58 protein-coding genes and 1 riboswitch (1 of these 59 only partly in view) are annotated in these 56445 nt (G+C 56.3%); of the genes, 25 read left to right on the top strand and 33 right to left on the bottom strand.

Features of this window, described 5'->3' with window-relative positions; all coding sequences use genetic code 11:
- A protein-coding gene (locus tag E5C26_RS06960; RefSeq protein WP_135315637.1) for a MerR family transcriptional regulator crosses the window boundary here: on the top strand, nucleotides 1–971 show its 3' portion. The gene continues 58 nt to the left of window position 1, outside the view; the window shows 971 of its 1029 coding nt (coding positions 59–1029); the start codon falls outside the window, past its left edge; it ends in the stop codon at nucleotides 969–971.
- Between the two features lie 125 nt (nucleotides 972–1096).
- A complete protein-coding gene (locus E5C26_RS06955; RefSeq protein WP_135315636.1) occupies nucleotides 1097–1639 on the top strand; it encodes a GNAT family N-acetyltransferase in 543 nt (180 codons plus the stop codon).
- 35 nt (nucleotides 1640–1674) lie between these two features.
- Here the strand turns inward: E5C26_RS06955 and E5C26_RS06950 are convergent, their stop codons facing one another.
- The 4 genes from E5C26_RS06950 to E5C26_RS06935 form a co-directional block, all read right to left on the bottom strand.
- On the bottom strand, nucleotides 1675–2595 hold the full coding sequence (locus E5C26_RS06950) for a DUF808 domain-containing protein (RefSeq protein ID WP_135315635.1): 921 nt from the start codon (nucleotides 2593–2595) through the stop codon (nucleotides 1675–1677).
- Between the two features lie 78 nt (nucleotides 2596–2673).
- Nucleotides 2674–3087, bottom strand: a complete 414-nt coding sequence (locus tag E5C26_RS06945) for a VOC family protein (protein ID WP_135315634.1) — start codon at nucleotides 3085–3087, stop codon at nucleotides 2674–2676.
- Between the two features lie 160 nt (nucleotides 3088–3247).
- Entirely contained in the window at nucleotides 3248–4177 is a 930-nt protein-coding gene (pbpG, locus tag E5C26_RS06940) for a D-alanyl-D-alanine endopeptidase (protein WP_135315633.1), read from the bottom strand.
- A gap of 161 nt (nucleotides 4178–4338) precedes the next feature.
- Nucleotides 4339–5442, bottom strand: coding sequence for an adenosylhomocysteinase (locus tag E5C26_RS06935; RefSeq protein WP_135315632.1), 1104 nt, complete (start codon nucleotides 5440–5442; stop codon nucleotides 4339–4341).
- A gap of 95 nt (nucleotides 5443–5537) precedes the next feature.
- Here E5C26_RS06935 and E5C26_RS06930 point away from each other — a divergent pair, with 95 nt between their 5' ends.
- Nucleotides 5538–6101: a DedA family protein gene (locus E5C26_RS06930; protein WP_135315631.1), complete on the top strand. Its 564-nt coding sequence runs from the start codon at nucleotides 5538–5540 to the stop codon at nucleotides 6099–6101.
- Nucleotides 6102–6103: 2 nt separating this feature from the next.
- Here the strand turns inward: E5C26_RS06930 and E5C26_RS06925 are convergent, their stop codons facing one another.
- Both E5C26_RS06925 and E5C26_RS06920 read right to left on the bottom strand, forming a co-directional pair.
- Nucleotides 6104–6730 carry a LysE family translocator gene (locus E5C26_RS06925; protein ID WP_135315630.1) on the bottom strand — a complete coding sequence of 209 codons (627 nt, stop codon included), beginning with the start codon at nucleotides 6728–6730 and terminating at the stop codon, nucleotides 6104–6106.
- Nucleotides 6731–6804: 74 nt separating this feature from the next.
- Nucleotides 6805–7698, bottom strand: coding sequence for a LysR family transcriptional regulator (locus tag E5C26_RS06920; protein WP_135315629.1), 894 nt, complete (start codon nucleotides 7696–7698; stop codon nucleotides 6805–6807).
- 126 nt (nucleotides 7699–7824) lie between these two features.
- Here E5C26_RS06920 and E5C26_RS06915 point away from each other — a divergent pair, with 126 nt between their 5' ends.
- Nucleotides 7825–8262, top strand: a complete 438-nt coding sequence (locus E5C26_RS06915; RefSeq protein ID WP_135315628.1) for a PACE efflux transporter — start codon at nucleotides 7825–7827, stop codon at nucleotides 8260–8262.
- Between the two features lie 493 nt (nucleotides 8263–8755).
- Nucleotides 8756–10219 (top strand): L-asparagine permease, encoded by a 1464-nt coding sequence (gene ansP, locus E5C26_RS06910; RefSeq protein WP_135315627.1) that lies wholly within the window; start codon nucleotides 8756–8758, stop codon nucleotides 10217–10219.
- Nucleotides 10220–10257: 38 nt separating this feature from the next.
- On the opposite strand, the gene E5C26_RS06905 is transcribed toward ansP, so the two are convergent.
- Nucleotides 10258–11037, bottom strand: coding sequence for a HalD/BesD family halogenase (locus E5C26_RS06905; protein WP_135315626.1), 780 nt, complete (start codon nucleotides 11035–11037; stop codon nucleotides 10258–10260).
- Between the two features lie 111 nt (nucleotides 11038–11148).
- Between E5C26_RS06905 and E5C26_RS06900 the strand changes: the two genes are divergently transcribed.
- Nucleotides 11149–12051 carry a LysR substrate-binding domain-containing protein gene (locus E5C26_RS06900; protein ID WP_135315625.1) on the top strand — a complete coding sequence of 301 codons (903 nt, stop codon included), beginning with the start codon at nucleotides 11149–11151 and terminating at the stop codon, nucleotides 12049–12051.
- Nucleotides 12052–12063: 12 nt separating this feature from the next.
- Here E5C26_RS06900 and E5C26_RS06895 read toward each other — a convergent pair whose 3' ends face one another.
- Nucleotides 12064–12918 carry an ATP-grasp fold amidoligase family protein gene (locus E5C26_RS06895; RefSeq protein ID WP_135315624.1) on the bottom strand — a complete coding sequence of 285 codons (855 nt, stop codon included), beginning with the start codon at nucleotides 12916–12918 and terminating at the stop codon, nucleotides 12064–12066.
- 154 nt (nucleotides 12919–13072) lie between these two features.
- Here E5C26_RS06895 and E5C26_RS06890 point away from each other — a divergent pair, with 154 nt between their 5' ends.
- Nucleotides 13073–14365 carry a flippase gene (locus tag E5C26_RS06890; protein ID WP_135315623.1) on the top strand — a complete coding sequence of 431 codons (1293 nt, stop codon included), beginning with the start codon at nucleotides 13073–13075 and terminating at the stop codon, nucleotides 14363–14365.
- 238 nt (nucleotides 14366–14603) lie between these two features.
- The gene (locus E5C26_RS06885; RefSeq protein ID WP_135315622.1) at nucleotides 14604–16424 is read left to right on the top strand and encodes a hypothetical protein; all 1821 of its coding nucleotides are present in this window, start codon (nucleotides 14604–14606) and stop codon (nucleotides 16422–16424) included.
- Nucleotides 16425–16598: 174 nt separating this feature from the next.
- On the opposite strand, the gene E5C26_RS06880 is transcribed toward E5C26_RS06885, so the two are convergent.
- The gene (locus E5C26_RS06880) at nucleotides 16599–17177 is read right to left on the bottom strand and encodes a hypothetical protein (protein WP_240775914.1); all 579 of its coding nucleotides are present in this window, start codon (nucleotides 17175–17177) and stop codon (nucleotides 16599–16601) included.
- 137 nt (nucleotides 17178–17314) lie between these two features.
- Between E5C26_RS06880 and E5C26_RS06875 the strand changes: the two genes are divergently transcribed.
- Nucleotides 17315–18214, top strand: coding sequence for a LysR substrate-binding domain-containing protein (locus E5C26_RS06875; protein ID WP_135315620.1), 900 nt, complete (start codon nucleotides 17315–17317; stop codon nucleotides 18212–18214).
- A 25-nt stretch (nucleotides 18215–18239) separates the two neighbouring features.
- Here the strand turns inward: E5C26_RS06875 and E5C26_RS06870 are convergent, their stop codons facing one another.
- Nucleotides 18240–19094, bottom strand: coding sequence for a DMT family transporter (locus E5C26_RS06870; RefSeq protein WP_240775913.1), 855 nt, complete (start codon nucleotides 19092–19094; stop codon nucleotides 18240–18242).
- Nucleotides 19095–19175: 81 nt separating this feature from the next.
- On the opposite strand from E5C26_RS06870, the gene E5C26_RS06865 reads away from it, so the two are divergent.
- From E5C26_RS06865 to E5C26_RS06855, 3 genes are all read left to right on the top strand, one after another.
- Nucleotides 19176–20114, top strand: coding sequence for a LysR substrate-binding domain-containing protein (locus tag E5C26_RS06865; RefSeq protein WP_135315619.1), 939 nt, complete (start codon nucleotides 19176–19178; stop codon nucleotides 20112–20114).
- A gap of 75 nt (nucleotides 20115–20189) precedes the next feature.
- The gene (locus E5C26_RS06860; RefSeq protein WP_135315618.1) at nucleotides 20190–20951 is read left to right on the top strand and encodes an arylamine N-acetyltransferase family protein; all 762 of its coding nucleotides are present in this window, start codon (nucleotides 20190–20192) and stop codon (nucleotides 20949–20951) included.
- 58 nt (nucleotides 20952–21009) lie between these two features.
- Entirely contained in the window at nucleotides 21010–21696 is a 687-nt protein-coding gene (locus E5C26_RS06855) for a type 1 glutamine amidotransferase domain-containing protein (protein WP_135315960.1), read from the top strand.
- Between the two features lie 41 nt (nucleotides 21697–21737).
- Here the strand turns inward: E5C26_RS06855 and dusC are convergent, their stop codons facing one another.
- From dusC to E5C26_RS06835, 4 genes are all read right to left on the bottom strand, one after another.
- Entirely contained in the window at nucleotides 21738–22667 is a 930-nt protein-coding gene (dusC, locus tag E5C26_RS06850; RefSeq protein WP_167796624.1) for a tRNA dihydrouridine(16) synthase DusC, read from the bottom strand.
- An 80-nt stretch (nucleotides 22668–22747) separates the two neighbouring features.
- The gene (locus E5C26_RS06845; RefSeq protein WP_135315616.1) at nucleotides 22748–23707 is read right to left on the bottom strand and encodes a D-2-hydroxyacid dehydrogenase family protein; all 960 of its coding nucleotides are present in this window, start codon (nucleotides 23705–23707) and stop codon (nucleotides 22748–22750) included.
- 25 nt (nucleotides 23708–23732) lie between these two features.
- Entirely contained in the window at nucleotides 23733–24182 is a 450-nt protein-coding gene (locus E5C26_RS06840; RefSeq protein WP_135315615.1) for a universal stress protein, read from the bottom strand.
- 12 nt (nucleotides 24183–24194) lie between these two features.
- Nucleotides 24195–24974 (bottom strand): IclR family transcriptional regulator, encoded by a 780-nt coding sequence (locus E5C26_RS06835; protein ID WP_135315614.1) that lies wholly within the window; start codon nucleotides 24972–24974, stop codon nucleotides 24195–24197.
- 161 nt (nucleotides 24975–25135) lie between these two features.
- Here E5C26_RS06835 and E5C26_RS06830 point away from each other — a divergent pair, with 161 nt between their 5' ends.
- Both E5C26_RS06830 and E5C26_RS06825 read left to right on the top strand, forming a co-directional pair.
- The gene (locus E5C26_RS06830; protein ID WP_135315613.1) at nucleotides 25136–26743 is read left to right on the top strand and encodes an MFS transporter; all 1608 of its coding nucleotides are present in this window, start codon (nucleotides 25136–25138) and stop codon (nucleotides 26741–26743) included.
- 2 nt (nucleotides 26744–26745) lie between these two features.
- Nucleotides 26746–27774 (top strand): HlyD family secretion protein, encoded by a 1029-nt coding sequence (locus E5C26_RS06825; RefSeq protein ID WP_135315612.1) that lies wholly within the window; start codon nucleotides 26746–26748, stop codon nucleotides 27772–27774.
- Nucleotides 27775–27835: 61 nt separating this feature from the next.
- Here the strand turns inward: E5C26_RS06825 and rhlE are convergent, their stop codons facing one another.
- The gene (gene rhlE / locus E5C26_RS06820; RefSeq protein WP_135315611.1) at nucleotides 27836–29194 is read right to left on the bottom strand and encodes an ATP-dependent RNA helicase RhlE; all 1359 of its coding nucleotides are present in this window, start codon (nucleotides 29192–29194) and stop codon (nucleotides 27836–27838) included.
- A gap of 304 nt (nucleotides 29195–29498) precedes the next feature.
- Between rhlE and cecR the strand changes: the two genes are divergently transcribed.
- Genes cecR through E5C26_RS06795 form a run of 5 tightly spaced genes read left to right on the top strand, consistent with a single transcriptional unit; the run spans nucleotide 29499 to nucleotide 35220 of the window.
- Nucleotides 29499–30188, top strand: a complete 690-nt coding sequence (gene cecR / locus E5C26_RS06815; protein ID WP_135315610.1) for a transcriptional regulator CecR — start codon at nucleotides 29499–29501, stop codon at nucleotides 30186–30188.
- 18 nt (nucleotides 30189–30206) lie between these two features.
- Nucleotides 30207–31193, top strand: coding sequence for a secretion protein HlyD (gene hlyD / locus E5C26_RS06810; RefSeq protein ID WP_135315609.1), 987 nt, complete (start codon nucleotides 30207–30209; stop codon nucleotides 31191–31193).
- A gap of 10 nt (nucleotides 31194–31203) precedes the next feature.
- On the top strand, nucleotides 31204–32934 hold the full coding sequence (locus E5C26_RS06805; protein WP_135315608.1) for an ATP-binding cassette domain-containing protein: 1731 nt from the start codon (nucleotides 31204–31206) through the stop codon (nucleotides 32932–32934).
- A gap of 14 nt (nucleotides 32935–32948) precedes the next feature.
- Nucleotides 32949–34103 carry an ABC transporter permease gene (locus E5C26_RS06800; protein ID WP_135315959.1) on the top strand — a complete coding sequence of 385 codons (1155 nt, stop codon included), beginning with the start codon at nucleotides 32949–32951 and terminating at the stop codon, nucleotides 34101–34103.
- A 10-nt stretch (nucleotides 34104–34113) separates the two neighbouring features.
- The gene (locus tag E5C26_RS06795) at nucleotides 34114–35220 is read left to right on the top strand and encodes an ABC transporter permease (RefSeq protein ID WP_135315607.1); all 1107 of its coding nucleotides are present in this window, start codon (nucleotides 34114–34116) and stop codon (nucleotides 35218–35220) included.
- 168 nt (nucleotides 35221–35388) lie between these two features.
- Here the strand turns inward: E5C26_RS06795 and E5C26_RS06790 are convergent, their stop codons facing one another.
- The 6 genes from E5C26_RS06790 to moaA all read right to left on the bottom strand — a co-directional run bounded on the left by E5C26_RS06790 (nucleotide 35389) and on the right by moaA (nucleotide 38951).
- A complete protein-coding gene (locus tag E5C26_RS06790) occupies nucleotides 35389–36099 on the bottom strand; it encodes a Bax inhibitor-1/YccA family protein (RefSeq protein ID WP_099065169.1) in 711 nt (236 codons plus the stop codon).
- Nucleotides 36100–36230: 131 nt separating this feature from the next.
- Nucleotides 36231–36698: a molybdopterin synthase catalytic subunit MoaE gene (moaE, locus tag E5C26_RS06785; protein WP_206194248.1), complete on the bottom strand. Its 468-nt coding sequence runs from the start codon at nucleotides 36696–36698 to the stop codon at nucleotides 36231–36233.
- 2 nt (nucleotides 36699–36700) lie between these two features.
- A complete protein-coding gene (gene moaD / locus E5C26_RS06780; protein WP_135315605.1) occupies nucleotides 36701–36946 on the bottom strand; it encodes a molybdopterin synthase sulfur carrier subunit in 246 nt (81 codons plus the stop codon).
- Nucleotides 36943–37422: a cyclic pyranopterin monophosphate synthase MoaC gene (gene moaC, locus E5C26_RS06775; RefSeq protein WP_126481028.1), complete on the bottom strand. Its 480-nt coding sequence runs from the start codon at nucleotides 37420–37422 to the stop codon at nucleotides 36943–36945. The genes moaD and moaC overlap by 4 nt, the downstream gene beginning before the upstream one ends.
- Nucleotides 37423–37427: 5 nt before the next feature.
- Nucleotides 37428–37940, bottom strand: coding sequence for a molybdenum cofactor biosynthesis protein B (moaB, locus tag E5C26_RS06770; RefSeq protein ID WP_135315604.1), 513 nt, complete (start codon nucleotides 37938–37940; stop codon nucleotides 37428–37430).
- A 27-nt stretch (nucleotides 37941–37967) separates the two neighbouring features.
- Complete coding sequence (gene moaA / locus E5C26_RS06765) at nucleotides 37968–38951, bottom strand: GTP 3',8-cyclase MoaA (protein WP_012005754.1); 984 nt, start codon at nucleotides 38949–38951, stop codon at nucleotides 37968–37970.
- A riboswitch (molybdenum cofactor riboswitch) is annotated at nucleotides 38941–39083 on the bottom strand. Its footprint overlaps the gene before it by 11 nt.
- 260 nt (nucleotides 39084–39343) lie before the next feature.
- Here moaA and yvcK point away from each other — a divergent pair.
- Nucleotides 39344–40261 (top strand): uridine diphosphate-N-acetylglucosamine-binding protein YvcK, encoded by a 918-nt coding sequence (gene yvcK, locus E5C26_RS06760; RefSeq protein ID WP_135315603.1) that lies wholly within the window; start codon nucleotides 39344–39346, stop codon nucleotides 40259–40261.
- Between the two features lie 5 nt (nucleotides 40262–40266).
- Here yvcK and E5C26_RS06755 read toward each other — a convergent pair whose 3' ends face one another.
- Both E5C26_RS06755 and uvrB read right to left on the bottom strand, forming a co-directional pair.
- Nucleotides 40267–40524, bottom strand: coding sequence for a VF530 family DNA-binding protein (locus E5C26_RS06755; RefSeq protein WP_135315958.1), 258 nt, complete (start codon nucleotides 40522–40524; stop codon nucleotides 40267–40269).
- Between the two features lie 107 nt (nucleotides 40525–40631).
- Nucleotides 40632–42644, bottom strand: coding sequence for an excinuclease ABC subunit UvrB (gene uvrB, locus E5C26_RS06750; protein ID WP_135315602.1), 2013 nt, complete (start codon nucleotides 42642–42644; stop codon nucleotides 40632–40634).
- Between the two features lie 1198 nt (nucleotides 42645–43842).
- On the opposite strand from uvrB, the gene E5C26_RS06745 reads away from it, so the two are divergent.
- Nucleotides 43843–44553 carry an ATP-binding cassette domain-containing protein gene (locus E5C26_RS06745; RefSeq protein WP_135315601.1) on the top strand — a complete coding sequence of 237 codons (711 nt, stop codon included), beginning with the start codon at nucleotides 43843–43845 and terminating at the stop codon, nucleotides 44551–44553.
- A 41-nt stretch (nucleotides 44554–44594) separates the two neighbouring features.
- Here E5C26_RS06745 and bioD read toward each other — a convergent pair whose 3' ends face one another.
- The 4 genes from bioD to bioB are packed head-to-tail and all read right to left on the bottom strand — an operon-like array spanning nucleotide 44595 to nucleotide 48201.
- Nucleotides 44595–45269, bottom strand: coding sequence for a dethiobiotin synthase (bioD, locus tag E5C26_RS06740; RefSeq protein WP_135315600.1), 675 nt, complete (start codon nucleotides 45267–45269; stop codon nucleotides 44595–44597).
- Nucleotides 45262–46029: a malonyl-ACP O-methyltransferase BioC gene (gene bioC / locus E5C26_RS06735; RefSeq protein WP_135315599.1), complete on the bottom strand. Its 768-nt coding sequence runs from the start codon at nucleotides 46027–46029 to the stop codon at nucleotides 45262–45264. Before bioC ends, bioD begins: the two co-directional genes overlap by 8 nt.
- Nucleotides 46013–47164 carry an 8-amino-7-oxononanoate synthase gene (gene bioF / locus E5C26_RS06730; protein WP_135315598.1) on the bottom strand — a complete coding sequence of 384 codons (1152 nt, stop codon included), beginning with the start codon at nucleotides 47162–47164 and terminating at the stop codon, nucleotides 46013–46015. Before bioF ends, bioC begins: the two co-directional genes overlap by 17 nt.
- The gene (bioB, locus tag E5C26_RS06725; RefSeq protein WP_012005745.1) at nucleotides 47164–48201 is read right to left on the bottom strand and encodes a biotin synthase BioB; all 1038 of its coding nucleotides are present in this window, start codon (nucleotides 48199–48201) and stop codon (nucleotides 47164–47166) included. The genes bioF and bioB overlap by 1 nt, the downstream gene beginning before the upstream one ends.
- An 88-nt stretch (nucleotides 48202–48289) precedes the next feature.
- Here bioB and bioA point away from each other — a divergent pair, with 88 nt between their 5' ends.
- On the top strand, nucleotides 48290–49564 hold the full coding sequence (gene bioA, locus E5C26_RS06720) for an adenosylmethionine--8-amino-7-oxononanoate transaminase (protein WP_135315597.1): 1275 nt from the start codon (nucleotides 48290–48292) through the stop codon (nucleotides 49562–49564).
- A gap of 4 nt (nucleotides 49565–49568) precedes the next feature.
- Here the strand turns inward: bioA and E5C26_RS24945 are convergent, their stop codons facing one another.
- Nucleotides 49569–49970: a YkvA family protein gene (locus E5C26_RS24945; protein ID WP_135315596.1), complete on the bottom strand. Its 402-nt coding sequence runs from the start codon at nucleotides 49968–49970 to the stop codon at nucleotides 49569–49571.
- Between the two features lie 2 nt (nucleotides 49971–49972).
- Nucleotides 49973–50248: a metal/formaldehyde-sensitive transcriptional repressor gene (locus tag E5C26_RS06710; protein WP_135315595.1), complete on the bottom strand. Its 276-nt coding sequence runs from the start codon at nucleotides 50246–50248 to the stop codon at nucleotides 49973–49975.
- A 78-nt stretch (nucleotides 50249–50326) separates the two neighbouring features.
- On the opposite strand from E5C26_RS06710, the gene dmeF reads away from it, so the two are divergent.
- Together dmeF and E5C26_RS06700 are read left to right on the top strand one after the other, a co-directional pair.
- Nucleotides 50327–51307, top strand: coding sequence for a CDF family Co(II)/Ni(II) efflux transporter DmeF (gene dmeF / locus E5C26_RS06705; protein WP_135315594.1), 981 nt, complete (start codon nucleotides 50327–50329; stop codon nucleotides 51305–51307).
- A 32-nt stretch (nucleotides 51308–51339) separates the two neighbouring features.
- A complete protein-coding gene (locus tag E5C26_RS06700) occupies nucleotides 51340–51822 on the top strand; it encodes a kinase inhibitor (RefSeq protein WP_135315593.1) in 483 nt (160 codons plus the stop codon).
- A 42-nt stretch (nucleotides 51823–51864) separates the two neighbouring features.
- On the opposite strand, the gene pgl is transcribed toward E5C26_RS06700, so the two are convergent.
- Nucleotides 51865–52860: a 6-phosphogluconolactonase gene (pgl, locus tag E5C26_RS06695; protein WP_135315592.1), complete on the bottom strand. Its 996-nt coding sequence runs from the start codon at nucleotides 52858–52860 to the stop codon at nucleotides 51865–51867.
- 167 nt (nucleotides 52861–53027) lie between these two features.
- On the opposite strand from pgl, the gene E5C26_RS06690 reads away from it, so the two are divergent.
- Nucleotides 53028–53852: a pyridoxal phosphatase gene (locus E5C26_RS06690; protein WP_135315591.1), complete on the top strand. Its 825-nt coding sequence runs from the start codon at nucleotides 53028–53030 to the stop codon at nucleotides 53850–53852.
- Between the two features lie 32 nt (nucleotides 53853–53884).
- Here E5C26_RS06690 and modC read toward each other — a convergent pair whose 3' ends face one another.
- The 3 genes from modC to modA are packed head-to-tail and all read right to left on the bottom strand — an operon-like array spanning nucleotide 53885 to nucleotide 56412.
- Nucleotides 53885–54952, bottom strand: a complete 1068-nt coding sequence (gene modC, locus E5C26_RS06685; RefSeq protein WP_135315590.1) for a molybdenum ABC transporter ATP-binding protein ModC — start codon at nucleotides 54950–54952, stop codon at nucleotides 53885–53887.
- Complete coding sequence (modB, locus tag E5C26_RS06680; RefSeq protein WP_135315589.1) at nucleotides 54953–55642, bottom strand: molybdate ABC transporter permease subunit; 690 nt, start codon at nucleotides 55640–55642, stop codon at nucleotides 54953–54955.
- On the bottom strand, nucleotides 55639–56412 hold the full coding sequence (gene modA, locus E5C26_RS06675; RefSeq protein WP_135315588.1) for a molybdate ABC transporter substrate-binding protein: 774 nt from the start codon (nucleotides 56410–56412) through the stop codon (nucleotides 55639–55641). Before modA ends, modB begins: the two co-directional genes overlap by 4 nt.
- Between the last annotated feature and the right edge of the window lie 33 nt (nucleotides 56413–56445).

The raw sequence follows: 56445 nt of genomic DNA, 5'->3' as shown, positions 1-56445 counted from the left end.
ATTACTACGACAGCATTGGTTTGCTGGTTGCTTCTGCGCGTTCCGACGCCGGGTATCGCTTATATAACCGGGCTGACCTTAGCCGCTTGCACCATATTCAGGCGCTGCGCCGAATGGGGATCCCACTGGCGGAAGTCGGGGCAATTCTGGCACGTTCGGGGATGACGCTAACGACGGTAATTGAGCGGCAAATAGCCATGCTGGAGCAGCAACTGGCCCAGACCGCCGCACTGCGCGATCGTCTGCAACAGATGCATGCACAACTCACCGCCGGGGACGAACCTGAACTGAACGACTGGCTGACTACGTTGGAGTTAATGACCATGTACGATAAATATTTTACTGCAGACGAACTGGCGCAACTGCCTTTCTATCAGGCTGATCCCATGCGCAATCAGGAATGGGGCGAACTGGTCAGCGGCATACGCCAGTTGATCGACAGCGGTGTGGCACCACAAACGCTACAGGCGCAGACTCTGGCCCGGCGTTGGATGCAGATGCTGGAACGCGATACCGCAGGTAACCCGGCGTTTCTTACCCGGCTTAACACCATGCATGCCGACGAGCCCTCTATGCGCGAACAAACCGGCATCACCCCGGCGATGACCGACTACGTGACCCGGGCATTTGCCGAAACCAAGCTGTCTATCTACCAAAAATACCTGTCAGAGGAAGAGTATGCCTATGTGCGTCAGCACTATTTTATCCGCATGCAGGAATGGCCGGGGCTGATCGCCAAGTTCCATCAGGCGCTCAATGACGGGGTTCCAGCGGAATCTGACCAGGCTAAATGCCTGGCAGCCCAATGGCTTGAATTGTTCCAGTCCTATGCAGGTACCAACCCGGCTACCCAGATGAAAATTCGCCGAGCGATGGAACAGGAACCCACACTGACCGAGGGCACCTGGCTGACCCCGGCGTTGCTGCGTTATTTGCAGCAGTCGGTGGCGCAGTTAATGCGCGGCGCATGATAAACCGTCATGGCAAGACCATAGGTTTTTCTTATATCCGGCATAAGAAAGCCCAATTTACCTTGTTGATGAAGGCGGCGCATAATGCGCTTATCTTCTGATTTTTAAGGTAAACAGAAACCATCATGCTCCATTCTGCCCCGCTGATGCTCGTCGATGCCACGCCAGATGACATGGCGGCCGTGCAACAGATTTACGCCCATCACGTGTTATACGGTGCCGCATCCTTTGAAGAAACGCCGCCGACGCTGGAGGAAATGCAGCAGCGGCTGGGTAAGGTGCAGGAGGTTGGGCTGCCCTGGCTGGTGGCCAAACGGGCGGGCCAGGTGGTGGGATATTGTTACGCCACCCCCTATCGGCCGCGCCCGGCCTACCGATTTACCGTAGAGGAGTCGGTCTATATTGCCGATGGCCAGCAAGGCCAGGGCATTGGCAAGCTGTTGTTGGCCGAATTGATCGCCCGCTGCGAACTGGGTCCCTGGCGCCAGATGTTGGCTACCGTTGGCAATGCCAAAGAGAATCATGGCTCGCTGGCCCTGCATCAGAAACTGGGGTTTAGCAGCGTAGGCACGCTAAAGGCGGTGGGTTTTAAATTGGGTGAGTGGCGCGATACTCACATCATGCAACGCATGCTGGGGGAAGGTAGCGATAATTTGCCGCAGCAGTGATAAACCGGGTGCGGCAAATGCACCCGGCAATATCATCAGGCTTTTAAACGGCCACGAATGGCACCGAGAGCAGAAACCACCAACAGCACCACGCCGCCGGCAATCAGGCCAAACACCACGTTGAGCAAAGCAGGAATAACCCCCTGCAAGATCTGGCCGAAGGTCGGCACAACAGTGGCATAGGACGCCCAGTCCTCAAACAGATGATGTATCGGTGGCAGGCCATGGGTCAGGATGCCGCCACCGACCATAAACATGGCGATGGTGCCGACCACCGACAGAGTCTTCATCAGGTAAGGTGCAGCACTGACAATTCCGTTACCGATAGAACGGACCAAGGCACTGCTTTTGCGGCTCAGATACAGCCCCAGATCGTCGAGTTTGACGATGCCGGCCACGATGCCGTAAACCCCCGCAGTCATCACAATAGCGATACCACACAGCACAATCACCTGCTGGCTGAAGGTGGCTCCCGCTACGGTGCCCAGCGTAATGGCAATAATCTCGGCGGACAGCACAAAGTCAGTCCGTATTGCTCCTTTCACTTTACGTTGTTCGTAGGCCGCCACATCTTCGTTGGCATCCAGCGCCTCTTTCTTCTCTTCACCCGCTTGTTTGCTGTGGGTCAGGCTGTGAAATACTTTCTCAAACCCTTCGTAGCACAGGTAGGCACCGCCCACCATCAACAACGGCGTAATTGCCCAGGGGGCGAATGCGCTGATCAGTAACGCCAGCGGCACCAGGATCGCCTTGTTGATAAACGACCCTTTAGCCACGCTCCACACCACCGGCAGCTCGCGATCGGCCTTAACTCCGGAAACCTGTTGCGCATTGAGCGCCAGATCGTCCCCCAATACCCCGGCGGTTTTTTTCGCCGCCATTTTGGTCATCAGCGAGACATCGTCCAGCAGTGAGGCAATATCATCGATTAACGTCAGTAAGCTACTTCCGGCCAAAGCGGTTCATCCTTTTTAAATTTAACTCTTAGCTGTTTAGCATAGTGCTATTGATTTTGAATAGGTCAGGTTCGAAAGTTATCCCGCCACGTCCCCCGCCGGAACATTCAGTTGCCAGGACAAACCGAAGCGGTCGTTTAACCAGCCGAAGCGCGCGCTGAAACCATAGTCATCAATCGGCATCAGCACCTTGCCGCCTTCTGCCAGACGGGTGAAAACCCGCTCAAGTTCGGCTTCATTAGGCAGATTAATAAACAGAGATATTGCCGGGGTGAAGCTGAAATCATGGCTGATAGGGCTATCGGTGAATATCAGTCTCTGCCGTTCAAAGTCGATGAATGCCTGCCTGATACGCAGCGGCCCATCATTGCTGTCATCATAATGTTGCACCTGCTGAACCTTGAAACCGGCAAACAACTCACTATAAAGATCAATAGCCTGTTGGGCATGGGCATTACCCTGAAACATGACAAAAGTGGAAACCTTGCTCATGGGATACTGTCCTCACGACGATGAGTATTCATTAATGATAGCGGATGGATTGGCACCGCGACTCTACCCAAGGTAATGGGAGATGTTGCTGACGGCAAGGATAAGGCTACATCAGGAGGGGAAACGGCCTGCAGAAAAACTCCGCAGGCCGCGGAACAGATTATTCGGTTTCGTTCTTCGCCAAACGGGCATCTTTCTGACGACGGTAGTCACGGGCCGCCGCCGGGATCGGCGTCACCTTACCGGTTTCGATCCAGGTGCGCAGGCGGTTGGCGTCGGCAAAGTGGGTATACTTGCCAAAGGCATCCAGCACCACCAGCGACACCGAGCGGCTACCGATCATGGTACGCATCGCCAGGCAGTGCCCCGCTTCGTTGGTGAAACCGGTCTTGGTCAACTGGATATTCCATTTCTGGTTGTAGACCAGATGGTTGGTGTTGCGGAACGGCAGTGTGTAATTCGGATCCTTGAACGTCGCCATGCGTTCGGTGGTGGTACTAAGCTGGCCAATCAGCGGGTATTGCTTGGTGGCAATCAACAGCTTGGTCAGGTCGCGCGCGGTCGAAACGTTATGAATCGACAGCCCGGTCGGCTCCACGTAACGCGTGTTGGTCATCCCCAGCGATTTGGCTTTGGCATTCATCGCTTTGATAAAGGCACCGTAACCGCCCGGATAATGATGCGCCAGACTGGCGGCCGCACGGTTCTCCGACGACATCAGTGCCAATAACAGCATATCTTTACGGCTGATTTCACTGTTCAGACGAACGCGCGAGTAGACCCCTTTCATCTCCGGCGTCTGATGAATATCCACCGACAACATTTCATCCATCGGCAAATGGGCGTCCAGCGTAACCATCGCCGTCATCAGCTTGGTGATCGAAGCGATAGGTACCACTTCATCCGGGTTACGCGCATACATTACCTTGTGGGTCTGCATATCCACCACCATGGCACTGCCGGAAGCCAGTTCAGGCTCGGCGGCACGGGTGACCGCGTTATTTTCGCTGGCCAGCGCGCGCGGCGCGATGCCTGCTCCTGCCTGCAAAGCGAGCAGGGTTAGTACCAAAACACGTATTTTCACATGCATTACTCTGTAACGAAGAAGATGAAGGTCTTATTTGGCCGAATTATATGTGAGGGATCTGAAGTTGGCACTGGGATTATGCGAGCCGATTTGTGACAAATTCTGTCGAACAGAAAATTGCGCAAACCGCGAGCGCTCTGGGATCAGCGCTCGCGAGAAAAAAGTTACAGCGCCGGCTGCCAGGCCGACTGCGGCAACAGATATAAACCGGGTTGCTGACGAGCCCCTTCACCGACAATATGACCAATGCCCGCCGCCATCACCGCCAGCGTCACATCAAAGGCATTCAGGCTGTCGCCGTAGCCCGCCGTCAGGTTGAACATCGAGCCGTTGGCCAATAAATACAGCGTTTTTTCTTCCAGTTGGTAGGCGTTTACAAACGGCATAGGCTCGCTGTGCGGCAGGTTTTGCAGGAAGCCGACGTCAATTTCTGCCGTCACATGACCCACATTGAGAATGAATACCCCGTCCTTCGCCTGCTGCAGATGTGGCGCCGACAGCACGTTTTTCGCCCCGGTAGCGGTGGCAATCACATCGGCCTGGCTCACCGCACTGGCCAGTTCAACCACCGCCCAGCCGTCATAGCGTGCCTGTAGCGCCCGCGCCGGATCGATTTCCGCCACGATCACCTGCCCACCGTAGGCTTTTGCCGCCGCCGCAACGCCTTGTCCCACCAGGCCATAACCGATCACCAGCACGCATTTTTCATGCAGCGTCAAATGGGTGGTCTGGAAGAAGGTATGCCAGGCGGTCAGGCCGACCATATGGCGGTTATGCAGCCCTTCTTTGACCGGCAGGTCATCCCAGTTGAAGATCGGATAGCGCGGGGCCATGCCATTCAACCGGCTGATGCCGGAACCGGTGGCTTCCAGCCCGGCGATAATCTGCGGGCCGGCATTTGACTGGTGCAGACGGGTGGTCAAATCCGCCCCCATTTCACACAGATGAGTCGGCGCCCAGGCCAAAGCACGATCAAAAGATGCCGACCATTCGGCTTCGCTCATATCACGCCAGGCATAAGCCTCGGCACCATGGCGCTCCAGCCAGGCCACCACATCATCCTGTACCGTGGTCGGGTTACAGGTGGTCAAGTAAATCGCCGCGCCCTTGTCCAGCAAGCCCGCCACCAACGGTGCCATTTTCAGGTCCAGATGCATATTGCACGCCAGCCGCACGCCGCTCAAATCCGGCAACGCCGCTACCGCCGCCCGGGTGCGTGGCATATGGCGCATCGCCCAGTTCAGTTCGCTCTCAAAATCCTGATACATCTGTTGCTCCTCTACTGTGCGTCGCGCCGACAGGGCGCGGCTGACTGACAGAGAGTATACTGACCCTTATGTATTAAAGACATAAAGGGAGCAGCATGGCGGATTTGGCACACTACATTACGGATTACGGCTACTGGGCGCTGTTTATCGGTTGCCTGGCCGAAGGTGAAACCATCACGCTGCTGGGCGGTATTGCGGCGCATCAAGGGTTACTGCATCTGCCCTGGGTGATGGCCGTGGTGGCATTGGGCGGCACGCTAGGGGATCAGATCCTGTATTTCCTCGGCCGTCGCTTCGGCGGACAGGTGATTTCACGCATGAAGAGCCAGGAAAAGCGCATTGATCGCGCCAGAAAACTGATTGCCCGCCACCCGATGCTGTTTGTGATTGGCGTGCGATTTATGTATGGCTTTCGCATTATTGGCCCGGTGTTAATCGGTGCCAGCAAGCTGCCGCCGTCGCGTTTTGTCCCGTTGAATATTCTGGGCGCTATCCTGTGGGCGACAATCTTTGTGTTGTTGGGTTACTTCGGCGGTGAAGCGATTGCCCGGTTTATCTCGGGCTTCGACAAACGGCTGACCAGCGTGCTGTTCTGCGCGCTGGTGATCGCCGCCATCTTGTTGCTGAGATTTTGGTGGCGTCGCCGCCACGCCGACTAATGTTATCGGTTGAGCATCAGTTTCAGACCAAGCAACGCCAGCACTCCGCCGCCCAGCCGATCAAACCAGGCTTTAAACCGCAGATAGGTGCGGCGTGGGCGCGGTGACGAGAGCACAAAGGCCACGAAGGCGTACCACAACACATCGATGGTCAACGCGATTAGCGGTAACACAAGGTACATCACCGGCGAAATTTTATGACTGAGCAACGCGGCAAACACACTGCCGAACACGATGGCGGTATTGGGGTTGCCCAACTGAGTCAGCAGGCCGGTAGTAAAGGCTTTGTGGAACCCCAGATGCTGTTCGCCCACCGCTTCCACATTCAGCGGCTGAGTGGCCCCGCGCAGCATTTTGCAGGCCAGATAGACAAGATAAGCACCCCCCAACACTTTTAACGTGGTGTAGAGCCACGGCAGTGCCAGCAACAAAGATTGCAGCCCCAACAGGGCGATTAGCGCAAAGATAAAGCAGCCGACGCCCATTCCCAGCGCCACCGCCATACCGTCGCGACGCGAAGAGGCCACTGCAGTACGTGCCACCAGAATAAAGCTTTGCCCTGGGCTCATCGCCCCCAGCGTAATCGCCCCGCTAATGCTCAGTACCGATAATGCCGTCTCGCTCAACATGCTAGCTGCCCCATAGAGATCCCATCACTCAAAGTAGCTCAGCGAAGAAAATAAAAGCAATGCAATAGCGGGGATTATTCCGTTAGTGGCGTATCCCGCATCAGGGCCACCAGCTCACGCGCGGCCTTATCCAGCGGACGGTTTTTCAGCCAGATCAGGTGCATCGGCAGGCGCAGTTCGTTTTTGGTATTTTTGAATTTCAGCCGAACCAGCCGTTGTTGTGCCAACAAGGGGGCGGTCAACGACAGCGGGAAATTGCCCCAGCCCAAACCGGCCTCCACCATGCTCAGCGCCATCGGCAGGCTGTCGGTACGCCAGTAGGATTCCGCCACCTGCGGCCGCAAATCGGTAATAGGTAAATCGCGACTGGCCACCATAATCTGCCGTACGTTAACCAGATCTTCGAGGAACAGCTCGTCTGTCGCTCCGTTCAGCGCCGGATGCGAAGGTGAGAGCGTAGCCACCAGTGATTCCGCGCCGACGAAGTGGAACTGTTCCTGGCTGTTGATATTGAGCCCGCCGAACGCCAGAGCAACGCCAATCCTGCCCTGATGCAGCATATGCACCACATCGTCCTGCGGAGCGGTTAGCACTTCGATGTTCAGCAACGGGTAACGTTCCGCCAGCGTTTTAACCGCCACCAGCAAACCACTGCTGTTGATATCCGAGGCGACACCCACCGACAAGGTGCTCTCCAGCCCCTGAGATAATTCGATAGCGTGGTTCTGCAGCTGTTTAAGCTGGCCGGCTATCAGCCGTGCATGCGGGGCCAGCGCCAAGGCCATGGGGGTCGGCAGCGGTTCGCGGTGCGAACGATCAAACAGCTGAAACCCCAGTTCCGCCTCCATGTTGGCGATCCCCATACTGACCGCTGAAGGGACACGCCGCAGCGAGCGGGCAGCAGCGGAAAACGAACCACGATCCAGTACCGCCAGAAACAGCTCAATGTTATCGCTTGAAAAGTTCATTGACTTACCTGTCAGTTAAACTGACAGCTCCTGACTTTTTCTATCAGTATGATTGACGTTATCTTACTCGTCAGACGGCAAAAGGTCATCCGACCGCAAAGCCAAAAAATAGTCAGGAGATGAGTAATGCAAGGCGTTAAACGCAAACTGGTGTATGTCACCGCCTATGAAATTATCGGCATGGCGATCTCCGCACTCGGGCTGGCATTGCTTTCCGGCACCGCCCCCAGCAGTACCGGGCCGCTGGCAGTGATCATCACCACCATCGCAGTCAGTTGGAACTTCATCTATAACTCACTGTTTGAACTGTGGGAAAGCCGCCAGGCAACGCGGGGCCGTACCCTTAAGCGTCGCATTATCCATGCCGTGGGCTTCCAATTAACACTGGTGGTGTATCTAATTCCGCTGATCGCCTGGTGGATGGGCATTACGCTGTGGCAGGCGCTGCTGCTGGATATGGCGCTGATCGTCATTATCCCGTGCTACACCTTTGTGTTTAACTGGGCGTTCGACAAGCTATTCGGCCTGCCAAGTTCTGCCCTGCCGGCCGGCGAGTCTGCCTGAAAAACAGTCAATCCTCCCCATTGATGTTCTTCGCCTGCGCGACAATATCACCGCAGGCGAAGTGAGGTGTATTATCTCCCTTTTTTCTCATCGCGAATAAATAAGCAAAATCCCCTGTAGTTTGCGCGGTAATTATTATTCTGTGATTTTAATCACTTTTTATTCCTCGTTATTTCCGTCTTGATAAAATCAACCATCTTATTGAATAATATATTCTTTTGTATATAGAACAAAAAACAAACACAATTGCTCACGATTTATACGCAGGATTTTTTGCCACATTTACAGAGAAAAGGTAGCATGCTTCGCCGTTATTTAGCTGCGGTTGTTCATATAATATACGCAATGCATTTCATAGCTGAAGATCGAAACACGACGGGTATAAACAACAGAATGATGCCATGACCTCATTCTCATCACGGTTGGCAATAGCAATCGTTTGCTCCGAAACTGGGGCAGGATAATTTTACAGACGGGTAAAACAGGACGAACGATGCAATCACAAAAAAAATCGGCGCATGAGCAACATGCAGCCAGAAGACGTTGGTTAGACTCTCACGAATCCGGTTATCACAAAAGCATGGGCAACCGGCAGATTCAAATGATCGCCATCGGCGGTTCAATCGGTACCGGGCTGTTCCTCGGCACCGGCGGCCGGCTGGAACTGGCCGGGCCGGCACTGGCATTGGTGTATCTGGTTTGCGGTATCTTCTCTTTCTTCATCCTGCGGGCATTGGGCGAACTGGTTTTACACCGTCCTACCAGCGGCAGCTTTGTTTCTTACGCCCGCGAGTTTCTCGGTGAAAAAGCCTCTTACGTCGCCGGCTGGATGTATTTCCTCAACTGGGCGATGACCGGCATCGTCGACATCACGGCAGTAGCGCTGTATATGCACTACTGGGGTACCTTTGCCGATGTGCCGCAGTGGCTGTTTGCCCTCTGCGCCCTCGGGGTGGTCGCCACCATGAACATGATCGGCGTGAAGTGGTTCGCCGAAATGGAATTCTGGTTCGCGTTGATCAAAGTGGTCGCCATCGCGCTGTTCCTGGTGGTCGGCGTGGTGTTTCTCGGCACCGGCACCCCGGTGGCGGGCAATACCACCGGTCTGCACCTGATTACCGAAAACGGCGGCATGTTCCCGCATGGCCTGCTGCCTGCATTGGTGTTGGTACAAGGGGTGATCTTCGCCTTCGCCGGGATAGAGCTGATCGGCACCGCCGCCGGCGAGTGCAAGGATCCGGCCAAAATGCTGCCGAAGGCTATCAACAGCGTTATCTGGCGTATCGGCCTGTTCTACGTTGGCTCGGTGGTGCTGCTGGTGCTGCTGCTGCCGTGGAACGCCTACCAGGCGGGCCAAAGCCCGTTTGTCACCTTCTTCAGCAAGCTGGGCGTGCCCTATATCGGCACCATCATGAACATCGTGGTGCTGACCGCCGCGCTCTCCAGCCTGAACTCGGGCCTGTACTCCACCGGCCGTATTTTGCGTTCGCTGTCGATGGGCGGCTCGGCGCCGAAATTTATGGCCAAAATGAGCAGCCAGCAGGTGCCTTACGCCGGGATCCTGGTGACTTGCGGTATCTACGTGCTCGGGGTGGTATTGAACTATCTGGTGCCTTCACAGGTGTTTGAGATCGTGTTGAACATCGCTTCGCTGGGTATTATCAGCTCATGGGCCTTTATCATCGTCTGCCAGATGCGTCTGCGTAAGGCGGTGCGTGAAGGCCGTGCCAAGCCGGTAACCTTCAAGATGCCTGGCGCACCGGTCACCTCCTGGCTGACGTTGGCGTTCCTGCTGGCGGTAGTGGTCATGATGGCGTTTGACTACCCGAACGGCACCTGGACCATCGCAACCATTCCGGTGCTGGTCGTGCTGCTGGTGCTGGGTTGGTTCGGCCTGCGCAAACGCGCGCAGGAAGTGAAACTGGAACAGCAGGCACACGAAGAAGCCCATCACTAAGTTTTTAAAACTGCCCCAACCGGGGCAGTTTTACTCCCCTATACCCGGCCGTAAAAGGTCATTCTGGCGCTTTCCGACAGCGCGATATCCGGCTGTGCGTTATAAGCCAGCACCACCAGCATGCGGGTGATGTCACCTTCGGTCGGCGTGACCCTGTGCATGGCGTTGCGACCACGGAACAGCACCAAATCCCCTTCTTCCATTGCCAGCGGCTTAACGGCGCGTTCACCGTCCAGCACCTGGGAAACCCCGGCGTAATTCATCTCGCCGCGGTCGGCGTCGCGCAGATTTTCCACATATTCAAAGCGACCACCGGCCTGCGGTTTCTGGATTAACAGCGTGATGGCGAACGACGAGTTGTCAAAATGCCAACCCAGCTCCTGCCCGCGATGGGCATAGTGCAGGTTGATCGAAGACAGACGATCGGCGTAGGGATACAGACACTGTTCTTCCAGCACCGCACAGAGAAAATCGCGGAACGGTTGCGCGTCATACAGTGCGCGCAGCGGTGATTGCTGTGGGATCTCCTCATCGGTAATGCAGCCCTTGGACGAGACCACCAGCCGGTTGCGTGCATGATCGGCCGGCAGCGTTTCATCCTGCGGCCTGAGGTAGACGTTATGCTTGCTGGCGGCATAAAACGCCGCATGGCTGTGCTCCGCTCCTTCCAGACGGATAGTCGCCAATGCCGCCGCCGTGAGAAAGCCCGGCAACACCAGCGCCCCCGCCGCCGCCAGCGTAGCTTTGCATTGAGCCTGAAAGGCAGAGTCACCGATTGGGTTAGCGGATAAATCAACGATATGAGCGAGTGGCTGCATCAGAGGCTCCTTGGGCATAGCGGCCGGATAACCCACTGTAGCGAAAGCCGGATTGCCGTAATAACAAAAATACGTTATGGATGAGCTAACCAATTCTTAGCGATAGCCGCCATGAGCCAAACGTCCCGTCCTCGCCTGCCCAAACTGAACGCCATTTTGGCGTTTGAAACCGCCGCCCGCACCGGCAGCCTGGCCAAAGCGGCAGACCAGTTGGCATTGACCGCCGCCGCCGTCAGCCAACAGATCCGCCAGTTGGAACAGCAACTGGGTATTGTGCTGTTTATCCGCGCCAAGAGCGGCGTGACGCTGACCGAACAGGGAGCGGACTACCTGGCCTACGTGCAACAGGCCTTCGAAACGCTGCGCGTGGCGCAACAGCATGTTGATCGCCAACGGGGCAAGGAAACGCTGACGGTATTCGCCTTGCCGGCACTGGCATCCAAATGGCTGAACCCGGCGATCGGCGATTGGCTGGCCCGGCATCCACAGGTAGATATCCGCCTGCACGCCACCCATGCCGAAGTCGATTTCGCCGGTTCAGCGGCGGACTTTGCCCTGTGTTTTGGCGATCAGGACTACCCGCTGTTGGAAAAAGTGCAGCTGTTTCAGGACTGCGTGCAGCCGGTTTGCAGCCCGCAATTACAGGCCAGCGGCGACTGGACCCAGCAGCCGCTGATCCATGTCGATTGGGGCAAGGAAAGTCAGTTCCTGCCGGGCTGGCATGACTGGTTCAGCGCCGCCGGGCTACCCCCGCCACAACGGCGGGGCCTGACCTATAACCTGACCTCACTGGCGATTGATGCCGCGGTTGAGGGCCACGGCATTTTGCTCGGCCAGCAGCAGCTGATCCAGCGCGAACTGGCCAAGGAGACGCTGGTGCCGCTGGCAGAACCGGCACTGCCGCTCAGCAAACCCTACTACCTGGTTTATCCGCAACGTACGCTGGACAAACCCAAAGCGGCCGAGTTTTTGACGTGGCTACAGAGCATCGCGCCGGTAGTTACCGCTCGCTAGCCACTGCTGTCATTAGCCGGTTTGGGACATCATCTCGCCCAGCAACAGGTTGGTCGCACGCGGCAGGTAAACCTCGTTGCCGGCACCGGGGGTCAGCGTCAGTTCACCAATGTAGATTTGCTCGCGGGTGAGATAAAAATCGACACGGCAATAGTCCAAATCTGCCGCAACGGCTTTCGCCACCCGGATCATTTCATCCCAGAACGCCGGTTTTTCATTCAGCGTATTAATCTGCGGGATATCCGCCTGGGTAAAGAAACAGTGATGCGCATGCTCGTCCAAAAACTCCAGTGAAGTCGGCTCAGGCCCGCCACGCAACAGCTCTACGAATAAATAAGCGTGTTCACCGTTAAAAACATGCACCTTGTAGTCAATCAATTCACCTGCTGTTTCTATATCCAACAATTCCTCAACAAGGATCTGCTGCGGAATATTGGCATAGTGTTTCTCACGAAATCTTTTCCAATAGGTTATTTCAGACCATTCATTGAGAATTTTCGCAATTTCGGGGAAAGTCACTTCGCTTTTATCTTTGACTATCTTTACCTGCTGCGAGGCATTATTAGTTTTGATAACAAACGATTGAGGTAATGAAAGATAATCTTTTTCGGTAAAATTATCGCGAATCATAATGATGGGGGTTAGGTACTTTTCCGATACCCGCTGTGAAATATAGTCTCTGACCGCCACCTTATCGGCTAACCTACTGAAATCGCCGTGCGGATAGCGCATTCTTCGATAGATTTTCTCTGAAAATGTCTTCGGGTGTTTGAAGTTAATCCAGGTACCATGGGCAAGATAGTGGCTGACTTGATAATAGATAAAATCGGGCGCGGCCCGATAGAGTCGTTTTGCGAGTTTTCTCATTCTTCTCTTTCTTCCATGAATCTAGCATAAGGATAAATGCTGCTGACATTCCGGTTATGGCATCTTAATTATAAAACCTTGTAAGTCATTCCTTACAGATGGCAGGGAAATAATCGGATGATTCCTATTATAAGATGCGACAGGGAAAGTACCAGTGAAATTAAAATTCATAGATATCAATATCGTGAGAAATGCGTTTTGGATGATATCCGAAAAAATGGTGTCTATCCTTGGCGTTATTTTTATTACCGCTTATATGGCGAGATATATCGGCCCGGAAAGCTTTGGCAAAATCACCTTTGCCACCGCGATTTTCGCCATTACTCAAACGCTGGCGCTGCTGGGCTCCGATACCGTGCTGTTCAAGCGGATCAGCCGCAACCCGGCCTCGGGAACGGCATTGATGTTTTCCACCAACCGGCTGCGTCAGGGCTGCTTTGTGTTGTTCTCGGCGGCAATATTGATTTACACCGGGCTACGTGAGGATTTCATTACCTTCTATTTTTGCGCCGCCACCTTTGTCGCCAGCTTCTTCTCACTCAGAGACGTCTTCACCATCTATCATGATGCCCGGCTGGAGTCGCGCTTCAATACGCTGGCCAACGTCAGCGGGCTGGGCAGTGCGCTGCTGGTGCGTTATCTGATCGTTTATTTTGATCTGCATCTGTATTACCTGGCGATCCCAATCGTGATGGTTTATTTGATCCCCTATCTGATCCGCCACCATATCTATCACCGCCGTCATCCGCGCTTTGTCGCACCAGGTCGCGTTCGCCGCAAATACGTGCGCTATCTGCTCGCCAGCGGCCTGCCCCTGGCGGTTTCCAATGTCTCCATCGCCATCTACACCCGGCTGGCGCAGTTGTTCCTGATGTGGTTCGTCTCCGCCGAAGCGCTGGGCATTTACTCCGTTGCCATTACGCTGGCCACCGCCTGGATGTTTGTCACCGATGCGGTGATCACCTCATTTTTCGCCAAAATATTCGCTTATCAACGCGATGATGCCATGCGCACCACCGCCAAACTCAATGGGCTGGTGCTGGCGATTGCCACCGCTATCGTCGCCGGCATCTTTTTGCTCGGTAAACCGGTGATTGTGCTGCTGTACGGCGAACAGTATTTGGCGGCTTACCCGGCGATGGGGGTGTTGGCGGTTGCCACCCTGCTTTCCGCCCTGGGTACCCTGGCCTACAAATACATTGTGATTTTCTCCGGCTACGGCTTCTTGTCGAAGAAGATGTTTCTGGTATTTATCATCAATATTCCGCTGTCCTACTGCCTGATCCGCCAATACGGCATGATGGGCGCGGCCTACAGCACCCTGCTGACCGAGTTGTTGTCGTTGACCCTGCTCAACTACTTCTTCCGCCGTGGCGCAGTATTGCAGATGCACCTGCGCTCGCTGAACCCTTTGACCTATCTCCGGCGTACAACCCAGGGTGGTTAGATAATCAAGCCCCGTAACCACAGGAACGTTAATTGTGGTTCCCGTTCGCCCGCTGACAGCGGGCACAACGCTCAGTGCTTAAGCTGCCCTCTCTCTCCTGCTAAGTTGCTCTCACAGGCCGAAAGCTTTAAAAGCGAATCGCCTTCGGCCTGCATATTTTTATTTTCAAAACACCTCTGTGCCACTGCAAATATTACTTTGCAAAAGCCTGCATAACCGAAAATATGAGGATAACCCTATGATCGCATTAAATGACTATGCCAATCTGCGCGCATATACCGGCAGTGAATCAACCGTAATGATTGAAAATAGCCATCACCACGGCGTATTCCTCCGTGACGGTGCAGACACTACCAGCCTGGATAATGGCGCCACCATTATTCGTGACACACAGAATCGTTGTTGGAAACGTATTATCAATGACGGGGATTACAGCATTGACTGGTGGTTTCAGGCTGGCGATGAACAGGACTACTCGCTGACCATTAACCGTGCCAGCAACTTTTTACAGGTTAAAGATGACGAATGGTGGAAATCAGCCATTCCGACTACCCCCGCAGGTATTAATCTGGTTGGGCCCGGGGGTGTACGCCAATGTAAAACCACTGCCAATTTAAAACTGTGGAAAAACTCCGTCGACTTTAAGGGCACCATTCTGGATTTTCGCGGCGCAACAGATATTGAATGCGTGCGAGTGCTTTACAGCTCAGGAGCGCCGGCCATTTATAACCTGCGCATTGTCGGTACTGCGGATGCAACAGCCAACCTACGAGGTCTGTGCGTTTATAGTGATGCTGCAAATATTCATGGCATGCCGACCAGCCAATTGCTGGTACAAAACGTTTGGCTCACCGACCTGTATAAAGGCATCATGTTTGGCAACAATGCCTACATCCAAAGCTGGCACAGCATTATGGTACGTGGCTGCGTTTGGCCAATCTGGTCAGCCAGCACCGCCAATGCTGGTGAAAAAATTGTGTTTTACAAATGCCTGTTTGGCGATGGCACCAACTTTTATCAGGGTGTCCATTCGCTGGCGTTCCGTGATTGCTCATTTGACTACAGCGGCTTTAACAACGTGGCCGATCAACAAGCGAATACTGACTACGGGTTATTCGATCTTAAATCCGGCACGCTAGACTTTAAAAACTGCCACTTCGAGTGGGGTAATGAACATCGCCGTAACTCCCGGCCGGTATTTACCAGTAACAACGGCGGCACGGTAAAAATCAAAGACAGCCAGTGGCATAGCGTGGAAACCAATGTGACAGATCCAGATGGTACGGTTCCCTATCAATACGTTGAGTATTTCTATTTCGATAAGTCCAGCGATCTTAGCGGCAAATGCTACATTGACGGTTTCGATCTGATTAACTCAGATATCAAGAAAGGCTGGTCCAATAATCATATCGAAATGAAGCGAATCGGGGCGCCCGGCTACCTTAATATGTGGCGTCAATTGTACCTCGGTGATGGTGTTAATCATCTGCCAGAGCCTACCTGGAAAGAAAACAGCGCACTATTGCTGAACAACGTTTATGCAGCTACCGGTAATCGAATTTCACAAACAGAAACCTCAGACCTGGCGATTACCCTGAAAAATGGCGTCATCACTGCAACCACTAAAACACCGGCAACGGCGGACAAGAAAATTGAGATTTATTTCCCAATTGAAAAAAATGATCTTGTTTTGTGGCGCACCACGCTGGAAAACCTGAAAGGTTTGAGCTCGTTGGATGTCACCATTGGTACCTACCAAGGGAAATATGAGCTTAACGGCAGCGCCGGGGTCAATATCCTGCTTGAGAAAACCTGTCAGTGGGGCAGAACCGGGACGGTAACCCCAGCATCTTCGGCAACAATGACTTCGGATCGCATTACTGCACTGAACTCTGCCGAGTATTTGCCCCTGCCTGAGGGTTATGTCAACTATGCCCGTATCCTAATCATCCTGAAAAACTTCGCCGGCAGCGCCACCAGCCCGGCTTCGGTAGATATCACCAAACTGCTGTGCCAGAAAATCGATATTGTTTCCCGTAATCCGCGTAAAGCCTGGTAACGGACAAGAGCCGCCTCAAACGAGGCGGCTCTTTATCCCTTCATGCAACTAGTCATATTGGCTCCAAATATGAATGACACTACTTCATAACTTCTTCCGTCGTGGTGCAGTATTGCAGATGCACCTGCGCTCGCTGAATCCTTTGACCTATATCCGGAGGCCGATTAGCAGCGGCTAGCTCTCCAGCTCGACCACCCTGACATACAAGGCAGCAAGCAGTGACAGGTCAATCAACAGCGCAAAAGCGTAGGGAAAACCCGTTACTCCGCTAAAACTCGATTGGATCAGCAGTACCGCCGCAACCGCAAGGATAACTCCTGCGATCAACAGCGCAGGCGCCTGTGTGTGCCGCCACAACGCATGCCCCTCTTTTTTGCCTTGATGTATCGCGACGGCGTAAACCATTCCCTGACCCAGCCCAGACACAATCATTGCCGTCAGCAATGACAGTTCGCCAGGCAAGTCATGCAATGTCAGGATCAGTAGCAAGGTGCCGACGGCACTGATGACAAAGCCCTGGCGCACGCGGGTCAGGCGACTTTTGTGCTGGAACACTCTCAATTGCATTAAAAATACGGCCAACACAAAGGCGATAATGAAAATGGTCAGCATGGCGATCAACAACAGCGGGCTTTCCAACGCATAGCGCTTGAGCAGTAGGGCAACTTGCGCCACCAGCCCACTGAATAAAAGAATACCGGCATTAGATTGCGCCTGCTCTTGCACGGAAAAGGGGGCAGATAAGGAAGACATTGTCATAAAACCCTCACTATATAAAAGCGGCGATAGAAAATTAAATTCATCCTCGGAAGGAGGTATATTGAGCCTATCGCATATATAATCAGGCAATCAAAGTCAGAGTTTTCACCCATGGATGAAAATAACTCATCATGCAATCCTCCCGTTTACCGCCGCTGGGCGCACTGCGCGCCTTCCATGCCGTTGCCGATTGTCTCAGCTTCAAGCAGGCTGCCGGGCAACTGAATGTCAGCGCCACTGCTGTCAGCCATCAAATCCGTTTGATTGAATCCATGCTGGAATGCCGCGTATTCGAGCGCAACGCGCAGGGGGTGAAACTGACCGAGGCCGGACACTTGCTGTATACGGGCACGCAATCCGCCTTTACCGCCCTGGAAGAGTCGGTAAAAAAAATTGATCAGGCCAGACAACCTCCGGCACTGACCATCACCACCACCTCTAACTTTTTGACCAATTGGCTGGTGCTGCGCCTTGAAAGCTTTAAGGCGCAATTCCCCGAGATTGATTTACACCTGCATACCAGCGTGCAAAGCGTCGACTTAACGCAGCGTACTGTCGACGTGGCCATACGTTATCGTGAAACCGCTGAAATAGGCCTGCACAGCACCTTGCTGTATGAGGATCGGTTTATTGTGGTTGCCAGCCCGGCACTGGCCTTAAATTCCCTGAGTGACCTGCATCGCACGACGCTGTTTCACGTCGAGAACAGGCATGTTCCTGCCGAAAGCCCTGACTGGAAACACTGGCGGCAAGGTTACGGGCCGGAGAATCTGAATATTTCCAGAGGCCTGTATTTCAGCGATGAAACCCATGCGCTGCAGGCCGCCGTGGCTGGGCAAGGGGTGGTTATTGCCAGTAAGTTGCTGGCAGAAGATTTGATAAAACGCAAAATGCTGGTGGCGCCTTTTGAATTGTCTTTGCCCGGCGCAAATTATTATCTGGTGACGCTGGAAGACACTGCCGAGCGCCCCGACGTCGTATCATTACGCGACTGGATGCAGAAAAATATGCGCCCCGGCACGCTGGGGTAAGGGATTTATTGGCTGAGCCTGGAGCTTAATGCCAGTGCAGCACCACGGCACCGGCCAATACCGTTAACACGCCCAGCCACTGTATGGCGGCAAGACGCTCATGCAGCAGCAAAGCACCCAGCAGCGCGGCGATGCCGCCAGAAAGCGTGCTAAGCACCGTCACCACCGCCACCGATCCGCCGCCTGCCCCTACGGCAAAGGCGCTAAAGCCACCCAGGTTGAGCAAACTGGCCGCCAGCAGCAGCCCGCCCTGCCGCCAGTCTGGACGTGATACCAATGCACGCCGGTTAGTGCTCAGCGCCAGCAGGGCCGTTAACCCCAGCGTATAGCCGAGCCACAGGCTGACACTCGGCCCCAGCACTGGCAGCGTGTATTTCCCCTGCAACCAAAAACCGGTGCCATAACCGCATGCGGCGATCAGCGCGAAGGCCATCGCCGGTAAGGTCGACGAAGAATTGCCCGGCTGACGAGCGGGACTGACGGCGGTCAGCATCACCCCCAGTAAACAAATAACCAGTCCCGTCAGCGTCAGCGCCCCCAGATGTTCACCACTGAGCCATGACAGCAGCGTAGTCACCGCACCGTAGCTGGTCACCAGGGGAGCCACCATCGCCGCCTTGCCAATAGCAAAGGCCTGCGACAGCGCCAGTGACCCGCCTATGATCAGAGCAGCGGCCAGCAATGCCAGCCCCCAAACCACGCCGGAAGTCGCAAAGACAGGAACCGCCGTTGCCGGTAATAAGGCGCTAAAAATCACAAAGCCAATCGCCTGCGAAAAAAATACTGCCCTGCGCACCCCCACCGATCGGGCGTTGATACCGACCAAAAAATCCGTGCCGCCCCAGCACAGTGCGGCAGCCAGCCCCATCACAATGTCCACGCGATACTCCCGTCGAAAATTTGCCCTAAAAGTAAGCAAAAAATCACTTGTGGAACATCGATAGATTGGCAATATGGTTGAATGAAACTCAAGCTGAACGCTCAACCTCGCCTGCCCTCCCTGAAAGCTCTGCATACTTTCGAGGTGGCGGCGCGCTGCGCCAGTTTTACCGAGGCAGCGGATGAGTTGAACGTCACGCTGGGAGCGGTCAGCCGCCAGATACGTCATCTGGAAAATGAGCTGGGCGTCGAGCTGTTTCACCGCAAGGGGAACGCGGTGGCGCTAAACGACACCGGCAAACAACTGGCTATCGACGTGACTCGCGCACTCACGTTGCTGCAAAAAGCCAGCGATCGCGTCCGACCAGAGCAACAGCAAACGCTGAAACTGACCTGTACGTTGGGCATCGCCAGCCATTGGCTGGCTGCACGACTACCGGCACTGCGCCGTGCCGATCCCGATGTTTCACTGGTGCTGGATGCCAATGAAAGCCTGCGTGACCTGGCCAATGGCGAAGCGGACATTGCCATCCGCTATAGCCCAACGGCCAACCCGCCGCCGCACTCCCGTGAGCTGCTCGCCGATGCCTTTGCGCCGTTAGCCAGCCCAGCCTTTCTCGCCGCGCATCCTCGTCGCATCACGGTCGCCGCTTTGGCGCTGTCGCAGTTGATTCATTCGCCGTGGAAAGATGGGCAGAAGATGGGCGTCGCCGGCTGGCAAGACTGGTTCGCCGCCTTTGGCGAAGGTACCACCGCTCCGCGCGGTATTCTCACCTTTAACAGCGTCGGCCATGCCCTGCAGGAAGCGATCGAAGGCAACGGCATCGTACTCGGCAGCCTGGCAGTAGCCCAGGATGCCCTGACCACCGGCAAGCTGGTTCGGGTATTTGACGACGCCCGACAACTGCCCGCCGCCTATCAATACCGCCTGTGTTGGGCGGACAGCGCATTCGTCAGTTCCACCACCCGCCGCTGGGTAAACCTGTTGTTGCAGGCGGCAGGAAAAACCCCGGCGTTCTGACATAGCACTTATTGCCCCCACAACTTTGCCAAATCCAACTATTTTATGTTCAATTTTTCTGCTGTGAGATAAGCCGTGGACAGACAACGCTACCTGCAACATATTGGATTCGCAGGCATCCCCAAGCCCGACCTTCTGACGCTACAACAATTACACCGCGGCCATATGCTGAAGGTTCCTTTTGAAAACCTGAGCATTATTTATCAGCAGGGGATCCATCTGGAAGAACAGGCGCTGTTCAATAAAATTGTCGAACACAACCGGGGCGGCTTTTGCTACGAACTGAACCGGCTGTTTGCTCTGCTGTTGCAGGACATCGGTTTTAGCGTGCATTTTATTTCCGGTGAGATCCGCGCCCGCGACGGCAGCTTCGGCCCGCCGTTCGACCATATGGCGCTGATGGTGGAGCTGGATCAGCCGTATCTGGTGGACGTGGGCTTTGGGGATTCATTTCTGACGCCGCTAAAGATAACCACTGCCGAGCAACAGCCACAAAGCACCGGTACTTTCCACCTGGAACAGGAAGGTGAAATTTACTATCTGGAGCGCCGTAACGGCGATCAGCGTTCGCACGCCAAAACGCTCTATCGCTTCAGTCTGCAAAAACGTCGGCTCGACGAATTTGCCGACATGTGCCATTACCACAGCACCTCACCACAGTCGCATTTCACCCAGAAATTGGTGTGCTCCCACGCCACGGAAAACGGCCGGGTGACCATCAGCGAGAACAAGCTGATTATCACCGAAGATCACCACCGCCGGGAGTCGACGCTGCATTCGGAAGATGAACGCCGCGAAGCGCTGATGCACTACTTCCAGATTGATCTGGACAACTGAACCTCTCAGATTGGCTATACTTTAGCCCGATGGAAGCAGTCAATCGAGAGGAAGCATGATGAAAAAGAAAATCCTGGTGGTACTCACCAGCATTGCCAAATACCCCAGTATCGATCGCGCCACCGGCCTGTGGCTGGGGGAAGCGGTGCACTTCGTGAAGAAAGTGGAAGCTGCCGGCTATCAGGTTGATTATGTCAGCCCGTCAGGCGGTTATACCCCCATCGATCCCCACAGCCTAGCCATGGCTGACGCCACTGACTGGGAGTGGTATCAGAACAAGCCGTTTATGAACCGGCTGGGTGCCACGCTAAAACCGTCCCAGGTAAACGCCGCCGATTATGGTGCCATTTACTATGCCGGCGGCCATGGCGTGATCTGGGATTTCCTGGACAACCCGGCATTGCAAACCCTTAGCCAGTCGATTTATGAAAGCGGCGGCGTGGTCTCCTCCGTGTGTCACGGCGCTATCGGCCTGTTGAATATCAAACTGGCCAACGGCGATTACCTGATTAGCGGCAAAAAGGTCACCGGTTTCAGCAATGAAGAGGAACAGCTAGCGGAATTGGATAAGCTGGTGCCCTACCTGACCGAAACCGAGCTGAAAAAACGTGGAGCCCTTTATCAGAAAGCGGCTGAACCCTGGGCCGCATTCGCATTGAGCGATCAACGGGTGGCCACCGGGCAAAACCCGGCGTCGGGGGCTGCGGTGGCAGAGGAAGTGCTTAAACTGCTGGCAGGAAAATAATCGTTAATTCATTGGGGGAGCACAGCTCCCCTGTTTCATCCTTAACGACAGATCACCCGGGCAATATCCTTCGAGTTATTCAACGCACGGATCTCGCTGAAGAGTTCGGTCGCCTGGTCATATTCTTTACGCAAATAACCCAGCCACTGTTTTATCCGCGCCACGTGGTACAGGCCGGTATCGCCCTGTTTTTCCAGATGAACGTATTTTTGCAGCAGCTGTACTACCTGTGGCCAGGGCATGCGCGGTTCATTGTATTTCACTACCCGGCTCAGGTTGGGCACATTCAGCGCGCCGCGCCCGAGCATCACCGCATCGCAGCCGGTGGTTTGCAGGCAATCTTGCGCGCTCTGGTAGTCCCAGATCTCGCCGTTGGCGATCACCGGAATGGTCAGTCGCTGACGGATCTCGCCAATCGCCGCCCAGTTGATACGCTCGGCCTTGTAACCGTCCTCTTTGGTGCGGCCATGTACCGCCAGTTCGGTGGCGCCGGCCTGCTGCACCGCATCGGCAATTTCAAAGCTGCGGCTGTCGTTATCCCAGCCCAGGCGTATTTTTACCGTCACCGGTAAATGGGCAGGTACTGCCGCACGCATGGCTTTGGCGCCCTGGTAAATCAGCTCCGGGTCTTTGAGCAGCGTCGCCCCGCCGCCGCTGCCATTGACCAACTTGGATGGGCAACCACAGTTAAGATCGACGCCGTAAGATCCCAGTTCCACCGCGCGAGCGGCATTTTCTGCCAGCCACTGCGGGTATTGACCGAGCAATTGAATACGCACCAGAGTGCCGGACGGCGTGCGGCTGGCGTGATGCAGTTCGGGGCACAGACGGTAGAAAGACTTGGCTGGCAGCAGTTGATCGACCACGCGCAGGAATTCGGTGATGCACAGGTCGTAGTCGTTCACTTCGGTGAGCAACTCACGCACCAAAGAATCGAGAACGCCCTCCATCGGAGCCAATAATACGCGCATGTTCACCCCTGCTAAAAAAGACGCGCAATGATACGGGGGAATACCCGCAGCAGACAAGCATCTGGGGGAATAAAACCGCGCTACGCCAATTGGCGCAGCGGTACACCGGCGATAAAGGCCTCGATGTTTTCGATCGCTTCGCGGAAATAGATTTGATAGTTGCTGTCGGCCACATAACCCAGATGCGGCGTCGCCAGCACATTGGGCAGATGGCGGAAGATGTCGTCGCTCGGTAAAGGTTCAACCTCAAACACGTCCAGCCCGGCACCGGCAATTTGCCCCTGCTGCAATGCGTCAATCAACGCGCTGCGATCGACAATCGCCGCACGTGAGGTATTGATCAGATAAGCGGTTTTCTTCATCGCCTGCAGCTCCGGTCGGCCCACCAGCCCACGGCTACGCTCACTGAGCACCAGATGAACCGAAACAAAGTCGCTCTGTTCAAACAGCGCCTGTTTGGATGCAGCCAGCGTCACTCCCACTTCGGCAGCCCTTTCCGCCGTCAGGTTTTGGCTCCAGGCCAGCACCCGCATGCCAAACGCCTGTGCCACCACCGCCATTTGGCGGCCAATCTTGCCCAACCCCAGCAGACCCAGCGTCTTGCCCTGCAGCGTTATGCCAACCGCCTGCTGCCATGGTCCGTTGTGCCGCAGGCCGTGATTTTCCACCAGCAGATGTTTTGCCAATCCCAGCAGCAGTGCCCAGCTTAGCTCCATCGGCGCGGCTGAGCCGCTGGCGGTACCGCAGACAATCACCCCGTGCTGTGCCGCTGCCGCCAAATCAATAGAGGCATTGCGCATACCTGAGGTGATCAACAGCTTTAATTTGGGCAAGCGCGCCAGCAGCGTGGCGGTGATGGGGGTGCGCTCACGCATAATCACTAAAATGTCGCAGTCTTGCAGATGTACTGCCAGTTCCGCTTCATCACTAAAATGCTGGCTGATGGCGAACACCTCAACCCGATCGCCGAGGGCCGACCAGTCCGCCATACTGAGCGCGACCTGCTGATAATCATCGAGAATGACACATTTCAGTTTCAACTTCGGCTCCGGGGTTCAGGGGCAGTCAGTCGGCGCGCACGTCAACCAGCACCGGGCAATCGGCATTTTCAATCACCAGCGCACTGTGCGACCCATTCATCAAACGCCTAAAGGGCGAAAGATGGCGGCGGCCCATAATAATCATCGTCGCGTTCAGCTCTTTAGCCTGGGCGACGATGGTTTCTGCCGGTTCACCGGCTACCACCCGTCCACGCGCGTTGACGCCAGCGCCTTGCAGTTCGGTCAGCGCCTGGCGCACCACTGCCGCAGCGGCATTCTGCTCATCCTGCGCATAGTCGAAATCTGCCGGATCTTCACCCGCTTCAATTTCATACGGCCCCTCCATGGCATAGCTCAGATCAACGCAGCACAGCACCACTACCGCCGCCTGTTGCGCCAACGCCTGTTCCGTAGCCAGTGAAATGACTTTGCGCGCATTAGCGGAGTTATCAACCGCGACCAACAGTGTTTTCATTATCTTCTCCGATTAATCTCGAGACGCCGCCTTGCCGATTTCATCGATCAGCGCGTCTTTGCACCTGAGTATTTCCTCGCGGAAGCGAGTTTCATTTTTGGTAAAACGGGAGCTGGGCACTAACAGACTGATGGAGAAACGCCCCAGAATGGTGTCGATGGCCACCGCCATGGTAGAGACGCCTTCCAGCGTTTCCTCCCGATCATAGGACAGACCGGTACGGCGTATTTCGGTTAAGTGCTCCAGCAATGCCGGAAAATCACGCACCGTCATATCGGTCACCGCCATATAGGCCTCGCCCAGCAGTTCCCTGGCCGCATCGTCGCTGTTCAATGCCAGCAGCGCCCGCCCGCCGGAGGTGCTGTACAGCGGCAGATTCATGCCGATACGCGGCACTACCCGCAGCTCACGATCCGCAACAACGTAATGCACCACCGCCAGTTGCAGACCACTGGCACGCCCCAACGAAACCGTCTCGCCGGTGGCGTCACTCAACGCCTGTAACCAGGGCGTCGCAATCGACACCATTTCGGTATGTACGCTGGCAATCAACCGCAGCAATGATGGCCCCAGCCGCACACCACCGGCACCGCCGCGCACCAATTGCACGGAATCGAGCGCGTTGACGATACGTTGCACGGTGGAACGCGGCAGATCGACCGCCAGCGCAATTTCCCCCAGGCTCATGCCATTGGGTTTTTCACCCAACGCATCAAGGATTTTCGCCGCACGGGTAATGACCTGAATACCGCCAGCCTTTTCGTCATCACTAAATGTAGAGGGTTCAGACATAGAAGTTATCGCTCCTTGCTTTTGGACCACACTGTAACACTTTTTTATTCCCGGCAGCACAATGTACCGCATTGCAATACAGCGCATCACAATGTAGCATGCGTCACATTGTATCGCTATGCAATACAGTGCATCGCAATTTTCGTTTCTGGAGTTTTACTATGAATGCTCAGCCTGCGCCTGCCGTCGCCGCGCCGCATCCTTTCACTCTGCGTTTGGCTGTGGGGTTGGTGGGGGTGCTGATTGCCGCCCTGACCTCAGGACTCAATGATCGCATCAGCGATCTGGCGCTGGCCGATATCCGCGCGGCTATCGGTATCGGTTTCGATCAAGGGAGCTGGATCACCTCGGTTTATCAGGCAGCGGAAGTGTCGGCCATGATGGTGGCCCCCTGGTTTGCCGTGACCTTTTCGCTACGCCGTTTCGCCCTGGTGATGATCGGCGGTTTTGCCACCGTCGGTGTACTCCAGCCTTTAACCGCTGATCCCACGCTGTTTATTACGCTGCGGGTGGTACAAGGCCTGTTTGGTGGCGCATTGCCGCCGTTGCTGATGACGGTGGCGCTGCGCTTTCTGCCGCCCGGCATCAAGCTTTACGGGCTGGCCGCCTACGCGCTCACCGCTACCTTCGGGCCTAATGTCGCGGCACCGCTGGCGGCGCTGTGGACCGACAGTCTGGGTTGGCAGTTTGTGTTTTGGCAGGCGGTCCCGCTGTGTTTGATCGCCTCCTTACTGATCGGCTGGGGATTGCCGCAGGATCCCTTACGGTTGGAACGTTTCCGCCAGATCGATGGGTTCGGCATGCTGACCGGTTGTAGCGGTATCGCACTGTTGATTCTCTCGTTGACTCAGGGAGAGCGACTCGACTGGTTCAATTCCCCCTTGATTAGCCTGATGTTGCCGGTTTCCATTGCGCTGCTGGTGGTGTTTTTGATCAACGAATGGTTCCACCCGTTGCCGCTGTTAAAACTGCAATTACTGCGGCGAATAAATCTTTCTTATAGCCTGCTGACGCTGGCTGGCGTGCTGTTGCTGGCGCTGTCAGGCTCGATGCTGCCGTCGTTTTACTTTTCGCAGGTGGAGGGTTTTCGCACCGTACAATTTGCGCCGCTGGCCTTAGCCGTCGGCTTGCCGCAGTTGGTGATAGCACCTTTAATCGCCACCCTGTTGAACCTGCGTTGGGTAGACTCCCGCTGGGTGTTGACCCTCGGTGCCGCGTTCATCGCCGGCTCTTGTCTGCTTGGAATGCAACTGACCGACGACTGGGCGCGGCAAAATTTCTGGCTGATCCAGAGCCTGCAGGCGTTTGGCCAACCGATGATGATTTTGCCGGTTTTACTGATGTCCACCAGCGTGATCATGCCACCGGAAGGTCCCTTCGCTTCCGCCATGTTTAACACCGTGCGCGGTTTTTCCGCCGTGGCAGCAGGCAGCCTGGTCGAGAATTTTATGAGCCACCGGGAGCAATTTCACTCTCATGTGCTGGTTGACCGGTTAGGCAATCGCCCGTGGCTGATGACGGCAGAAAACTCAGAACATGCCAGCGGTACCGTGCCGCTGTTGCCGGACGGCTCGGTCAGTTCAGTGGAAAACCTCGGGCACTTTTCGACGCTGGTCAAACATCAGGCGGTGATCCTCAGCATCAGTGACGCCTACCTGCTGATTATTGGCTGCGCGCTGCTGCTGGTGTTGCTGACCGCCTGGCTGCCGAAGCGCACTTATCCACCACAAACGCTTTTACCCTTAGTTCCAAAAACATCAGGATCATAACCATGAGCTACACCCCTGCAAAACGAACCTTAACTCTGGCGTTGCTGCTGTTAGTCCTGCTGGCTATCGCTTTCTTTGTTCGCTCATCGCTTAACCGCCATCATTTTCGTACCGATGACGCAGTAGTGAGTGCCGACTACACGCTGGTAGCCCCCAAGATTTCCGGCTATATCCGCAGCGTCAATGTCAGTGATAATCAGCAGGTGAAAGCCGGTGACGTGCTGGCCACTATCGACGACCGGGATTACCGCGTGGCGCTGGAAACAGCACAGGCCAATCTGCAGATGAGCCAGGCCAAGCTGACCAGCATTCAGGCACAGCTGGATCAACAGCAGGCCAATATTGCCCAACAGGAAGCCAGCGTCAGCGCCAGCCAGGCCACGCTTAACTATGCCGGGCAGAATGCCGATCGCTATCGCCGATTGCTGAAAACCGGTACCGCCACCGCCGATGAACAGCAAAAATCCGCTTCCGTGATGCAGACCGCTGCGGCGCAGCTAAAGCAAAATCAGGCAGCCGTGGTTGCGGCACGCAAGGAAGTTGGGGTGTTGCAGGCCAGCCGGAAACAGGCCGAGGCCAATATTGCCGCCTCACAAGCCAGCGTGGATCAGGCGCGTCTGAACCTTTCCTATACGCAGATTATTGCACCGATTGCCGGCACCGTCGGTCAGCGCGCAGTGCGTCAGGGAGCCTGGGTTTCCGCCGGTACGCGGCTGCTGGCGGTGGTACCGCTGCAGCAGAGCTATGTGGTTGCCAACTTCCTGGAGACGCAGTTGGCTGGGGTTTCTGCCGGCCAACCGGTTTCAATCAGCGTGGATGCACTGCCTGGGGTGACATTGCGCGGTCACGTTGACAGCATCGCCCCGGCGACCGGTGCCACCTTTGCCGCCATCAGTGCCGATAACGCCACCGGCAATTACACCAAAGTCGTCCAGCGCCTGCCGGTGAAAATTCTGCTGGAACCGAATCAGCCGGAGCTGGCGCGACTGCGCGTCGGCATGTCGGTGGTGCCGGAACTCGAGATGCGCTGATTTTTGCCTATAAAAAAGGCCACCCTAAAGGTGGCCTCTTGGCAGCTGAAAACAGCGCAATTTACTCAGCCGGGCGGCTGCGCGGACGGCGCGGAGCACCTGAACGCGGCTTGCCATCACCCTGCGGACGGGCATTGCCGCCACTGCGGTTTTCACGCTGACCGCCGTTGCCACTACGCTGACCGCCACCGTTACCGGAACGCTGACCACCGCCGTTGCCGCGTGGCGCACCGCGCCCGCCAGCCTGACGACCGTTGATGATCGGTTCTGCCTTGATGCTCGGGTCCGGCTCATAGCCTGGCAGAGCAATACGTGGGATCTCACGTTTCAGCAGGCGTTCGATATCACGCAGCAGTTTGTGTTCATCCACGCACACCAGCGAGATAGCCTCACCGGTACGTTCCGCACGACCGGTACGACCGATGCGGTGCACGTAGTCTTCCGGCACGTTAGGCAACTCGTAGTTCACCACATGTGGTAACTGGTCGATATCCAGACCGCGTGCCGCGATGTCGGTAGCGACCAATACGCGGATTTTGCCGTCTTTAAAATCGGCCAATGCGCGGGTACGGGCGCCCTGGCTTTTATTGCCGTGGATAGCGGCGGCAGTGATGCCGTCTTTGTTCAGCTGTTCTGCCAGGTGGTTGGCGCCGTGCTTGGTGCGGTTGAACACCAATACTTGCTTCCAGTCACCTTCGCCGATCATCTGGGACAGCAGTTCCCGCTTACGCTTCTTGTCAACGAAGTGCACGCTTTGTTCGATTTGCTCGGACGCGGTGTTGCGGCGCGCCACTTCAACCGATGCCGGGTTGTGCAACAGTTTGTTGGCCAGCCCTTTGATATCGTCGGAGAAGGTTGCAGAGAACAGCAGGTTCTGACGCTTGGCAGGCAGCTTGGCCAGCACACGGCGGATATCATGGATAAAGCCCATATCCAGCATGCGGTCTGCTTCGTCCAGCACCAGAATTTCAATTTTGGACAGGTCAACTGCACGCTGGTGTTCCAGATCCAGCAGGCGACCCGGTGTTGCCACCAGCACGTCAACGCCACCGCGCAGTTTCATCATCTGCGGGTTGATGCTCACGCCACCAAATACCACCAGCGAACGCAGGCGCAGGTATTTGCTGTAGGATTCGACGTTTTCGCCGATCTGCGCAGCCAGTTCACGGGTTGGCGTCAGGATCAACGCACGTACCGGACGGCGACCTTTGACCGCATGGTCATGCTTACTCAGCAGCTGTAGCAGCGGCAGGGTAAAGCCAGCGGTTTTACCGGTACCGGTCTGGGCGCTGGCCATCAGGTCACGACCTTCCAATACGACAGGAATCGCCTGGCGCTGAATTGGCGTAGGTTCGCGATAGCCCTGTTCTTCAACAGCGCGCAGAATTTCAGCACTTAAGCCGAGGGTTTCAAATGACATAAAGAGAAAAACTCCAGATCCCCCCTAACCTAACAGTGTTCGGTGCAGTTTCCTGGGAGGATTATCAGACGGGACATATTAAGCATGACCACGAGGGATTGGCACAAACTGCAGTGCACCAAGTGGGCGAGTGTAGCAGAAGTCGAACAAGAAAAGGCAAATTAAGTGACTCAGAGCACAATATGCCGAGAATTCAGCCCAGTCTGAAAAGTAATCCTTAAATAAGTTGCGCCTACTGGTTGCATTTCGTGCAATCCGGCATAAAGTTAATCATATGATTGATTAACTTTAGCGAGTGCCGTCAATGCCAAATAATCAGACTATCGGCCGGGCACGGGGTGAACAGGCGCGTCAGCAGTTGATTGCCGCCGCCATCGAAATGTTCGGCGAATACGGCATTCAGGGGGCCACCACCCGCGATATTGCCCAGCGTGCCGGGCACAACATCGCCGCTATCACCTACTACTTCAACTCCAAAGAGGGCCTGTATCTGGCCGTCGCCCAGTGGATTGCCGATTTTATTCAGCAGGCATTTCGCCCATTGGCCGAAGAAATTGACCGCTTCTGGCAACTGCCGGAAGCCGAACGCCCACCGGAGCGTTACCTCGAACACCTGAAACGCGGCCTGCTGGCGTTCAGCGACCTGATGACGCAACCGCAAACGCTAAACCTCAGCAAAATCATGTCGCGCGAGCAGCTCTCCCCCACCGACGCCTATCCGTTGATCCACCAGCAGGTGGTGGCCCCGTTGCATAACAAGCTTTGCCGCCTGCTGGCGGCCTACACCGGCATCGACCCGCATTCGACCAAAATCGTGCTGCATACCCACGCGCTGATCGGTGAAGTGCTGTCGTTCCGTGTGGCGCGGGAAACCGTCCGCCGACAGGCCGGCTGGCAGCAGATCGACACGCCCGAGGCGGAGCAAATCAGTGAGGTGCTGGCTGAACATATCGAGATTCTGGTTAATGGGCTGCGCCAACGCTATGGCGCGTAAATTCAGGCAGGGAGAGTTATGAATAAGAAACGCAGTGCCTTCATCGTGGCCGTTATTGTGCTGATCGCCGCGGCCGTTTACGGGGTCTGGTATTACCAGCAGCATCAGGAAAAACCGCTGACGCTGTACGGTAACGTGGATATTCGCACGGTGAATTTGGGCTTCCGTGTCGATGGACGCCTGGCGTCACTGACGGTGGATGAAGGCGATACCCTGCAACCGGGGCAATTGCTCGGCAAACTGGACGACGCTCCTTACCTCAACGCGCTGCAACAGGCGCAGGCCAACGTCGGCAGTGCCAAAGCCAAGCTGGCGCTGCTGATGGCCGGTTATCGCGCAGAAGAAATTGCCCAGGTACGTTCAGAAATGGCGCAGCGCCTGTCCGCTTTCAGCTATGCCGATAGCTTCCTGAAACGCCAGCAGGGCCTGTGGGCGAAAAATGCCACCTCCGCCGACGCACTGGAAGATGCCCGCACCTCACGCAATCAGGCGCAGGCCAACCTGCAGGCGTCGAAAGACAAGCTGGCGCAGTACCTTAGCGGCAACCGCCCGCAAGAAATAGAAGAAGCCAAAGCCAATCTGGCACAAAGCGAAGCCGCGTTGGCTCAGGCACAGCTTAACTTGCACGACACCAGCCTGGTTTCTCCATCGGCCGGTACGGTGCTAACACGTGCAGTCGAGCCAGGTACCATGCTCAGCGCCGGTGGAACGGTGTTCACCCTGTCGCTGACCCGCCCGGTGTGGGTACGCGCCTATGTTAACGAGGTCAACCTGAGCAAGGCGACGCCGGGTACCGAGTTGGAAATCTACACCGATGGTCGGCCGGACAAACCCTACCACGGTAAAATCGGCTTTGTGTCGCCGACCGCTGAATTCACGCCGAAAAGCGTCGAAACCCCGGACCTGCGTACCGATCTGGTGTACCGCCTGCGGGTGATAGTCACCGACGCCGATGACGCGCTGCGCCAGGGGATGCCGGTCACCATTCGCTTTGCCCAACCTTGAGGGCGCGGTGATGGAACAGGTGATTGAGCTTGAGGCACTGGAAAAGCGTTTCCCGTCACTGGAAAAACCGGCGGTCGCCAGCCTGACGACCCGGCTGACCAGCGGCGCTGTCACCGGGCTGGTTGGCCCGGACGGTGCCGGTAAAACCACCCTGCTGCGCATGCTGGCCGGGTTGCTCAAACCCAGCAGCGGTACACTGCGCGTTGCCGGGTTGGATCCGATCGCTCAGGATCGCCAGTTGCACGCCATTCTCGGCTATATGCCGCAAAAGTTTGGTCTGTATGAAGATCTGACGGTGATGGAAAACCTGACACTGTACGCCGATCTGCGCGGCGTCACTGGCGATCTCCGTAAACAAACGTTCGATCGGCTGCTGACATTCACCGATCTCACCCGCTTTACCACCCGGCTGGCGGGCAAACTTTCCGGCGGCATGAAACAGAAACTCGGGCTGGCCTGCACATTGGTCGGTCAGCCACAGGTGTTGCTGCTCGATGAGCCGGGGGTCGGTGTCGATCCGATCTCGCGCCGCGAGCTGTGGCGCATGGTGCATGAACTGGCCAACGACGGCATGTTGATCCTGTGGAGCACCTCTTATCTGGACGAAGCCGAGCAGTGCCGCGAAGTGCTGTTGCTCAACGAAGGGGAATTGCTGTTCAGCGGCGCACCGAAAGATCTTACCCAGCGAATGGCCGGGCGCACGGTACTGATCGCCCCACCGGCCGGTAGCCACCGCGCCCTGCTGCAACGGGCGATCTGCTTGCCTGCGGTTACCGACGGTGTGATCCAGGGTAAATACCTGCGTTTGATCCTCAAGCAAGGCGAAGATCACCGGCAGGTACTGCAGGAATTGGATCTGCCGGATGCCGAACTGAGCGAAGCGGATCCTCGCTTTGAGGATGCGTTTATCGATCTGCTCGGCGGCGGGCCAAACAGTAAATCGGCGCTGGCGGAGATCATGCCGAGCGTCGAGGGGGAAAGCACGGAAACGGTGATTGAAGCGCAAGGGCTGACCAAGAAATTCGGCGACTTTGCCGCCACCGACCACGTTGACTTCAAGGTGCAGCGTGGGGAAATTTTCGGCCTGCTCGGCCCTAACGGTGCCGGTAAATCCACCACCTTTAAAATGATGTGCGGGTTGCTGGTGCCCACCGAAGGCAAGGCGCTGGTGCTGGGCATGGATTTGAAAACCAGCTCCGGCAAGGCACGCCAACATTTGGGCTATATGGCGCAGAAATTCTCGCTGTACGGCAACCTGACGGTGGCGCAAAACCTGAAGTTTTTCTCCGGTGTTTATGGCCTGAGTGGCAAGGCGCAGCGCGATAAAATCAGTGAGATGTCCAACGCCTTCAACTTTGGCCCGATCCTCAACCAGACGCCGGACTCACTGCCACTCGGTTTCAAACAGCGGCTGGCACTGGCCTGCGCCCTGATGCACGAGCCGGATATCCTGTTTCTCGATGAACCGACCTCGGGCGTCGATCCGCTGACCCGGCGCGAGTTCTGGCTGCATATCAACGGCATGGTGGATAAAGGCGTAACGGTAATGGTCACCACCCACTTTATGGATGAAGCGGAATATTGCGACCGTATCGGGCTGGTATACCGCGGCAAGATCATCGCCGCCGGTACGCCGGACAGCCTCAAACAACAGGTCGCCAGCAGCGATAACCCCAATCCGTCGATGGAACAGGCGTTTATCGAACTGGTGCAGGGTTATGATCAGGAGGAGCAGCCATGAGCCCCAAAATAACCATGAGCGAAAAAATGGCCACCCGCGACGACAGCGGCTTTTCCTGGCGGCGGTTGCGTGCACTTTGCCTGAAAGAGACACGGCAAATCCTGCGCGACCCAAGCAGCGGGCTGATTGCCTTCGTCATTCCACTGATGCTGCTGTTTATCTTTGGCTACGGCATCAACCTGGACTCCAGCAAGCTGCGGCTGGGCATTTTAATGGAACAACAGAGCGAAGAGGCACGGGATTTGGCCAATGCTTTTGCCGGTTCGCCCTATATCGAACCGACCATCAGCGACAACCGCCAGCAATTGATCCAGCTGATGCAGGCCGGACGCATTCGCGGGCTGGTGGTGATCCCCAATGATTTCGCCCAACGTATGGCGCGGCCGCACGACAGCGCGCCGATTCAAATTATCACCGACGGCAGCGAACCCAACACCGCCAACTTTGTTCAGGGCTATACCCAGGGCGTGTGGCAAGTCTGGCAACAACAACGCGCCACCGACAGCGGACGCGAGGAAAAACCGTTAATCGACGTGCAGATGCGCTATTGGTTCAACCCGGCGGCCATCAGCCGGCACTACATTATTCCCGGTGCCATCACCATTATCATGACGGTGATCGGCGCTATCCTCACTTCCCTGGTGATCGCCCGCGAGTGGGAGCGAGGCACCATGGAGGCCCTGCTTTCCACTCAGGTAACGCGCGCCGAACTGCTGCTGTCCAAACTGGTGCCTTACTATTTCCTCGGCATGACAGCCATGGTGCTGTGTATGGTGGTGTCGGTGTGGGTGCTCGGCGTGCCCTATCGCGGTTCGCTGCTGATTTTATTCGTCATCAGCAGCCTGTTCCTGGCCAGTACGCTCGGTATGGGGCTGCTGATTTCCACCATTACCCGCAACCAGTTTAACGCAGCGATGGTGGCACTGAACGCCGCCTTTCTGCCATCGATCATGCTGTCCGGCTTTATCTTCCAGATAGACAGCATGCCGGCCATCGTGCGCGCCGTGACCTATATCATTCCGGCGCGCTATTTCGTCAGCACGCTGCAAACGCTGTTCCTGGCGGGCAACGTGGGCACGGTGTTGATGATTAACCTGCTGTTCCTGATCGCTTCGGCGGTGGTGTTTATCGGCCTGACGGCCTGGAAAACCCAGCGGCGGCTGGATTAAGGAGAAGAAGATGTTTCACCGTCTCTGGACGTTAATCATTAAGGAAATGCAGTCGCTGCTACGCGATCCGCAGACCCGCGCCATTCTGATTATGCCGGTGATCCTGCAGGTGCTGCTGTTCCCGTTCGCCGCCACCCTGGAGGTGACCAACGCCACTATCGCGGTCTACAGCGAGGACAGCGGCCATGCCTCGGTCGAGTTGACCCAGCGTTTTGCCAAAGCCAAGGCTTTCTCGCATGTGTTGCTGTTACGAAGCCCGCAAGAGATCCAGACCACCATCGACAACCAAAAAGCGCTGCTGCTGATCCGCTTCCCGGCCCAATTTTCACGTGATATCGCCAGCGGCAATACCGCCCCACTGCAACTGTTGCTCGATGGCCGCAACTCCAACAGCGCGCAGATCGCCGCCAACTACGTGCAGCAAATTGTGCAGGACTATCAAAATGAGCTGATTGGTAACCGCGCCAAACCCAACAACAGCGAACTGGTAGTGCGCAACTGGTATAACCCGAATCTGGATTACAAATGGTTCGTGGTGCCTTCGCTGATCGCCATGATCACCACTATCGGCGTGCTGATTGTCACCTCGCTGTCGGTAGCGCGTGAACGCGAACAGGGCACGCTGGAGCAATTGCTGGTGTCACCGCTGACCACCTGGCAGATTTTTATCGGTAAAGCGGTACCGGCGCTGATTGTCGCCACCTTCCAGGCCAGCGTCGTGTTGCTGATCGGTATCTTTATCTATCAGATCCCGTTCGCCGGTTCGCTGTTGCTGTTCTACGGCACCATGCTGATTTACGGGTTGTCCTTGGTGGGGTTCGGCCTGCTGATTTCGTCGCTGTGCGCCACCCAGCAACAGGCGTTTATCGGCGTATTTGTGTTTATGATGCCGGCGATCCTGCTTTCCGGTTATGTCTCACCGGTGGAGAATATGCCGGTGTGGCTGCAAAACCTCACCTGGGTCAACCCCATCCGCCACTTCACCGACATCACCAAACAGATTTACCTGAAGGACGCCAGCTTCAGCATTATCTGGCATAGCCTGTGGCCGCTACTGGCGATCACCGCCACCACCGGCAGCGCCGCCTATGCCATGTTCCGCCGTAAAATTGCATAAAAAAAGCTCTGCTTTGTGAATCGCAGAGCCTTTTTGATCACCGGATACCCTATGAATTTCACGCTGCAGCTAGGCGACCAGCCAGCTCATCCCCAGACGCTTACTTGAGTAAGTAACTGGGGTGAGCTGGTGCAGGTAACAACGCTGCAGCTTGAAAGACGACGGGTATTATCTGCGGTTGCCGAAAATGCGTAACAACATCAGGAACAGGTTGATGAAATCAAGATACAACGTCAGTGCGCCGACAATGGCGTACTTGCGGAAGCTGTCTTTGTCATCGGCGTTCAACTGTTCGCCCATCGCTTTCAGTTTTTGGGTGTCGTACGCCGTCAGGCCAACAAACACCACCACCCCGATATAGGTAATCGCCCACATCAGCGCGGTGCTTTTCAGCCAGATATTGACCAGCGAAGCCAGCACGATACCGATCAGCGCCATAAACAGCATGCTGCCGAAACCGCTCAAATCACGCTTGGTGGTATAACCGTACAGACTCATCGCGCCGAACATACCGGCGGTGACCACAAAGGTGCTGGCAATCGAGCTATAGGTATAGGCGATGAAAATGCTGGAAAGCGTCAACCCGGTCAGCGCCGAATAGAGCATAAACAACGCGGTGGCTACCGTGCCGTTCAGGCGATTAACCATGCCGGAAATCACAAACACCAGCCCTAACTGCACGATAATCAGACCGAAGAAAGTGATCTGGCTGGAGAAGATAAAGTTAAGGATCGCGGGCGTGTTGGCCGCGTACCAGGATACAAACGCCGTCAACAGCATGCCACAGGTCATCCAGCCATATACCTGCGCCATGTAAGCCTGAATGCCGCTGTTGGCACGTTCGACGATTGAACCATTAGAGCGTGGATATCGGTCCATGACGGTTACCTTTTGCGTGTGGAACAAGATTTCAGACCCTCGCACCAGGGGGGCCTACCTGCTATAAGCCTACCACAGAAAACCCAAGCTGGAAGTTGCAAAGGTATTGATATATTTCTGCTGTTTACCGATTATTTAGCCGCTTTATGCCAGCGCTGTGCCGCCTGACGATCGCTGTCGCGCGCGTCAACCCAACGGTCGCCCTGGCCAACGGCTTCGCGTTTCCAGAACGGGGCGCGGGTTTTCAGATAGTCCATGATGAACTCGCTGGCTTCGAACGCCATGCTGCGATGGGCGCTGGTTACGCCGACAAACACAATCTCATCGCCAGGAAACAGCTCACCCACGCGATGGATCACCGTCGCGCGCTGCAATGGCCAGCGGCTGCGAGCTTCGTCCACGATTTCCGCCAGCGCTTTCTCGGTCATGCCCGGATAATGTTCCAGCGTCAGCGCACTGACGTTATCACCCAGATTATGGTTACGTACCTTGCCGGTAAAGGTCACCACGGCACCGTCGTCGTCGCACTGCGCCAGCCACTGGTATTCTTCGCCAACGTTGAACGGGGCTTCCCCCACGCGGATACGGGTATTCTCCACCATTAACCCCCGGTTACCGGTGGAAAGAAAGCGACTTCATCACCGGCACGCAGTGGATGTTCGGCCGCCACCAGGGATTGGTTCACCGCCGTCAGCAGCTTGCCGGACTCCAGTGCCAGCGCCCAGCGATCGCCGCGTTCGCACAGCGCCTGGCGCAGCGCCTCTACCGTTGGGTAGTCCGCCGGCATCGACAAATCACCGGTGCCGACCAGTTCGCGCACCTGGGCAAAAAACAGAATGTTAATCATAGTTCCACCTTAAAATCACCGGATTTACCGCCGCTTTTCGCCAGCAGCCGCACCGGGCCGATCACCATGTCTTTTTGTACCGCCTTGCACATGTCGTAAATGGTTAACGCGGCTACCGACGCGGCGGTCAAGGCTTCCATTTCAACGCCGGTCTTGCCGGTCAACCGGCAGCAGGTTTCAATCCGCACCCGGCTGTGTTCCGGCTGCGCTTCCAACTGCACTTCAACCTTGCTCAGCATCAGCGGGTGACACAGCGGGATCAGCTCCCAGGTGCGTTTCGCCGCCTGAATACCGGCAATGCGCGCCGTGGCAAACACATCGCCCTTGTGATGGCTGCCATCGATAATCATCGCCAGCGTGGTCGGCAGCATTTCAACAAAGGCCTCGGCGCGCGCCTCGCGCACCGTCTCTGCCTTGGCGGAAACGTCGACCATATGGGCTTCGCCCGCGGCGTTAATGTGAGTTAGCTGCGTCATGGTTTTTATTTCTTCAGATGTGGCAGGAAATTGCACGGGCGGTGACGCGCGTCCAACTGCTCTTCAATAATGCGTTCCCAGGCGGTGCGGCAGGCGCGGGTTGAGCCAGGCACGGCAAAAATCACCGTCTGGTTGGCCATACCGGCCAGCGCGCGCGACTGGATAGTGGCGGTGCCAATCTCTTCATAGGACACCATGCGGAACAGTTCACCGAACCCTTCCACTTCACGATCGAACAGCGGCAATAGCGCTTCCGGGGTATTGTCCCTGGCGGTAAAGCCGGTGCCGCCGGTGATCAACACCGCCTGAATCTGTTCATCAGCGATCCACGCAGAAACTCGAGCGCGGATTTGATAAATATTGTCTTTAACGATGGCGCGATCCACCACCTGGTGCCCGGCTTCAAGTGCCGCTTCCTGCAGATATTGGCCCGAGGTATCTTCCGCTTCACCGCGACTGTCCGAAACGGTCAGAATAGCGATATGCGCCGGAATGAACTCACTGCTGGCATGACTCATTGCTTGCTCCCGTGCAATTGGAAAAATTTATCCGCCGATAAACGACAGATTCTGCGTGATGCCACTGTTGCCCTGGTGCAGGAAGTGGGTTTGCTTTTTGGTCCGCAGCCCGCCCTGAATGCGATCTTTCAACTCTTCAAGCTGGCCGTCATTCACCAGCAGATCGCGCAGGTTGATGCCCTGCTCACCAAACAGGCACAGATGCAGATTACCGATGGCGGAAACCCGCAGCCGGTTGCAGCTGGCACAGAAATCTTTTTCGTACGGCATGATTAAACCCACTTCGCCCTGGTAATCCGGGTGGCTAAACACCTGCGCCGGGCCGTCGCTGCGGCCGCGCGGTTGCAGTTGCCAACCCTGCTGCTCCAGTTGCGAACGGATCACTTCGCCAGACACGTGGTGTTTGCGGAACAAATCGCCGCCTTCGCCGGTTTCCATCAGTTCGATAAAACGCAGTTGGATCGGACGGTCTTTTATCCAGTGCAGGAAAGCGCCCAGTTGCTGATGGTTAACGTCACGCATCAGCACCGCATTGACCTTGACCTTGCTGAAGCCGGCGGTAAAGGCAGCGTCGATGCCCTCCATCACCTGGCGGAATTTATCCTGGCCGGTAATGGCGTGAAATTGACGGGGATCCAGGCTGTCGACGCTGACGTTAATCGCCGTCAGGCCGGCATCACGCCAGGCGGCAACGTCGCGCGCCAGACGGTAACCATTGGTGGTTACGGCAAGCTGGCGAACCGCCGGGTTTTCACGCACGGCAGCAATGATCTCGGTAAAATCGCGACGCAGCGAAGGCTCACCGCCAGTCAGGCGCACCTTTTCGGTGCCCAGCTCGGCGAAGGCACGGCTAACGCGGCGGATCTCATCGAGCGACAAGAAGGTTTTCGGGCTGCCGTTGGGGCGATAGCCATCCGGCAGACAATAGGTGCAACGAAAGTTACACACGTCGGTGATCGACAGGCGCAAGTAATAGAACTTGCGCTCATAAGCATCAATGAGTTGCGGCACCATAACACCTTCCAAAGTCGGGAGATGCGAGCGTTTCCACTCTGCACCCTGGTGGCTGACTTCGCCACGGCCCAAGCGCCATATTGTTTACAAGAACAACGTAGGCCCAGAGGCTAGGAGTTTTGATTTCAGTTCCCGCAGGCTGAGTAGCCAGAACGAAACCGTGGTTTTCATCAGAATTCTAGCGCTAAACAAAGGCGATAGCCAACGCCCAATTTCGCTATATACTTGTGTATACAGCGTTTTTACGCGCTTCCAAATCTGGTAAACCATGATAAACACCCTTTACGCAGATGAATTGACCGGAATCACGCAAATCACACTCTTTTTCGCGTTTTTACGCCAAATCCGCTACTTTATGCGGGCAGTTAAGCCCCTTTGTAAGGAAATTTATGCGTAATCGTACCCTGGCCGATCTCGATCGGGTGGTGGCATTAGGTGGTGGCCATGGTCTTGGCCGCGTGATGTCTTCCCTGTCGTCTTTAGGATCCCGTTTAACCGGTATTGTCACCACCACCGATAACGGCGGTTCCACTGGCCGTATTCGCCGCTCGGAAGGCGGCATTGCCTGGGGCGATACCCGTAACTGTCTGAATCAGTTGATCACCGAACCGAGCGTCGCCTCGGCGATGTTCGAGTACCGCTTTAGCGGCAATGGTGAACTCTCGGGGCATAACCTCGGTAACCTGATGTTAAAGGCGTTGGATCATCTCAGCGTACGCCCATTGGAGGCGATCAATCTGGTGCGTAGCCTGCTGAAGGTCGACGCGGCGCTGATCCCAATGTCTGAGCAGCCGGTAGATCTGATGGCGCACGACCATGAAGGCAACCACGTCTACGGGGAAGTGAACGTCGATCAACTGACCGTCATGCCGCAGGAATTAATGTTGTCACCACGCGTCAACGCCACACGAGAGGCGCTGGACGCCATCGCACAGGCCGATGTGATCCTGATTGGGCCCGGCAGCTTCCTGACCAGCCTGATGCCGCTACTGCTGCTCGAAGATCTGACGCAGGCCCTGCGCCGCAGCAGCGCCAATATGATTTATATCGGCAATCTGGGGCGCGAACTGAGCGTCGCGGCAGCCGCCTTGACGCTGAAGAACAAACTGGAGCTAATGGAAGAGAAAATTGGCCGCCAGATGATCGACGCGCTGATTGTTGGGCCGGCGGTCGATGCCAGCGAAGTGCAGGATCGGGTGGTGATCAAACAACCGCTGGAAGCGACCGACATCCCTTACCGTCACGATCGCCAGTTGCTGCGCCAGGCACTGGATCAGGCATTGATCGAGCTGGGCAAGCGCGGCTAAGGGCCTTACTGGCCGCCGCGCAACCACGGATTATCGCTGGCGGCCTTCTCGACCATATCGATATACAGATCTTCCACCTGCTTGCGCGCCCACGGCGTGCGGCGCAGAAACTTCAGGCTGGATTTAATGCTGGGATCGCTGCTGAAGCAGTTGATGCGAATGCGTTCAGCCAGCCCTGACCAGCCGTAGTTCTTCACCAGTTTGTTCAAAAGTTGTTCCAGAGTGACGCCGTGCATCGGGTCTTTGGACTGGTGTTCGGTCATGGTCTGCGGCTCGTAGTAGTCAATTGGCCGCACACCATAATCAGCTTTGGCGGAGGCGACAAGGATTTTATGTTTGGCAGGGGCACCCTCAGCAGCGCCCCAAGCGGTCACGAAATAGCGATAAACTGCTCACGCAGCTGGTGGATTTCATCACGCAAGCCCGCCGCCAACTCGAACTCCAGGTTCTGTGCGTGGGTATACATCTGCGCTTCCAGTTCGCGGATTTTTTGATCCAGGGCTTTTGGCGTGAGGTTTTGGTATTGCCCGGCGTTTTCCGCCGCCTTGCCCTTACCTCGCCCCTTGCCGCGATTGCCTGGTTTGCCCAACTGCAGAATATCGGAAACTTTCTTGTTCAGACCCTGCGGCACGATGCCATTTTCTTCATTGAATGCCTGCTGTTTGGCGCGACGACGTTCGGTCTCGCTAATCGCCCTGGCCATAGAGTCGGTAATTCTGTCGCCGTAGAGGATCGCTTTACCGTTGAGGTTACGCGCCGCACGGCCAATGGTCTGGATTAACGAACGTTCGGAACGCAGGAAGCCTTCTTTATCCGCGTCCAAAATCGCCACCAGCGACACCTCAGGCATGTCCAACCCTTCACGCAACAGGTTGATACCCACCAGCACGTCAAACTCGCCCAGGCGCAGGTCACGAATGATTTCGACCCTTTCCACGGTATCGATGTCCGAGTGCAGATAGCGTACCCGCTCGCCATGCTCTTCGAGATATTCGGTCAGGTCTTCCGCCATGCGTTTGGTCAGGGTAGTGACCAGTACGCGTTCGTTGATGGCCACCCGCTTGCGAATTTCAGACAGCAGGTCATCCACCTGGGTGGTCACCGGCCTGACTTCTATTAGTGGATCCAGCAAGCCGGTAGGGCGAACCACCTGATCGATAATATCGTCACCGGACTTCTCCAGCTCATATTTACCCGGCGTGGCAGACACGTAGATCGTTTGTGGTGCCAAGGCTTCGAACTCTTCAAAACGCATCGGGCGGTTGTCCAGCGCAGACGGCAGGCGGAAACCGTATTCTACCAGCGTCTCTTTACGCGAACGGTCGCCCTTGTACATAGCGCCGATTTGCGGAATGGTGACGTGGGATTCATCGACCACCAGCAGGCCATCCGCCGGTAAATAATCAAACAGCGTCGGCGGTGGCTCGCCCTCTTTACGTCCGGACAGGTAGCGCGAGTAGTTTTCAATACCGGAGCAGTAGCCCAGTTCGTTCATCATCTCCAGATCAAACTGGGTACGCTGAGTCAGGCGCTGTTCTTCCAGAAGCTTGTTATTGGCCAACAGCACTTTGCGCCGTTCGGCCAGATCCACTTTGATCTCTTCCATCGCCTGCAGGATCCGCTCACGCGGCGTCACGTAGTGCGACTTCGGATAAATGGTAAAGCGTTGTACCACCTGTTCGATCTGGCCGGTCAGAGGATCAAACAGCGAAAGTCGCTCGACTTCCTCATCAAACAGTTCAATGCGCAGCGCCAGTTCGTCCGACTCAGCCGGGAAGACGTCGATCACCTCACCACGCACGCGGAAGGTCGCGCGCTGGAAGGCCTGATCGTTACGGGCATATTGCAGCTCTGCCAAACGACGCAGGATCGAACGCTGATCGATGATCATACCCTTGGTCAGGTGCAGCATCATCTTCAGATACAGATCAGGATCGCCCAGACCGTAGATCGCCGATACCGACGCCACCACGATCACATCGCGGCGCTCCAGCAATGCCTTAGTCGCGGAAAGACGCATCTGCTCGATGTGTTCGTTCACCGCGGCGTCTTTTTCGATAAAGGTGTCGGAGCTGGGTACGTAGGCTTCCGGCTGGTAGTAGTCGTAGTAAGAAACAAAATACTCGACCGCATTCTCGGGAAAGAACTCTTTCATCTCGCCGTACAGCTGAGCCGCCAGCGTTTTGTTAGGTGCCAGCACCATTGTGGGCCGGTTGAGATCGGCTATCACATTGGCGACGGTAAATGTCTTGCCCGAACCGGTAACGCCCAGCAGCGTCTGGTGTGCCAGGCCGTCTTCCAGGCCCTCTTCCAGCTTGCTGATGGCCTGCGGCTGATCGCCGGCCGGCTTGAATTCGGAATGCAGTTTGAAAACTTTACTCATATACCCTTCGTCTTTCAAATTGCCGCGTTGCTACCGGCTGTCGTGGTGAGCGGGCGCAGCATGCAGCGCCCCTACCTGGAGATGTGCGCGCTCAGGCGGCCATGGAGCTAATGCTCGATGAATGGCCTCTAATTATGGAAAGCCCCGGCGATTTTTGCCAGTGCCCATGATACTGGATATAAAACCAGCTTCAAGCGATTCGTCGCTTTAGCGTGCGTCAAATCAGGCGGAATGCACCGTCGGGGTTACAGCCGCGTGACATTTTTATTGTCAATAACAGATTTATCCCCAAAATCCGTCACGAATTAACTTATTGATAGCACTGCGACCAAAAATCATACATAGATACTTCATCAATACATTAGCCGCTTGATTTTAGTTAATTTATTGATAAATAATGATTTTATAAAAAAGACGAGATTGCGGACAAAGCGAACACAACCCGCGTCCGCTCTCGCTTTAAACCGGTTTTCTAAATCTAATGCACAAGGTTATCCACAGGAATAGTGGATAACTCTCACCGCCCCGCCCCGGCTGGGAGTTGCAGAAAGAACGCTTTTTGCCGTTTCTGTCCGCCAAGATGGCTTTTTTAGTTATTTTTTCACAATAATATCGCTTTGGTTATGCCGATTAATGCTAAAAAACACCATTGCCAAAAACGGATTTATCTCATTGTTGCCATCACCTGATGCATCTTGCTACAACCGACGAAATAGTTTGCACCATAAGCATTCTTCGCAGCACTGGAAGAGTGCAAAAATCGTCCGCGTTAACTTTCCCCGCTATTTTCACCTGGTCCGCCAGGCCTGCCCTGGCGCGCAAAACCGTTAACAAGGCAATAACAATCCTATTTTTAGCGGTTTTATAAAGTTGGCCCAAGGGTTGCATCACCCTTGAGCGGCAAAAGTACGGTCGGGATAAATATCCGGGCAGTAATGGCGAAATGATCCGCTGTCATTTCGCGGCCAAGCGGGAGTAAAACAACCGTCTTTTACTTGATAAAGACCAAAGAGCGCGGACAAGCCGACAATAACGGCGATTTTTGGCTATGTATCACTTGTTTTACCCGAATTTAAACTGCCTGGTAAAAGGCAGTCATTCAGCATTTCATTCTGGACATTAAAACACTCGGGAAAGAAACCGCTACTGTGAAAACGATAGCAAGGAGTGGAATACAATTCTTTGAGGAGAATGCCGGATGTTGAGTTTAAGGTCAGTGAATCAGTTTTACGGACAAACCCATACTCTGTGGGACATCAATCTGGAGCTACCACGCGGCCAGTGCACGGTGCTCATCGGGCGTAACGGCGTAGGCAAAACCACGCTGGTGAACTGCATCATGGGGCATTTGCCGGTGGTCAGTGGCAGCATGACCTGGCAGTTGGCGGATGAACCGCCACAAAACCTGCTGCAACAACCGGTGGAAACCCGCACGGCGCTGGGGATCAGCTATGTGCCGCAAGGGCGGCAAATCTTTTCGCAGCTCAGCGTAGAGGAAAACCTGCAGGTAGCGCTGATGGCCGGCCGCGATAAAAACCGCCGCATCCCGCCTTTGATTTATAACCTGTTCCCCAACCTGCGAGAGATGCGCAGCCGCAGAGCCGGCGATTTATGCGACGGCGAACAACAACAACTGGCGATTGGTCGCGCCCTGGTGCTGGAGCCTGAGTTGCTGATCCTCGATGAACCCACCAGCGGTGTGCAGCCAACGATCGCCGCCGATATCGGCAACGTTGTCCGCAAGCTTAACCGCGAACTGGGCATGACCATCCTGCTGGTGGAGCACAAGCTGCCGTTTGTCCGCCGGGTAGCGGACCGTTTTTGCCTGATGGACCAGGGGCGCAGCGTCGCAGATGGCACGCTGGAACAGTTGGACGAGGAATTGATTAATGCCTATCTGGCAGTTTGAAGAGGCAATGAGGCGGGGAAAATTATACTTCCCCTTCTCAATTATAAAACGCTTAAATCCAGATAGTGCCCCAAAGCCTGCCGTTCGGGCTCGGCCAGATGGGGGATCTCACCGAGCAATGGCGCAGGCAGCATACGGCGCAGCGTGGCCAGATATTCCTGATGACGGCGACCCGGTGGGCTGACGTCATTGGCGATCCAACCCACCAGCGACAACCCTGCCTGTTTGATAGCCTGTGCGGTCAGCAGCGCATGGTTAATACAACCCAGTTTGATGCCCACCACCAAAATCACCGGCAGTTGCTCCTGCTGCACCCAATCGGCAAAGGTATGTTGCTCAGAAAGCGGCGTAAACCAGCCCCCGGCGCCTTCGACCAGCAGCCAGTCGGCTTTTTGTTCCAGATGGCGTAACCCGGCGGAAAGCTGGGCCAGTTCGATCGGCCGCCCTTCATCGGCGCTGACAATATGCGGTGAAGTCGGTTCGGCGAAAACGTAAGGGTTTACTTCCTGGTAACTTAGCGCAACCGCACTGTTAGCCTGCAACGCCAGCGCATCGCCGTTACGCAAGCCTTCGGCGGTCATCTCGCTGCCGGAAGCCACCGGTTTATAACCCACAGTACGGTAGCCTGCCAGATTGGCGGCCTGCAACAAGGCACTGCTGGCCACGGTTTTGCCCACTTCGGTATCGGTGCCGGTGACAAACCAACGCTTAATCACGATAAATCACTCCATAAACCAAATGATAACTGAGCGGAAACTGCCCGCGCCGGCGGGGGTAAGCCGCCTGTAAGGCCGCAAGCCGTCGGCGCGACAGCAGCCCGGCATCACGCCCCTGGTGCAAATGGGTCGCCCCGATCCCCTTGAGCGATCGCATCAGCGCCATCACATCCGGGTAATTCAGGGTTTGCCACTCCACTTCCAACTGGTGACGGTAGTCGGCGCAGGCGGCGCTAATCTGCGTCAGCGGCAGAAAATCATTCACATGACGTTCGCCGTCCACCTGCTGCCAGGCATCGCCCAGTTCGCCCAGCGATCCTTGCGCCAGCGTAGAAAACAAAATCACACCGCCAGGGCGGGTGACCCGATATAGCTCCGACAGCGCGCGTGGCAGGTCGCTGCACCATTGCACCACCAGGCTGCTGTAGCAGATATCCACGGCAGCATCGGGCAAGGGCACATTTTCGATATCCCCCAGCAGATAATGATCCGCCGCCTGCTGCTGACGAGCAAACGCCAGCATGCCCGGCGCCAGATCAAGTGCAGTCACCTGCTTGCCGAGTTCGCGCCAGCGGCGACTAAAATGGCCGGTACCACAGCCCGCATCCAGCAGTTGTACGCCCGGGTGTTCCAGCCCCATCCCCAGCAAGCGCTCACCAACATCACGTTGCAGCACCGCCGCCGTGTCATAGCTGGTTGCCGCACGACTGAAGGCCGAGGCCACCGCCTGCTTATTGACTGATTCAAACGCTGACGTCATGCAATACCTCCAGCAGACGATCGATATCCTGCGGCTGATGCGCCGCCGTCAGGGTAATACGCAAGCGCGCACCGCCCGGCGGCACCGTTGGCGGGCGGATAGCACTCACCCACAGGCCCTGTTTGCGCAGGTTTTGCGCCAGATCGAGTGCCCGTTGGTTATCGCCCACCAGCAAAGGTTGAATAGCGGTAACCGACTCCGTCAGGGTCAGCGATAACTGGGCCGCCCCTTGCCGGAAACGCTGAATATTGTCCTGCAGTCGGGCGCGCAATTCATCGCCCTGCCGGATGCAATGCAACGCCGCCTGCAATGCGCAAGCCTGTGCCGGTGGCATCGCGGTGCTGTAAATCAGATGGCGGGCAAACTGCAGCAGGTATTCGGCGGTAGGATCATCGCACAACACTGCCGCCCCGCTGAGGCCAAAGGCCTTACCGAAAGTGACCACCAACAGCTCGGGCCTTACGCCCTGCTGCCAGCAACTGCCGCGCCCCTGCTCACCGTGCACGCCGATACCGTGCGCGTCATCCACCATCAACCAGGCACCCGCCGCGCGGGTCAAACGGTGCAGCTCCGCCAGTGGCGCACTGTCACCGTCCATGCTGAACACCCCTTCGGTCACCGCCAACATCTGGCCGTCGCAGGGTTTGGCCAGTAAATCAGCCAGCGCCTGTGGCTGATTATGGCGAAAGCGACGCAACTGGGCCGGTGAGTGGGCCGCGGCCTCCAGCAAAGAAGCATGGCTGAGCCGGTCGGCTAAAATGCGATCCTCGGCCTGCATCAGAGCCGCCAGCAGCGCCTGGTTGGCGGCATAGCCAGAGATAAACAGCAACGCTCGCGGGTAGCCAAGCCAGTCCGCCAGTTGCTGTTCCAGCACCTGATGCGCCGTAGAAAAACCGGTAACGTGGCCAGAGCCCCCACTACCGACACCATACTGCTGCGCGCCCTGCTGCCAGGCCGCGATCACCTGGGCATTCTGGCTCAGGCCCAAATAGTCATTGCCGGAGAAATTCAGGTAATGCTCGCCATTAAGCTGAATATGGCGACCATTGCCGCCCTGATTCACCTGGCGACGGCGGTAAGCGGCGCTCTGTTGCCGCTCCTCCAGCGCCTGTTCAATGCGTTGTTGCCAGCTCATTACAGTGCCGCGTTGTAAAACTCAGCGGTATCGGCCTGCATCAACTGTGCAGCCAGTGCCTGTTGTTGCTGGTTGTCGCCGTGCTCGGTTTCGGTCTGCTGCGGGTTCAGGCCCAGTTTGCGGAACAGTTGCAGATCTTTGTCCTCTTCCGGGTTCGGCGTCGTCAGCAGTTTGCAGCCATAGAAGATGGAGTTGGCACCCGCCATAAAGCACATCGCCTGAGTTTGCTCGTTCATCTGCTCGCGACCGGCGGACAGACGCACGTAAGAAGCCGGCATCATGATGCGCGCCACCGCAATGGTGCGAATGAAATCAAAGGGATCGACGTCTTCGTTATCGGCCAGCGGCGTGCCTTTGACCTTCACCAGCATGTTGATCGGTACGCTCTCCGGTGGCGTCGGCAAATTGGCCAACTGCACCAGCAGCCCGGCGCGGTCACGCACCGTTTCACCCAGCCCGACAATGCCGCCGGAACAGACTTTAATGCCCGCCCCACGCACCTTGCCCAGGGTATCCAGACGTTCCTGATAGCTGCGGGTGGTGATGATGTTGCCGTAGAATTCCGGCGAGGTGTCCAGGTTATGGTTGTAGTAATCCAGCCCGGCATCCGCCAGCCGTTCCGCCTGCGTGCCATCCAGCGTGCCCAGCGTCATACAGGTTTCCATGCCCATCGCCTTCACCCCTTGCACCATCTGCTGCAGGTAAGGCATATCGCGCTCGTGCGGGTTTTTCCACGCCGCACCCATGCAAAAACGGGTCGATCCATTCGCCTTGGCCTTGCGCGCCGACTCCAGCACCTGCTCCACCTGCATCAGCCGCTCCGACTCCAGGCCGGTTTTATAGCGCGAGCTTTGCGGACAGTACTTGCAGTCTTCCGGACAGGCGCCGGTCTTGATTGATAACAGCGTGCTCACCTGTACCTGACGCGGGTCAAAGTGCTGGCGGTGAACCGTCTGGGCTTCAAATAACAGTTCGAGCAGGGGTTTATCAAACAGGGTCTGGGCAAGACCCACTGTCCAGTGAATGCGATCGGCCATCATGGCGTCTCCAAATGAAAAAAGTGTCGTCAGTTTAATTATTGTGGATATACTGTCAACCATTATGAACTTGATTTGGTTTACAATCATGTCTATCACTCATTCAGACCTTGAGTTCGATCAGCGCCATATCTGGCACCCTTACACCTCCATGAGCCATCCGCTGCCCTGTTATCCGGTAGAAGCCGCCAGCGGGGTTGAACTGCAGCTGGCCGATGGCCGACGTTTGGTGGACGGCATGTCCTCCTGGTGGGCGGCCATTCACGGTTATAACCACCCGCAACTGAATCAGGCCGTCACCCAACAGCTGGAAAAAATGTCGCACGTGATGTTCGGCGGCATTACCCATCCTTCTGCGATTGCTCTGTGTCGCCAACTAGTGGACATGACGCCGGAGGCACTGCAATGCGTATTTCTGGCAGATTCCGGTTCGGTGGCGGTAGAGGTGTCGCTGAAGATGGCACTGCAATACTGGCAGGCTCGCGGGGAACGGCGGCAACGCATTTTGACCCTGCGCCACGGCTACCACGGCGATACCTTCGGTGCGATGTCGGTGTGCGACCCGGATAACTCGATGCACAGCCTGTATCAGGGCTATCTGGCGCCGCACCTGTTCGCCACCGCGCCGCAGTGCGGTTTCGATCAGGCCTGGGATGAGAACGATATCGCCCCCTTCGCCGCGTTGATGGAACAGCATGCCGGGGAAGTGGCAGCGGTGATCCTCGAACCGGTGGTTCAGGGGGCAGGCGGCATGCGCATCTACCACCCGACCTATCTCAAGCGGGTGCGAGAGCTGTGTGACCGTCATCAGGTGCTGCTGATTGCCGACGAAATTGCCACCGGTTTTGGTCGCACCGGCAAGCTGTTTGCCTGTGAACATGCCGACGTGGTGCCGGATATTCTGTGCCTGGGCAAGGCGCTGACCGGCGGCTATATGACGCTGTCGGCTACCCTGACCACGCGCCACGTGGCGGAAACCATCAGCAACGGGGCAGCCGGTTGCTTTATGCACGGGCCAACCTTTATGGGTAACCCGCTGGCCTGCGCAGTAGCCAACGCCAGCCTGTCGCTGTTGGCGGAAAACCGTTGGCAGCAGCAGGTCGCCGCCATCGAAAGCCAATTAAAACAGCAGTTATTGCCGCTGAAGGCGCTGCCAAAAGTGGCGGATGTGCGGGTGTTAGGGGCGATCGGCGTAGTAGAGATGCGTGAATCTGTGGATGTGGCGCAGCTACAGCGTGGCTTTGTCGAGCGCGGCGTTTGGATCCGGCCATTCGGCAAACTGATTTATTTGATGCCGCCGTTCATCATTGAACCTGAACAACTCAGCCGTTTGACCGCCGCCGTAGCGGCCGCGGTAGAGTAATTGATTACCAATGCTGGTCCAAATAACGGGCCAGCCACACCAGGGCCCCCACCCACAGCAGAATGATCATCACCGCCGCCATCCGGCCGGTAGGATTATCGATTCGCCGTTGTGCTTTCTCGCGAAACTCCACCATCAGCGGTTTGGGGATCAGCCACACCGCCAGCATGATACCCAACGGTACGATAATCACATCGTCCAGATAGCCCAATACCGGAACAAAATCCGGGATCAGATCTATCGGCGACACCGCGTAGCCTGCAACCAACAGAGCGACCAATTTGGCATACCAGGGTGTACGCCGGTCACGAGCCGCCAGCCACAATGCATAAATGTCGCGCTTGATACCCCTGGCCCAGCGACGCAGCCAGCCAAACCACGGCGTGCGTTTTTTGAATGAAATCATGATTACTTCATATAAGAACGTAAAACCGTCATCAGTTGTTCGATGTCCTGCTCGCGTTGCTGCGGTGTAGAATCCTCCGCAGCGAGATGCTCACGCACGTGGCCTTCCAGCACCTGCGCCATCAAACCGTTTACCGCACCACGCACCGCCGCGATCTGCTGCAGAATAGCAGAACATTCACCGCCATTCTCCAATGCCCGCTCCAATGCTTCCGCCTGCCCTTTTATACGACGCACCCGCGCCAACAGCTTTTTCTGATCTTTAATGGTATGGCTCATCGGCATCATCCAATTGTTATTTAATATACTGGGGTATAGTATATTTGAGTCTTCTACACTTTGCTGAGATCCGAGATTATGACGCCACTCCCCCTCACTTTGCGCCGCGAGCACAGCCATGTTTTCGACGATGGTAACCCATTGGCCGAAAGAAACACCAGATGGGCTGTGATACTCACCGCCAGTATGATGGTCATTGAAATCGCCGGCGGCTGGATGTTCAACTCAATGGCGCTGCTGGCCGATGGCTGGCACATGAGTTCTCACGCACTGGCACTCGGCCTTTCCGTGTTGGCCTACAGCGCCGCCCGTAAACTGGCAAAAGACCGCCGGTTCAGTCTGGGGACCTGGAAAATTGAAGTACTGGCCGGTTACACCAGTGCCGTGCTGCTGGTGCTGGTCGCGGCACTCATGCTGTTCCAGTCGGTGGCGCGTCTGCTGGATCCCAGCCCCATCCATTATAACCAGGCGATTGTCATTGGTATCGTCGGGTTGGGGGTCAACCTGGCCTGCGCCTGGCTGTTACGTGGCGGCGGCCATGACCACCACCATCATGATCATGGGCATGGACATACTCATGACCATCATCAGGACCTTAACCTGCGTTCTGCGTATATCCATGTGATCGCCGATGCGGCGACCTCGGTACTGGCGATTGTCGCCCTGTTTGGCGGCAAACTGTGGGGCGCCAGTTGGCTCGACCCACTGATGGGGATTGTCGGCGCAGTGTTGGTCGCGGCATGGGCCTACAGCCTGATGCGCGACAGCGGCAAGATCCTGCTGGATGCCGAAATGGACGCACCGGTAGCGGAAGAAATTCGTCAGGAGCTGGCGGACTCCGGCCACGTGCTGGCGATTACCGATTTACACCTTGGCCGCATCGGCAAAGGCAAATACCAGTGCGTGCTGGCGCTGAGCAGCGCAGACAACGCCCTTACTGCCGATCGCGTGCGTCAACTTTTAGCCGTTCATCAGGAACTGGTACACATCACGGTAGAGATCAATCGGCCGCCACTGGCGCAAGGGGTTGTATTGTTCCGGCAAAACAGTCTAGCTTAAGGCTCTGCTTTTACCGACAACAGGGAGTCACCATGACTTTTCGTTTGTACAGCAATGAGTTGCAAGACGGCGCAAAAATGCCGGAGCGTCAGGTGTTTAACGGCATGGGTTATCACGGCGATAATCTGTCACCGCATCTGGCCTGGGATGGCGTGCCGGAAGGCACCAAGAGCTTCGTGATCTCGGTTTACGATCCCGATGCCCCGACCGGCTCCGGCTGGTGGCACTGGGTGGTCGCCAATATCCCGGCGACAACGCGAGAACTTCCGCCGGGCGCTGGCTCCGGCAAAGGTGGCTTACCGGCCGGTGCTATCGAGACCCGCACCGACTTTGGTTCTGCCGGTTACGGCGGCGCGGCCCCACCGCAGGGCGAAAGTCACCGCTATCAATTCACCGTACATGCGCTGGACGTAGAAAACATTGAGGTGGATGAAGGTTCCAGCGGTGCTCTGGTGGGTTTTAACGTGCACTTCCATAGCCTCGGCAGCGCTTCACTGACCGTGAAATACAGCTGATTTTTTGGCAAAAAAAGGGGCGAAAATCTTCGCCCCCAGGTTTTACTTAGCCAGGATGCTTACCCACATCGGCCCTTTCCCTACCGGGTACCTTGCCAGCGTGGTCAGCTTGCCACTGGCCTGATCTATCTCATACACCCCGATATGACCGGATTTCTGGCCGGACGAAATCACAAAGCGGCCGCTGTGGTCGATATTGAAACCGCGCGGCTGCTCTTCGGTCGGATGATAACCGACCACCGACAAGGTACTGCCATCTTCGGACACGCTGAAAATAGTCAGGATGCTGGCGGTGCGGTCACTGGTGTACAGGAAACGGCCGTTTGGCGTGATATGAATATCCGCCGCCCAGCGGGTGCCGTTGAAATCGGCCGGCATGATATCCAGCGTTTGCACCAGAGTATATTTGCCTCCGTTTTCGCTGATGGCGAACACGTCTACCGTGCCATCAAGCTCGTTCACACAGTAAGCATATTTGTCGTTATGGTGGAATGCCATATGACGCGGGCCAGCGCCGCCGGCCGTCGCCACGGCTTCCTGGGCGTACGGCGTCAGTTCACCTTGCAAGTCCAGATTGAACAGGCGGATGCGGTCTTCTTTCAGACAAGGCACCAGCAACAGTTGATTGGTCGGGTCGATATTGGCCGAGTGCGGCGCGGTCAAACCGTCGATCTGCTGGATAGGTGCTACCACCACGCCGTCATGGCCGATCGGGCTGACACTGGCACAGTTGCCGCTGTAAGAAGCGGAGAACAGATAACGCCCCTGCAAATCGGTAGAAATATGGGTTGGGCTACCTGGCAGCGGTGCCATACCGGCCTGTTGCAGTTTGCCGTCCGCCTCAAGGCGATAGCTGACAATACCGAAAGCCGGACGCACACCCACGTACAGATGCGTTCTGTCCGGGTGGATCGCCATCGGTTGTACCTGGCCCGGGGCTTCGACGGTCTGCAGCAACTCTAACGCACCCGCGTCGCTTAACTGCCACACGTGAATTTGTTGGCTTTCCGGGCTGGCGACATAAACGATTTGCTTCATGAATGCTCCTTGAATAGGGTAAAAGAGAAACCGGTTTCAGGTTTTTCGGTTTCCCCTAGCTTACCTCACATCCGTGACGCGTTGCAGATGAAATCTGTGCGGTTTTATCCGCCGCTTATCCGGTGTACCATCGGTTTAATTTTGTTGCTAACTATAATGAGATCCCTATGAGCTACCGCGTCATTGCCCTCGATCTGGATGGCACCTTGCTGGACAACCAAAAACGCATTTTACCGCAGTCGTTGGCAGCCCTGGCCCAGGCGCGTGCCGCCGGCGTCAAGGTAGTGGTAGTCACCGGTCGCCATCATGTGGCGATCCACCCGTTCTATCAGGCGCTGGAGATAGACACTCCGGCAATCTGCTGTAACGGCACCTATTTGTATGACTTCCAGCAGAAAAAAGTGCTGGCAGCCGATCCGCTGGCAAAAGATCAGGCCAAGCTGGTGTTGCAGATGCTGAAACAAAGCGACATTCATGGCCTGATGTACGTGGACGACGCCATGCTGTATCAGGAGCCGAGCGGTCACGTCACCCGTTCATTGGCCTGGGCAGAAACCCTGCCACCGGCGCAACGCCCAACGCTGTTGCAGGTTAACAGCCTGGTTCAGGCGGCCGATGAGTCGCAGTCGATCTGGAAGTTCGCCACCTCGCACGCCGATATTCCTGCGCTGCGTAGCTTTGCCGAAACGGTAGAAAAAGAGCTGGGACTGGCCTGCGAATGGTCGTGGCACGATCAGGTCGATATTGCCAAAGGCGGCAACAGCAAAGGGAAACGCCTGCAGCAATGGGTGGAGTCACAGGGTTTAAGCATGAGCCAGGTGGTGGCCTTCGGGGATAACTACAACGATCTCAGCATGCTGGAAGCGGTAGGTCTGGGCGTCGCGATGGGCAACGCCGATGACGCAATCAAACAACGCGCCGATCTGGTGATTGCCGATCACCTGCAGCCTGGCATTGCCGACGTCATCCGCACTCGAGTTTTAGGTCAGTAATGCCATTGCCCTCCCCACCGGGAGGGCTGAATTCAACGCGCCTCGCGGCTGATCGACACGCTTTTCACCTGTGCATACAGCCACTGCCCCGGCCGGATCGCCAGTTCGTCACGCGCCCACGGCGTAATTCGCGCCCAGAGTACGCTTTCTCCTACCGCCAGCTTCACCTCTACCTGCCCGTCAACGTCCAGACATTCGGTCACCTTAGCCGGCAAGACGTTGCGAATACTGCTGTTGACCGGCGGTTGCAATACCAGCGAAACATCGGCCGCGTTGATACGGATACGCAGTTGGGCACCGAGAGCGGCGTCGACGCCGCTGACCCACAAACGTTGATCACCCAGTGCCAGCGCCGTCATCGCATAACGCGTGTGATGTTCAATCACGCTGACGCGCAGCACGCTGCTCTGATCCTCGCGCTGCAGCCAGGGCCGCAACGCGCTGCTGGCCCACACCTCCTCCAGCCCGCCGAACGCCCGTACCTGGCCGCTATCGAGCACCATCACCTGTTCCGCCAGACGCAGAATTTCGTCCATGCTGTGGCTGACGTAGAGGATGGGGATATTCACGTCCTGCGCCAAACGTTCCAGATAGGGCAACAGTTCGCGCTTGCGTGGCAAGTCCAGCGAGGCCAGCGGCTCGTCCATTAACAGCAATTCCGGCGCGGTCAGCAAGGCACGACCAATCGCCACCCGCTGTTTTTCACCGCCAGACAGCGTCAACGGCAGGCGATTAAGCAACGGACCGATGCCCAGCAGCTCGACAATACTGTCGAACTGCGCGCGCATACCGGCCGCCATACCGTATTGCAGGTTGCCGCGGACCCGGTAATGCGGGAACAGACGCGCGTCCTGAAACACGTAGCCAATGCGGCGTTTTTCCGGCGGCAGGCACAGGCCACGCTCGGTATCCACCAGCGTACGGCCATTGAGCACGATACGTCCCTGCTGCAAGCGGGTCAGGCCGCCGATGGCATTGATTAATGAGGTTTTACCGGCGCCGGACAGACCAAAAATCGCGGTAATGCCCTGAGCGGGCAGATCGGCGCGCACGTTAAGGTTCAGCGCGCCAAGGCGTTGGGAGAAATCCAGCTCCAGCATTTACACGCCCATCCGCTTGCGGCCCCAGCGGGCCAGCCACTCGGAAACCATCAGTGAAACCAGTGACAGCACAATGGCAATCACGCACAGACGCGCCGCGGCAGCTTCTGCCCCCGGCGTTTCAATCAGGGTATACATCGCCAGCGGGATGGTGCGCGTCTCGCCGGGAATATTGGAGACAAAGGTAATGGTGGCACCGAACTCGCCCAGCGAACGGGCAAAGGCCAGCACCACGCCAACAATCACCCCCGGCAACGACAGCGGCAGCGTAATGGTGAAAAACACCCGCCATGGGTTGGCCCCCAGGGTTCTGGCAGCCTGCTCCAGCCGGGTATCCACCGCTTCCAGCGCCAGCCGAATGGCTCGCACCATCAGCGGGAACGCCACTACCGCCGAAGCCAGCGCGGCACCGCGCCAACTAAAGCTGAAACTGAAACCGAACAAGTGGAACAGCCATTCGCCAATCACACCGCGCCGCCCCATGGCGATCAGCAATAAATAGCCGACCACCACCGGCGGCAGTACCAGCGGCAGATGAATAATACTGTCCAGCAGCGACTTGCCGGGAAAGCGGCAGCGTACCAATACCCAGGCCATCAGAATGCCAAAGGGTAAGCTGCATACCACCGCCAGGGCAGACACTTTCAGGCTCAGCTCAACCGCCTGCCACTCGTACTCACTCAAAATCATTTCCGCGGGGAGAATCCATAATGTTTGAAAATAGCCGCCGCTTCCGGGCTCTTCAGGTAGCTGTAGAACGCGCTGACGGCCGGTGTTTGATGGCCTTTAACGATCGCCATCGGGTATTCAACCGGTTTGTGGCTGTCTTCCGGGAAGATGGCCACTACGCTGACTTTATCACTGGCTACCGCGTCTGAGCCATAAACAATGCCCAGCGGCGCTTCGCCACGTTCCACCAGCGCCATGGCACTGCGTACGTTGTTGGCACGCGCCAGTTTAGGCTCCAGGGCGGTCCAGGCCCCCAGATTTTGCAATGCTTCCTTGGCATAGATGCCGGCCGGTACGTGATCCGGGTCGCCCACCGACAGGCGGCCGCCATTGAGCAATTTCGCCCAGTCAGTCTGCTTATCGAGCGTGATTTTAGCCTGTTTGGCCTCTTTGGCGGCGATCAGCACCAGTTCGTTCCCCAGCAAGGTGTAGCGGGTGTCTTTGACCATCTGCTGTTTGTCGATGGCATAATCCATCCACTGTTGATCGGCGGAGATAAACAAATCGGCCGGAGCGCCCTGCTCTATCTGGCGTGCCAGCGTGGAAGAGGAAGCGAATGAGGAGACGACCTGAACATCCTTGCCCTTCTGATACTCCGTCGCGATGTCCTGCAAGGCATTAGTTAACGACGCCGCGGCAAAAACGGTCACTTTCTCCGCCGCAGAAGCCTGCATAACCATACCGGACATCAATACGATACCGCCGACCCACTTGGTCCATTGCTGTTTCATCAGAGTGCCTCCGGGAAACCTCGGCCTTCAGGC

The organism is Serratia proteamaculans (genome assembly GCF_004684015.1).
GTDB classification, from domain to species: domain Bacteria; phylum Pseudomonadota; class Gammaproteobacteria; order Enterobacterales; family Enterobacteriaceae; genus Serratia; species Serratia proteamaculans_F.
This window is presented reverse-complemented; position numbering and strand designations above follow the sequence as displayed.

Coding starts and splice junctions, on each gene's coding strand:
- pbpG (WP_135315633.1), bottom strand. CDS start 4,177: ATGCATGTGAAAATACGTGTTTTGGTACTAACCCTGCTCGCTTTGCAG.
- bioB (WP_012005745.1), bottom strand. CDS start 48,201: ATGGCCGATCGCATTCACTGGACAGTGGGTCTTGCCCAGACCCTGTTT.
- moaB (WP_135315604.1), bottom strand. CDS start 37,940: ATGAGTCATGCCAGCAGTGAGTTCATTCCGGCGCATATCGCTATTCTG.
- modC (WP_135315590.1), bottom strand. CDS start 54,952: ATGCTGGAGCTGGATTTCTCCCAACGCCTTGGCGCGCTGAACCTTAAC.
- E5C26_RS24945 (WP_135315596.1), bottom strand. CDS start 49,970: ATGATTTCATTCAAAAAACGCACGCCGTGGTTTGGCTGGCTGCGTCGC.
- E5C26_RS06920 (WP_135315629.1), bottom strand. CDS start 7,698: ATGAACTTTTCAAGCGATAACATTGAGCTGTTTCTGGCGGTACTGGAT.
- moaD (WP_135315605.1), bottom strand. CDS start 36,946: ATGATTAACATTCTGTTTTTTGCCCAGGTGCGCGAACTGGTCGGCACC.
- E5C26_RS06840 (WP_135315615.1), bottom strand. CDS start 24,182: ATGAAAACACTGTTGGTCGCGGTTGATAACTCCGCTAATGCGCGCAAA.
- E5C26_RS06830 (WP_135315613.1), top strand. CDS start 25,136: ATGAATGCTCAGCCTGCGCCTGCCGTCGCCGCGCCGCATCCTTTCACT.
- E5C26_RS06885 (WP_135315622.1), top strand. CDS start 14,604: ATGATCGCATTAAATGACTATGCCAATCTGCGCGCATATACCGGCAGT.
- E5C26_RS06795 (WP_135315607.1), top strand. CDS start 34,114: ATGTTTCACCGTCTCTGGACGTTAATCATTAAGGAAATGCAGTCGCTG.
- bioA (WP_135315597.1), top strand. CDS start 48,290: ATGTCTATCACTCATTCAGACCTTGAGTTCGATCAGCGCCATATCTGG.
- E5C26_RS06755 (WP_135315958.1), bottom strand. CDS start 40,524: ATGACCGAACACCAGTCCAAAGACCCGATGCACGGCGTCACTCTGGAA.
- E5C26_RS06945 (WP_135315634.1), bottom strand. CDS start 3,087: ATGAGCAAGGTTTCCACTTTTGTCATGTTTCAGGGTAATGCCCATGCC.
- E5C26_RS06790 (WP_099065169.1), bottom strand. CDS start 36,099: ATGGACCGATATCCACGCTCTAATGGTTCAATCGTCGAACGTGCCAAC.
- modB (WP_135315589.1), bottom strand. CDS start 55,642: ATGATTTTGAGTGAGTACGAGTGGCAGGCGGTTGAGCTGAGCCTGAAA.
- E5C26_RS06690 (WP_135315591.1), top strand. CDS start 53,028: ATGAGCTACCGCGTCATTGCCCTCGATCTGGATGGCACCTTGCTGGAC.
- E5C26_RS06855 (WP_135315960.1), top strand. CDS start 21,010: ATGAAAAAGAAAATCCTGGTGGTACTCACCAGCATTGCCAAATACCCC.
- hlyD (WP_135315609.1), top strand. CDS start 30,207: ATGAATAAGAAACGCAGTGCCTTCATCGTGGCCGTTATTGTGCTGATC.
- E5C26_RS06865 (WP_135315619.1), top strand. CDS start 19,176: ATGAAACTCAAGCTGAACGCTCAACCTCGCCTGCCCTCCCTGAAAGCT.
- ansP (WP_135315627.1), top strand. CDS start 8,756: ATGCAATCACAAAAAAAATCGGCGCATGAGCAACATGCAGCCAGAAGA.
- E5C26_RS06895 (WP_135315624.1), bottom strand. CDS start 12,918: ATGAGAAAACTCGCAAAACGACTCTATCGGGCCGCGCCCGATTTTATC.
- dusC (WP_167796624.1), bottom strand. CDS start 22,667: ATGCGCGTATTATTGGCTCCGATGGAGGGCGTTCTCGATTCTTTGGTG.
- moaC (WP_126481028.1), bottom strand. CDS start 37,422: ATGACGCAGCTAACTCACATTAACGCCGCGGGCGAAGCCCATATGGTC.
- E5C26_RS06930 (WP_135315631.1), top strand. CDS start 5,538: ATGGCGGATTTGGCACACTACATTACGGATTACGGCTACTGGGCGCTG.
- E5C26_RS06805 (WP_135315608.1), top strand. CDS start 31,204: ATGGAACAGGTGATTGAGCTTGAGGCACTGGAAAAGCGTTTCCCGTCA.
- E5C26_RS06800 (WP_135315959.1), top strand. CDS start 32,949: ATGAGCGAAAAAATGGCCACCCGCGACGACAGCGGCTTTTCCTGGCGG.
- E5C26_RS06915 (WP_135315628.1), top strand. CDS start 7,825: ATGCAAGGCGTTAAACGCAAACTGGTGTATGTCACCGCCTATGAAATT.
- E5C26_RS06875 (WP_135315620.1), top strand. CDS start 17,315: ATGCAATCCTCCCGTTTACCGCCGCTGGGCGCACTGCGCGCCTTCCAT.
- E5C26_RS06925 (WP_135315630.1), bottom strand. CDS start 6,730: ATGTTGAGCGAGACGGCATTATCGGTACTGAGCATTAGCGGGGCGATT.
- bioF (WP_135315598.1), bottom strand. CDS start 47,164: ATGAGCTGGCAACAACGCATTGAACAGGCGCTGGAGGAGCGGCAACAG.
- E5C26_RS06900 (WP_135315625.1), top strand. CDS start 11,149: ATGAGCCAAACGTCCCGTCCTCGCCTGCCCAAACTGAACGCCATTTTG.
- rhlE (WP_135315611.1), bottom strand. CDS start 29,194: ATGTCATTTGAAACCCTCGGCTTAAGTGCTGAAATTCTGCGCGCTGTT.
- E5C26_RS06700 (WP_135315593.1), top strand. CDS start 51,340: ATGACTTTTCGTTTGTACAGCAATGAGTTGCAAGACGGCGCAAAAATG.
- E5C26_RS06825 (WP_135315612.1), top strand. CDS start 26,746: ATGAGCTACACCCCTGCAAAACGAACCTTAACTCTGGCGTTGCTGCTG.
- E5C26_RS06905 (WP_135315626.1), bottom strand. CDS start 11,037: ATGCAGCCACTCGCTCATATCGTTGATTTATCCGCTAACCCAATCGGT.
- E5C26_RS06955 (WP_135315636.1), top strand. CDS start 1,097: ATGCTCCATTCTGCCCCGCTGATGCTCGTCGATGCCACGCCAGATGAC.
- modA (WP_135315588.1), bottom strand. CDS start 56,412: ATGAAACAGCAATGGACCAAGTGGGTCGGCGGTATCGTATTGATGTCC.
- E5C26_RS06935 (WP_135315632.1), bottom strand. CDS start 5,442: ATGTATCAGGATTTTGAGAGCGAACTGAACTGGGCGATGCGCCATATG.
- pgl (WP_135315592.1), bottom strand. CDS start 52,860: ATGAAGCAAATCGTTTATGTCGCCAGCCCGGAAAGCCAACAAATTCAC.
- E5C26_RS06710 (WP_135315595.1), bottom strand. CDS start 50,248: ATGAGCCATACCATTAAAGATCAGAAAAAGCTGTTGGCGCGGGTGCGT.
- cecR (WP_135315610.1), top strand. CDS start 29,499: ATGCCAAATAATCAGACTATCGGCCGGGCACGGGGTGAACAGGCGCGT.
- E5C26_RS06880 (WP_240775914.1), bottom strand. CDS start 17,177: ATGTCTTCCTTATCTGCCCCCTTTTCCGTGCAAGAGCAGGCGCAATCT.
- uvrB (WP_135315602.1), bottom strand. CDS start 42,644: ATGAGTAAAGTTTTCAAACTGCATTCCGAATTCAAGCCGGCCGGCGAT.
- dmeF (WP_135315594.1), top strand. CDS start 50,327: ATGACGCCACTCCCCCTCACTTTGCGCCGCGAGCACAGCCATGTTTTC.
- yvcK (WP_135315603.1), top strand. CDS start 39,344: ATGCGTAATCGTACCCTGGCCGATCTCGATCGGGTGGTGGCATTAGGT.
- E5C26_RS06835 (WP_135315614.1), bottom strand. CDS start 24,974: ATGTCTGAACCCTCTACATTTAGTGATGACGAAAAGGCTGGCGGTATT.
- E5C26_RS06745 (WP_135315601.1), top strand. CDS start 43,843: ATGTTGAGTTTAAGGTCAGTGAATCAGTTTTACGGACAAACCCATACT.
- bioC (WP_135315599.1), bottom strand. CDS start 46,029: ATGACGTCAGCGTTTGAATCAGTCAATAAGCAGGCGGTGGCCTCGGCC.